Genomic DNA, 57,671 nt, shown 5'->3' on the forward strand with positions numbered 1-57,671 from the left:
TCGCGGGGCTTGGTCGCGGAAGGCTTCGGGGAGTGCGGCAGCGACCTCAGCAACCACAACGTCGGTCAACTCCCCGCGCAGCATGTCATGCTCAGGCGGCATGGTGAAGTCGGGCGGCAGGTGGTGGTCGTAGATCGCCATCCAAGCATTGCGATTGGCTCGGGCGAAGCCGAAGTAACCTTCCACCAACGCGCGGATGCGGTCTTCACCGCCATCATCCAAAGCCTTACGAATATAGTCGGTCCACAGCACGAACGTGCGAGTGTTGATCGCAATGAGCAGCCGGTCGTAGCTGCCGAATACGTTGTAAAGCGTGCCGATGGTGTAACCGATCCGTTTGGCGACCTCACGCGCGGAGAAGCGCGCAAAGCCGACCTCGGCCATATGCTTGTGGCCCTCGACGATGAGCATTTCTTCCAGCTCTTTGCGACTATGGTCTGATCGGCGTGCCATTGCAGTTTCATAGGGAAACCAGCGTAAATTGGATAGTGTTTAATATTTATATTGAACACCGTTAAATATCGGCATTGTCTATGAGAGCAGAAACAAAGAGCTGTCTGTTATCAGCGGCCTGCGACGTGTCTCGAGAATATAAATTCCGGCCATTTCCACCCGGTCACCGCGCAATCCCTCCTCGAATCGTCCGATCGACCGAGCAAGATCGTCTTCGTCCCGCCGGGGCAAACAGTTCAAGATGGGGGTAGATTCCTTGCCAAATGCGGCCTCTTTATGATCGATGTTTAATTATTTATTGAACACTGAATATTTTCTGGATAAAGCGGCTTATTCCCGCCGCAGCTGTCACGGCCACTGCCGGCCAACAGATCCCCGGCCGAAAGGACAGGTTCCATGGACTCCCTTTTCCCGCTTTCTTCGCTCCCCCCATCCAACGCCAACGCCGCTAATGCCGACTGGCCCGTGCGGGCGTGGGGATTGGCGCTGCTGGGAGCGCTCGCGGGGCTGGTGATCTACTTCCTCACCCTGGACCATGATACTCCCCCTGCATCGGAGCAAGCTGCACAGGTAAAGCTGGCGTTCGCCACTTTCGTGGGAATTGGCGCCATATTGTTTGGCTTCCTGGTCGAGCGTACGCGGCCAGCATGGACCCTGGGCTTTGTCACCCTTGCCGGTCTGGTGGTGGCCTTCGCCACCTACTGGAACGGACCGTTCAACGGGCATGGCTCGGCCGATATCTGGCAAACTGTCTGCGCCTTACTAAGCGTTGTGATCGCCGCGCCGCTTTTCCAGTCGTGGCGGGTCCGCCGGGACCAGGCCACTGGCCGCTTCGATATTCCCTATGCTCAGGCTTACCATTATGCTTGGACCAACGTAGTGCTGTGGTGTGCCGCCTGGGCCTTCGTATGTGTTACCTGGCTGATGGCGCTCCTGCTGGGCGAACTGTTCCGGCTTATCGGCATCGGCTTGCTGTACGAGCTGTTGCAGAAGCACTGGGTTATCTTGATGCTGATTGGCGGCGCCTTGGGCGCAGGTATCGGCCTGCTGCGCGACCGAGAACAGATTCTCGGCCTGCTGCAGCGGGTAGTCACCACGGTGTTGGCGGTACTCGCGCCGGTGCTGGCGCTGGGACTCATCGTTTTTCTCGCCGCCATTCCCCTCACCGGCCTTGCCCCCTTATGGGAGGCTACCAAGTCGACCACGCCGATCCTGCTGGGCTGCATCATCGGAGCCTTGTGCCTGACCAACGCCGTGATCGGCGAAACCGATGCACAGACGCCGCGTAGCGCCGTGCTGCGCTTCAGCGTCCCGGCACTGTGCCTTTCCGTGTTGCCGCTGGCGATGATCGCCGCGATTTCAACCGGCAGCCGCATCCATCAATACGGCCTCACGCCCGATCGGCTATGGGCGGTGATGTTCACAGGCATCGCCTGCGCTTATGGTCTGGCCAGCTTCGTTGCACTGATACGTGGCCGGCTGGCTCCTGCCGCCCATCTGCGCACGGCCAACCTGCGCCTTGCCATTGCCCTGTGTGCGCTGGTCTTCCTGCTTTCGACCCCGCTGGTCAGCTTCGGTGCACTGTCCACCCGCGATCAGGTCGCCCGCCTGCGCGATGGAACCACGCCCGCCGACAAGTTCGACTGGCGCGCGCTGCGCTTCGAATTTGGTTCTGCTGGAGTTGAAGCGACGCGTGAACTTACGCGGAACGGCGCTACGCCGGCGATCCGTGCTGCCGCAGCCGAGGCGATAAAGGCCAAGAGCCGCTGGGAGATTTCTCCCTTGGAATTTGAAAGCCCCCAGCCCGTCATCGACCAGAAACGCCTGACCATTCTACCGCGAAAGATTGCCCTACCCGAGGCGCTGCTCGCCAAGCTGCCCGACTACAACGCCTGCGGGCTCGACGCCCCCTGTGCGGTGCTGCACGAAGCTGGCAGCAATGAGGCCATCGTTCTGCACGGCGCACGCGTCAACATCTGGCGACAAGAAGGCAATGTCTGGTCGAATGTCGCCGGTGGTGACAGCTTCCCCGGAACCGAGCACCTGAATCAGATCGATGCCGGCATCGCGGCCGGCAGGGTTGAAATGCGTGACGTGACCCGCCGCCAGATGTTCGTGGACGGCAAGCCCGTTGGCCAACCGTTCGAATGATGCACACCCACTGAGATCCGCGCCTGAGACCGGCACCGACACTTTCGGCACTGAGCAGAACTTCGGCAAGCCAAATGATCCGCCGCCGCCGCATAGCATGGGCGCCATCCGGCCAGGCTGCGAAGGCATCGGCCGTGGATGCTAATGTGCCCCTGCCAGACTTGCATCAGCAGAGGCACATCCATCGCCGCTAGTGGCGCGTTCACAGCCGTTGCAGCGCATTCACGCGCTGGCGAAGCGGCGCTCGTTCCATTTCACGGCAAGGCCCTCGCTGGTCGTGCCTTCGGTTGTGTGGCGGGCGATCGTGCCCATGAAATGCCACTGGCCGCTCACCTGCTCCGGTGTCATGTCCAACGATACATAGCCGCGGCGACTGGTATCCGCGAAGGCCAGCCCCGGGTTCGCACCGCGTAGCGCCTTGGCCAGTTCGGCAGGCGGCAGCGCGGGCAGATAGGTTTCGTAGCCCGGCGAAGTGACTGAGTGCCCGGCATATTCGACGCCGGCCGCAGCCCCCTCGATCGACAGTTCGTTGCCCCAGGCGTTGTGGCTGTCGCCCGAGAGCACGACAAGGTTGCAGTCCGCCTCTCGCGCGGCGCGCAGCAGGCGTTCGCGCGCGGCGGGGTAGCCGTCCCACGAATCCATGTTGAACGGCAGTCCGGCTTTCGCGGCGGCGGCGATGGCCATAAGTGCCTGCCGGACCTTGGGATCGCCATCCGCCGGAACCAGATCACCCATCTGCACCGGGGCCTTGAGCGAGCCCATGACAACCTGCTGGGCAAGCACCTGCCAGCGCGTGCCCGACTTTGCGGATCTGGCCAGTGCGCCGTGGAGCCAGGCTTCCTGCTTGGCGCCCATCAGGGTGCGGTCGGAAGCCATCCACGGACCGTCGCGGAATTCGGCCAGGGCCTTGGCCACGTCGGCGTTCCCGGCCATCACCGATCCGAAGTCCAGCTGCTGGTTGCGCGCCGTAATGCGGGTTTCCGGGCGGAAGATCGTCGCCAGCGAACCGATCTGGAAGCTGTCGTAGACCGCATCGGACACCGGCATCCATTCCCGGTAGGCCTTTTCCGCAGCCGCCTTGCGGACAGACCACGCACCTTCCTTGTCGCTCTGGTGATTTTCAGCGCCGTCCTTCCAGGCGTCGTTGGCCAGTTCATGGTCGTCCCACTGCGCGATCATCGGAAAACGCTGGTGCAGGCGGCGCAGGTCCGGGTCGAGGCGGTAGCTGGCGAAGCGCAGGCGATAGTCGGCCAGCGTCACCGTCTCGTTGGCAGGTTCGATCATGCGGCCGGCCATCGGGTTCTCGGGGTAGTGGCCGTATTCGTACTCGTAGAAGTAGTCGCCGACATGGATCACGAGGTCGAGGTCGTCGCGCGCGGCGGCATGGGCGTAGGCGTTGAACCAGCCGAACGGCATGTTCGAGCAGGAGAACAGGCCGATACCAAACCGATCCACCTCACCCACCGGCAGGGTGCGGGTACGGCCGACGTCACTCATGCTGCCGTCGGGCGCGATGAAGCGGTAGTTGTACCATCTGCCGGCGGTGAGGCCCTTGACTACCAGCTTGGCGCAGTTGTCATGCGCCGGAGAGGCGACGACATCGCCGCCGCCCGCGATCTTGCGGAAGGTCTCGTCCTCGGAAAGCTCGCAGCGCAGCCGGGTATCGCCGCTGCCGACATAGCGAGTCCACAGCAGGACCGAATGGGCCGCCGGCTCGCCGCTGGCGACGCCGTGGGTAAAACCGCGCGCGGTGAGGATCTGAGCGACACCGGGGGTTGAAAGCGCGGCAAGGCCGAAGGCGCCCGCGCGAAGCAGCAGACGGCGATCAAGGTTGAGAGTCATGGTCTGTTTCCTGAAAGCTGCGATCAGTAACGGGCGGTGAATTCGATGCCGTACGTGCGCGGTTCGGCCGGGATAAAGGTGGGATAGCCGAACGAGCCGCCGGTATTGCCCGCATCGAGCAGGTAGTTCTTGTCCGTCAGGTTGCGGGCATAGCCGGCAATCTGGAAGCGGCCGTCCATCAGCGACACGCCGCCGCGCAGGTTGACCAGCGTGACCGGGCTCTGGCTGATCGCATCGCGGTTGGGGATCTCGAAGTAGATCTTGCTGCGGTAGGTCACGCTGGGCGTCAGGAACACGCTGGCATTTTCGTTGACCGGCACGTTCAGGTTGAATCCCGCCGACCACTGCCACTTGGGCTGAAGACGGAACTGGTTTCCGGCGTATGCGCCGTTGGAAGCCTTGTCGTCGATACCGCCGCCGATGTAGCCCACGTTGCCGAAGGCGCTCAGCCAATCGGTGAAGCGCGCCTCGAGTTCGGCCTCCACGCCGATGTTGGAAGCCGACCCTGCGCTTTCGGTGCGCGCGATGCCGCTGGCGTCAAGTACCGAAACCTGGAAGTTGCTGTATTTGTTGTAATAGACACCCAGCGAGCCGGAAAACATGCCCACCGCCCCCTTGATGCCGGCCTCATAGTTCCAGACTGTCTCGGACTTGATAAGGTCGAGGTCAGCGACCGGACCGGCAGCGGCGGAAAGCTGGACCACCGGCGAGCGACGCCCTTCGGAGATCGTCGCGTAGATGTTGAGGTTGGGCGACAGGCGATAAAGCGCGTTGAAGCGCGGCAGCACAGCCGCATAACTGCGCCGGGCGCGGAAAGTCTCGCCGCCCGTGTCGACCGCCGGCAGCAGCGGCTGTCCGTAGAGCGGGGCATTGGGCTGGTTGGCGGAGTAGCCCGAACGGCGCGTCTCGATCAGCACGCGCGCGCCGGCCGTCAGTTCCAGCGCGGGGGTGGGCGTCCAGGTGGCGTCGCCGAACATCGACCAGGTCTGGTTGCGGCCTTCGTTCTTGTACCAGCTCTGGTAAGGCACCGTGGTTGCCAGCCCGCCCGAGGCAAGGCCCGTCGCCAGCGAGGCGGGGACCGAGTTGTTCGGCGCCACGCAGCCCAGGCCCCGAATGATGTTGGCGCTGCACTGCAGATACGTGCCGACTTCGGAAGACAGCGGCACGTACTGCGAACTGTCCTCGATGATGTAGTTCCACCCGAACGAGGCGCGCCACTGGTCGTCGCTATAAGTGAAGCGGCTCTCGTGGCTGGCCTGCCAGCCCTTGGCGTGCTCGGCGAATTCGAGATACCAGGCGGCCGAGCCGTCGGCATCGAAGACTTCCAGCGCGTCGAAATTGCGGTAGCCGTTGACGGTGGTGAAGTTCCAGCCGTCCGCGAAGTCCCAGCTCATGGTCAGGTTCGCGTCGTAAACGTCGCGGTGCAGGCCCAGCTTGTCGGCGCCAAGCACTTCCTTCGAAAGCGGCGATCCACCCAGATATGCGGCGCCATAGAGGCCCTCTACCGACGTCGAGCCCAGGTTCTTCGACAGGAACGGCGTGCCCGAATTGCGCTGGCGGTCGTAAGTCAGCACGAGGTCGGCGGTGAAGTCGCTGGTCGGCGTGAAACGCAACGATCCGCGCAGGCCGAGCTGGTCCTGCGCGTAGAGGTCATCCTGACCGAGCGCGAGGTTCTCGATATAGCCGTCACGCTTCTTCCACTGGCCGGCGATACGCGCGGCGATCACGTCGCTGCCCATGTTCACGAAGCCTTCGACACGGGTCGCATCGAGGTTGCCATAAGCCCCGGTAAGCGAGGCAGACGTCCCCGCCTCGGGCTTGGCCGAGACGAAGCTGATCGCGCCGATTGTGGCGGCGGTCCCGAACAGGGTCGCCTGCGGGCCCTTCACCACTTCAACGCGGTCAAGATCGTAGAGGCCCTGATAGGCTCCGCGCGAACGCGAGATATCGACGCCATTGTAATAGAGTGAAACGCGCGGGCCCTGCTGTGCCGAACCGCTGTCGGAAGTAATGCCGCGGATCACGAAGCCGGGGTTGTTGGCGCTCTGGATCTGGACGTTGAGCCCGGGGACATAGTTCGACAGTTCGCCGATATCGGTCACGCCCAGTTCGCGCATTCGCTCACCGGTCTGGACCGAAAGGGTCATGGGCACGTCGAGGGCGCGCTGCTCGACCTTCTGGGTCGTCACGATGATCGAGTTCGCACCCTCATCGCCCGTGGCACCGTCTGCTTCGGCGGCGAAAACTGCGCCCGGCATCATCGCCAGTGCCGTTCCGGCAAGAAGAGTGGCGGCACAAGTCGCGAGTTTCATTGCGATTTCCCTGGGTTCGTTGGATTGGGAGGGGGCCTAGTCGCTGTCCATTACGGCGCAAAGGCGCTAGCGTCACTCTCCTGTGACAGTCGCGATATGTGTCCCATACGACACATGTTGCCCTTCAGGGTCGAGTACAGCCCCGGGGCTGCTCAAGGGCCTTTGTCGGCGAATTCGGCGGTTGCGATCTCGGTGATCTGAGGTCGGTTGCGTTCAGCGAACTTTTCTCGCATCGCGCCGCAGCTGCGGGCATGTCATCGCCATGGCAAGGCAAGGCGCGTTCATCATTTTGTCGGGTCTTTGCGGCACAGAGGCCTGCGACAAGTTTCGAAACGGAGATGCGCGTGCCGGCGGTTAACAGCTTCAAATCCATGCTGATCCTCGCCCTGCCAGCCCTGCTAGGCATTGCCGGGCTGGGCAAGGCCTGTGCCGCGATAGACGAGGCACCGTCGCCGCAAACTGCTCCCGGGGCCACGGCAGCGGCTGCGAAGCCGGGGGCATTGCCAACCGCCTCGCCTACTCCAGCCCTCCCGCCAGAGGCGCTCGACAAACTCTATCCCTTCTACATGCCGATGGGAGGCTTGCGGCAACCGGCGATAAAACTGACTGTCAAATGCGATGCCTCCCGTGCCGCCGGGCGGGAAGTATATGCAGGCCGCGACGGCGAATCGCTCTACGGCCGGGCCGAAGGCGGCTACGAATTCGTCTACGAAGCGTTCGATTCCGCCGGGCGGCCTTGCGTCTATCCCTTTGCGCCGTGGATGCCGCAGATCGTAGGTTCGCTGCAGGGCACACAGTATATCCTGCGCTCGTCGATACCGGGCCAGCGGGTAACGTTCCGCACCGGCAACGAGTGGGCCACCATCGACCTGCGGATGTTCGACATAGGCCAACAGCGCGTCCACTTCGAAATGCGGGACATCGAACTGGACTTTCCCGGCGCAGTCCAACCGATGGGTGCGGTCCATCTCGAGGCGGTCGGCACGGCCCGTCCCGGACTGCTGACGGCGGTGATCCGCCGCTCCAAGATCTATGGCGGCAAGAACGCGCTATTCGTGCCGGGCGGGCAGACCATGCTTTACATTGAGGACAGCGAACTGGCGGGCAATGTCGGCTCCAACGTCGATCAGGAGCATACCAGCTACATCAACGGCATCCTCGTTTCACATTTCCGCAACACCAGCTTCCATGGCCAGCTTGCCTGGCAGAACATCGCCAGCGGACACCAGATCAAGGACAAGGCGTACCTGCGCATCTACGAGAACGTGACCGTCTCGAACCGGCCGAACACCTCGACGCCTTCGGCAATGCCGCTGATCGACGCCTCTTCCTTCGGCTTCACCTGGTCGGACAACCTGCACCTCCAGCGCGTTGCCCCGGCACAGACTCCGCGCGACGCGCTGATCGACCTGCGCAGCGAAATTCTCTACGGCGCTCCGGAGAACTATCCGTGGAATGTCCTGGTTGACGGTAGCTGGCGGATGCCAGCATCGCCGCTGGCGATCCTCGACAAAGTCTACCTTTCGGTCTTCCTGAACACCACGATCGACAGTTTCCGCACCGAACCTTACGCCATCGCGCTCAGGCCGCAGGGCACGTCTATCGCGCCCGGCACCACCACGGTCGAGGGTAACGAGAACACTGCCCGCGCGCAGCAGCGCATGGTGTCGCTGGCTTTCAACACCACCGGACGGTTCAAACAGGTCTATTCGAACGAGGGCTGGACTTTCACCGATCCGGAACTGCCCGCCGGAGCCGAATGGGTGACCGACCGCGACGCCTTCATCCGCCATGCGCTGGGCTTGATCGGACGCTGAAGCGCGCGCCGGGGATAGCGTTACCCGCATCGTCGGCTATGCTGGCGGCGCCATAACACCCTATTGGGCCGAACCGTACTTATGAGTCTGCATATTCTTCTGGTCGAAGATGATCGCCAGCTTCAGCGGCAGCTCGCTGCGCAGCTTTCCCAGTTCGGGCACGAGGTTCAGACCGCCGACGACGGGCGTGAAGCCCTTGTGCTGCTTGGCCAACATGCCTTCGACATCCTGATCCTGGACTGGATGCTGCCCCACCTCGACGGCATCGCCCTGCTGCGTCAACTGCGCGATAACGGCATGAATGTGCCGGTGCTCATGCTCACCGCGCTGGGCCAGATTCCCGACAAGCTCGAAGGTTTCGAGGCTGGCGCCGACGACTACGTCGTCAAGCCCGTCGATGCCCTCGAACTGAATGCCCGGCTCCACGCCCTGCTGCGCGCCCGCCGCGTAACGGAGCAGCCTACCGACACGGTGAGCGCGGGCGACTTCCTTGTCAGCCCGTCGCGCGTGCTGGCCTGGCGCGGCGGCCAGGTGCTCAACCTGTCGCGTACCGAATTCAACCTGCTCCTCGAACTGGTGCGCGCGGACGGGGCGGTGGTCACACGGGCCATGCTGATAGAGCGCATCTGGGGCCATGATTTCGTGCCGACGACCAACATCATCGATTCCCACGTCAAGCATCTGCGCGCGAAGCTGATCCAGCACGGTCACGATCCGATCGGGACCGTGCGCGGGATCGGTTACCAACTGCGCGCATGAAAGGCACGCCCAGGTCGCTTCGCGGGCTGACCATAGCGTTCCTGTGCCTGTTCCTGACCGTCACGACGCTCGCCGGTCTGGGCACGTTCTTCGCGACGCTTTCGATGATCAACGTGCTGGTGGACAAGCGCATTGCGTTCGAAAGCGACGAGTTGGCCCCCGCCGGAACCGATATCCCGCGCAGTGAACTGGCCAGCCGTATCCTGCACCTTACCGGCCAGCGCGATACCGGAGACCTCGGACTGCTGCTGACCGATGCTCAAGGACGCACGATTGCCGGAAACACCCGTTTCTCCCGCGAACTACCACTGGGCTTCTCCTCGCTCAGCTGGCAGGATCGCATCGAGGGGCTCAGCTCCGGCCGCGTCTTCGTTCGCGACCTCCACGGCGGAATGCGCCTTGCCGTGTTCGCCGAGACCGAGCCGATCGACAACTATTTCTCCATCCGAAAACTCATTTACATCACGGGGTTCGGCGCGATTGTACTGGTCGTTCTGGTGGGCCTGCTAATGTTCCGCAGGCTCATCGGCCAGCGGATCGAGGCGATGCGCACAACGGTGGAATCGATCATCGACGGCGACCTTTCGCAGCGAGTACCCATCGTCGGCGACAGCGGCGAGTTCGATCAGCAGGCGGCCGCGTTCAACCGGATGCTCGACCGGATTGGTCAGCTTATGTCTGAAATTCGCAATGTTTCTAATAATATATCGCACGAACTTCGCACACCACTTGCAAGACTGCGTAATGAGTTGGCTTTGCTGGAACAGCGCAGTGACGCAGAGCCGGTGCGCGTCGAGCTCGCGCTCGCCACAGCGCAGGCCGACGACCTGCTGGGCATGTTCGGCGCCCTGCTGCGGATCGCCGAAATCGAGAGCGGTGCCCGCCGTGCCGGTTTCCGCCCGCTCGACGTCGACGTGCTGATCGCGGAAATCGCCGACATGGTGCGCCCCCTGGCCGAGGACGGTAACCAGCATCTGATTATCGGTCCGTGCGAAGCGGGCACGCTGGTCGGGGATCGACAGCTGCTGTCGCAGTTGGTGCATAACCTGCTCGAAAACGCGCTGAGGCATGGCCAAGAGGGGACCACCGTACAGATTTGCGCAATGCGGCGCGGTGACACTATTACCCTCGTGGTGACGGACGATGGCCCCGGAATTCCGGCTGAGCAACGTTCGCTGGTCCTGCGCAGGTTCGGAAGGATCGAGCGCAGGGGAAGTGGCTATGGCTTGGGGCTGCCTCTGGCCGACGCCATCGCCCGGCTGCACCGCGGAACCTTGACGCTGGGCGATGCCGGGCCTGAAGGCGGCCTAGAGGTCTCAGTCGTACTCCTCATTTGAGATAAAAAAACGGCGTGACGCTGGGGAGCGTCACGCCGATCAGTTTTGCGATCTTGCGGCGAGTTGAACTGCTCCCCCATCGAAAAGGAACATTTCTCCGCGTGGATCGCATTTCCAGAACCGTCGGCCCCATGAAGAAGGCCGATGGCGGGGGGAAAGCGATTAGAACTGGACGCTGGCGTCGATGCCGAAAGTGCGCGGCGCGTTGAAGTTGCCGTAATCGCCCAGGATATTGTTAACGCTGCCGGTCGATACGCTGGTGGTCGGCGCGCCGGGCAGGCTGTTCGACGGGTCGCGGCGGAAGACGTACTGCTCATTGAACAGGTTGCGACCCCACACTCCCAGCGTCAACTTGCGGTCGCCCACGCCGATGTCGGCCAGCGAGATGCGTCCATTGAAGATCAATGATGCATCGTTCTTGGTGGCGAACTGGTCGAAGGCCTGGGTGGCCTGCGAATAGTTGCCGTCGATGTGGAACTTCAGCGTGGTGTCGTTCTGTCCGATCGGCAGCGCATAGTCGATCGAGCCGCTGGCCGCGTTGCGCGGGGTGAACACGATGTAGAAGCGTTGATCAACGGTGGTCGAAGCACCGTTGGTTCCGGTGTAGGTGATCGGCACCAAGGGGATCTTGGTGTAGGTATAGGCATAAGATGCGTTGAGCGTCAGCCCTTCGACCGGGTTCACCGTCAGGTCGGCTTCGATGCCGCGGATCTTGGTGGTGCCGGGCGCGTTGATTGTGACCAGGTTGTTATAGTTGGAGCCGTTGAACGACTGGATCGAGCTGATGTCGACCTGGCTGTTCTTACGGTCCATGATGTAGCCGGCCAGGTTGAAACGGGCGCGGTGGTTCCAGAAATCGCTCTTGAGGCCGACTTCGTAAGACTTCACGTCCTCGGGGTTGAAGGCCTGGTAGTTGGCCGTACGCGAACTGGCACCGCCTGCGCGGTAGCCGGTGGCGTACTTGGCATAGACGTGCAGGTCGTCAGTGGCGTCATATGCCAGCGTGGCCATCGGATTGAAGCGGTTCCAGCTTTCGTCCAGCGGGGTATAGCCCGCCGCCGTCGCTGCTGCCGTGTTCACGTCGTAGTTCACGTTGCGCGAGAAGTGCAGCACGCCGCGCTTTTTGTCGTGAGTGTAGCGGCCGCCGACGGTCAGGTGAACCTTGTCGGTCGCGTTCCAGGTGGCCTGGCCATAGGCCGAGTAGCTTTTCGACCACACTTCCGAGGCACGATCGATCGAACGGCAGCCGACCTCGGAGCCGAACCCGCTTGAACCAGTGCAGGAGTTCAGGATCGTGTAAACGGCCTGACCGGCGCTGTTCAGATACACGCCGTTGGAGTTCGGCGTCGCCGCGTCGTCGCTGACATGCTCGTTGAAGTAGTAGAGGCCGGCGACGTAATCGACGCTGCCGACAGTGCCGACAGCCTGGAGTTCCTGGCTGAACTGGCGCTGGCGCAGGTCGGCAAGGCTATAGCGGCTGAAGGCGCAGGGTGCTGCGGCGGTGCAGGCGGCGGTCAGGTTGACCACCGGCACGCGGTGCGCGCCGCCGCTGTTGTCCCACTGCGTTGCATCAACACCGCGCCATGCGGTGATCGCGCGCAGCTCGATCTCAGGCGAGACGGTCCACTTCAGCGAGTTGGTGAAGCCGTGGGTCTTGTCGACGCTGGGCTGCTGCGGCACGCCGATGTCGGCCACCTTCATCCGCGTCTTGCCGTTGACGACGACGGCCGGCGTCAACGACTTCACGGTGCCCGTGAGGTTGGTGTACTGCGTGCCCGGCAGGGTGCAGGCAGCGCTGGCAGCCTGGGTTCCGGCGACGCAGCCATTGGGGTTGTAGTTCAGCAGCTGGCTGTAGAACGGCGTATTGGCATCACGTGCGACATCGTATGAGAAGTCGTCGGTGATGCTGCTGGTCGGCTGCCAGCGCACGGCCACGCGGCCACCCTTACGATGGTACTGGTTGAAGCCGGCCTGGCCAGCGAGCGGGTTCTTGGTAGTCGGGTCCTGGTGCTGCAGCACGCCGTCCAGCTTCACGCTGAAGCCGGCAAACTTAGGCAGGTCGAGGTGGATGTCACCGTTATAGGAACCGTAAGTACCGAAACCGCCGCCGGCGCGGCCGCCGAACTCGCCGGTCGGGGCCTTGCTGACGATGCTCAGTGCGCCGCCTTCGGTGTTGCGGCCGAACAGTGTGCCCTGCGGGCCCTTGAGGACTTCGACGCGCTCAACGTCGAACAGCGCGGCGTTGAGGCCGTGCTGGCGGCCAAGATACACGCCGTCGACATAGATGCCCACGCCCTGTTCGCGAGCGGGCTGGTTGGCGTCGAGCGGCACGATGCCGCGAATGCCGATGGTCAGCGCGCTCTGGCGGGCCTCGAAGGTAGCGATGCGCAGCGAGGGGATGGCGCCGTCGGCAAGGTCGTAGAGGCTCTGGACGTGACGGTCCTTGAGCGTCTCGGTACTCATGACCGCCATTGCGATCGGAGTTTCCTGAAGGTTCGTCTCACGCTTGGTCGCGGTGACGACAATATCGCCCAGCCCCAAATCCGCGGCATCTGCGGCAGTTGCCGGCGCCTCGGCGAACGCGCTCGTCGAGGCCATGCTCGCAAGCACCGACCCGGCGAGAAGCGCCGCGCGGACAGTTTTGTTTAACATGATGAAAACACACCCTTTTAGAAACATTTTTGCTCTGCAAGGGTGGCTAGTATGGCAACAACAAGACACTTAGATTTAGGTTTGAAGACACCGGCGTCACCCGGTCTTCATGTTCATCTCATTTTGGGTATAAATAACTGGATTACAGGCATTAATTTCCGCTTTTAGGAGGGAAAAATTTGTTTTTGGGATGAAAAAGCCCGGCGCCTTGCAAAGGCGCCAACCTTCGGCGTCAGGCGGTTCTCGCGGGCCTGCGAAACTCCTGTTCTATACGGTTGCCCGCCCGGCTCAGCCGACCAGCATCAACGCGGTCAGGAACAATATCAGTGCCACGAAGCTCATTCCGCACAACATGCCCAGCGGGCAGGCGTGGATGCTCGGGTCGTACCTCTCCATAAACCGACTCTCCGTCGACTTTTATTATCGAACTAAATTACGCCTCGCTGCGCCTTCCGGCAAGCCGCCCCACCGATATCTGCGCCCGGAATCAGGCCCCATCGCCGGATTTTGCAACCGGCGAAATGCGTAAGGCTTGAACAACGCACCTGCACAATGATCTTGACGCCATGGCCGCCTGCAGCGATCAGCCGCGCTGATGGTTGAAACTCCCCCCCAGCAAGACCGCGAAACCGAAACCTCCGACTCAGGGCGCCGTGCGCTCAGTGGCAGGACAAGGGCGATACTTATCGTCGTTGCGATTGTCGCGCTTGTCGCTGCCGGGCTATGGTACTGGCGCCACAAGACCTACGGCCAGTACTTCGAGGAAACCGACGACGCCCAGATCCGCGCCGATGCGGTGGCAATCGCGCCCAAGGTCAGCGGCTATGTCACCGAAGTGCTGGTGGACGACAACCAGGATGTCAAGCAGGGCGAGGCTCTGGCCCGGATCGATCCGGGTGACTACGATGCCAAGGTAGCACAGGCGCGCGCCCAGATCGCGCAGGCAGTCGCCGGAGCAGAGAATGCCCGCGCCGGAATCGCCGAACAGCAGGCCGCCATCGTACAGGCCCAGGCGCAGCTTGCCGCCGCGCGCACCAAGGCGGCGCATGATGCCGCCGAAGTGGCACGCTACGCCCCCCTCGCCGCCAGCGGCGCCGAAACCCGCCAGCAGCTCGACCAACTGCGCCTTGCCGCCGCGCAATCCGCACAGCAACTGCGGCAGCAGCAGGCCGCGCTCGAGATGCAGAAGCGTCATGTGATGGGTATAGAGGCACAGGTCCGCCAGGCCGAGGCGCAAGGGCAAGGCGCCCGCGCCCAGCTCGATGCCGCTGGTATCGACTTGTCCGCCACTCGCCTTACCGCGCCAGTCGCAGGGCGCATCGGCGACAAGACGGTTCGTATCGGCCAGTTCGTGCAAGCCGGCACCCGGCTGATGTCGGTCGTGCCGCTGAGCAAGCTTTACGTCGTCGCCAACTTCAAAGAAACCCAGCTTGCGCTGATGCGCCCCGGCCAGCCTGCCAAGATTTCCGTCGACGCGCTTTCGGGCGTCGAGGTCGATGGACGGGTCGCCAGCGTTTCTCCAGGCACCGGCGCGCAATTCTCGATCCTACCGCCGGAGAACGCGACGGGCAACTTCACAAAGATCGTCCAGCGCGTGCCCGTGCGCCTTGTCATCGAGGCCCCGGCATCGGCGCGGCAGGTGCTGGTGCCGGGTCTTTCGGTAAAAGTTACCGTCGACACCCGCAGTGCCAAAGACGAACTGCAACGCATCGAGGATGACCAGGAGCGGCTCGAAGCGAAGGCCCGCTGACCGTGGCAAGCGCCGCTCTCCCCGGTCATCCGCCGCGCCCCGAACGGGCCGATCTCAGCGCCTGGCTGGCGGTGGCGGCGGGTACGCTGGGCGCGCTTATGGCGACGCTCGACATCTCGATCGTCAACTCCGCTCTCCCCACCATCCAGGGTGAAATAGGCGCCACCGGCACCGAAGGCGCCTGGGTGGCGACCTCCTACCTCGTCGCCGAGATCATCATCATCCCGCTATCCGCCTGGCTGGAGCGCCTGCTGGGCCTGCGCACTTTCCTGCTGATCGCGGTCGCCCTGTTCACCGGCTTCTCGATCCTGTGCGGCTTCGCCAATTCGCTGATGATCATGATCATCGGCCGTGTCGGGCAAGGGATCACCGGCGGGGCAATGATCCCCACAGCGCAGACCATCATCGCCCAGCGCCTGCCGCGCAGCCAGCAATCCATCGGCACCGCCGCGTTCGGCGTCGTCGCCATCCTGGGCCCACTGATCGGCCCTCTCGTGGGTGGCTGGCTGGCCGAGAACCTGAGCTGGCACTACGCCTTTTTTCTCAACGTGCCGATCTCCGTCATTCTCATCACCCTCCTGGTCGTCGGCCTGCCGCATCAGCCCTCCAAGCTGCACCTGCTGCGCGAGGCGGACTGGGTGGGCATCGTCGGCCTTGCACTCGGCATGGGCGGGCTCACCGTGTTTTTGGAGGAAGGGTCGCGCGAGGAATGGTTCGCCTCCCCACTGATCCAGGCCATGGCGGCGACCAGCGCATTCGGCTTCCTGCTGCTCTTCTACGGCCAATTCACCGCGCGGCGCCCGGTCATCAAGCTCAGTCTTCTGCTCGACCGGCAATTCGGATCGGTGGCGCTGATGGGCATGGCACTGGGCGTAGTGCTTTACGGCACGTCCTATGCGATCCCGCAGTTCCTTGCTGCCATTGCCGATTACAATGCGCTGCAATCGGGCAAAGTCGTTCTGCTTTCAGGCATCCCCAGCATCCTCCTCATGCCGTTCGTGCCCTTGCTGCTCAAGCATGTCGATATCCGCATCGCGGTGGCCTTCGGCATGGGGATCATGGGATTGTCGGCCTGGATGGAATCAGGGCTGACCCTCAATTCAACCGGCGGCGATTTCACCGAATCCCAGCTCATGCGCGGTATCGGTCAGATCATGGGCATGCTGTTCCTGAGCCAGGCGGTGGTCCAGTCGGTCCCCCCGGAAGACGCAGGCGATGCCTCCGGCCTGTTCAACTCCATGCGTAATCTGGGCGGCAGCTTCGCGCTGGCGGGCATATCGATCCTCCAGCAGAACCGCGTCTGGCTGCATTCGCGTCGGATGGAAGAAACGCTCAACGCAAATTCGCCGGACGTGCAGGGTTACGTCACCGGCCTTGGGCAGGCAATCGGGAGCCCCGATGCGGGCATCCGCCTGCTCGGCCAGCAAATCCAGGGACAGGCGCTCGTCATGACCTACAACGACATCTTTTTCGTGATGAGCATGGTGACGATCTGCGTCATCCCGCTCGTGCTCTTCCTGCGGCCGCTGCCGCGAAATGCCTCGATGGCGGGGATGCACTGATGCGGCGTGCCTTTGTACTCCTGACCGCGACTTGCGTGGCCGCCTGCACCTCCGGTCCCGACTACGCTGGACCGCCCGGCGTCGCGAGCACGGCGGCGACACGCGGCACTTTCGTGCGCGCGGCTGACCCGTCGCTGGCAGCCGGTCCCGGCCTCGCACGGTGGTGGGAGACGCTAGGCGATGCCACTCTCACCCGCCTCGTCGACGAAACCCTCAGCGGCAGTCCCAACATCGAAGCAGCGCAGGCGCGCATCCGCGAAGCGCGCGCAAAGCTGGAACAGGGCCGCGCCAACCTGCTCCCCACTGCATCGGTGACGGGCATGTTCGTCCACGCACGCCTGCCCGGCACAGGCCTCGGCGCGCTTGCCGGCGAGGGATCGTCAGAGGGCGGGGAAGGAGACTCGTCTTCCGGTAGCTCCAACGCGCTCAATTTCTACAACGTGGGCGCCAGCGTATCCTGGGAGCCGGACCTGTTCGGCGGCAAGCGGCGCGGCGTGGAAGCGGCGCGCGATACGCTAGACCAGCGGTATGCCGACCTTGCAGACGCCCAGGTGTCGTTGAGCGCGCAGGTCGCGCAGTCCTACGTCAATTTGCGCGACGTAGAGGAACGCGCCCGCCTCAACGCCCGGTCGAGCGAACTGCAGCGCCGCGCGCTGGACCTCTCGCGCCAGCGCCTTGCGGCAGGCACAGCCTCGGAGCTGCAGGTGGAGCGGCTGCAGACAGAACTGGCCTCGACCGACGCGCAGAACGTCCCGCTCACTGCACAGATCGCGATCTACAAGGACGCGCTGGCGGTGCTGACCGGCCGCGCACCGGGAGAGCTGGACGCTATGCTCGAGACCAGCGCGCCGGTTCCCCTGCCCCCTGCCTCGGTTCCGATCGGCGATCCGGCCACGCTGATTGCGCATCGCCCCGACGTGCGCTCGGCGGAACGCGCTTTGGCGGCCAGCACGGCGAACATCGGTGTGAAGAAAGCGCAGGCCCTGCCCGGCATCAAGTTCTCCGGCATTCTCGGCCTTGGCGGCACCGAGCCGGGCGACGTGCTCGATCCGGGCAACCTTGCCGCGCTACTGATGCCGCAGCTCAGTTGGCCGATCCTCGATTTCGGCCGCAACCGCAGCACCGTGCGCGAGGCCGAGGCCCAGCGCGACGGGGCGCAGGCGCAGTACCGCCAATCGGTCCTCGCCGCGCTTCAGGATGCCGAGGACAGCCTTGCCCGCTTCGGCGCGACCCGCCGCCAACTGGCACAGCTGACCGGCGCGGAGCAGAGCGCGACTCGCGCCGCGGGTCTCAACCGGCAGCGCTTCGCGGCGGGCACCTCAAGCCTGATCGACCAGCTCGATATCGAACGCCAGCAGCTTTCCGCCGCGATTGCAGTGGCGCAGGCGCGGGCACAGCTGACGATCGACTACATCGCGGTGCAAAAAGCACTCGGCCTGGGCTGGAGCGACGAGCGGGGCCAGCAACCCGCCAGCTAAACCGGCAGCACCTAGGCTGCGAAGCGCTGGTCGAACTCCTGCCGCGCTTCCTCCACTTGGTCCAGATTGACCACGGTCCAGTTGTAGAGCGCCTTGAACGGCACCTGCAGCGAACGGCCGAGCGGGGAAATCTCGTACTCGACGGCGACTGGCGATGCCGGGATGACGCGCCGCGTGAGCAGGCCGTTGCGCTCCAGACGGCGCAGGCACTGCGTGAGCGCCTTCTGGGTGACGCCTTCCAGATGGCGCTTGATCGAGTTGAACCGCATCGGCCCCGGATCGAGGACCGCCAGCACCATCATCGACCACTTGTCGGCAAGCTGATCGAACAGCAGCCGGCTCGGGCAATCGACCACGAAACGTTGACATTCGGCCATGTGGTATCCTCCGGTATACCTGGGCGATCCAGGGTGCCTCATTGACGTCAAGTATCCAAGATATACCTAGTGCGCCTGCGCTTCAATGGAGACTATCCGCATGACCGCTTCTGCCACCGATATCCTGTTCCGTCCGTTTCGTATCGGCTCGCTCGAACTGCCCAACCGCATCGTCATGGCGCCGATGACCCGTTCAATCACGGACGAGGGCATCCCCGTAGCCGCCAATGCCGACTATTACCGGCGCCGCGCCGAAGGCGGCGTAGGTCTGATCCTCTCCGAAGGCACGGTGGTGGACCGCCCTGCCTCGCGCAACGACGCAGGTATTCCCTTCTTCCACGGCGATGCCGCGCTGGCAGGCTGGAAAGGCGTGATCGACGCCGTCCACGGTGCCGGTGGGCGTATGGGTCCGCAGCTTTGGCACACTGGCGCAGTCAAGAGCTTCCTGACCGAGTGGACTCCTGAAACGCCGGCGGAAAGTCCCTCTGGCTTGGATGCGCCCGGCGTCCCGCGCGGCGTGGCTATGGACGATGCGGCCATCGCCGACACCATTGCCGCCTTCGCGCGCGCTGCCGCCGATGCCAAGCGCCTGGGCTTCGACACCGTCGAACTTCACGGGGCGCACGGCTATCTCATCGACCAGTTCTTCTGGGCGGGCACCAACTTGCGCAGCGACCGCTATGGCGGCACCACCCTGCGCGAGCGTTCGCGCTTCGCGGCGGAGATCGTCGCGGCGGTCCGCGCGGCAGTGGGCCCCGACTTTCCGATCATCCTGCGGGTGAGCCAGTGGAAGCAGCAGGACTACGAGGCGCGCCTGGCCGAAACGCCCGAACTGATGGCTGACTGGCTGCAACCGCTGGTTGATGCCGGTGTGAACGTGCTGCACTGCTCGCAGCGCCGCTTCTGGGAGCCGGAATTCCCCGAGATTGATGGCGACAAGGGTCTGAACTTCGCCGGCTGGGCCAAGAAGTTGACGGGCGTGGCGACGATCAGCGTCGGATCGGTGGGCCTGTCGGGCGATTTCATGGCCGCGTTCGGCGGAGAAAGCTCCACCTCGACCGGTCTCGACGGCCTGATCGAACGTATGGAGCGCGACGAATTCGATCTCATCGCAGTTGGCCGCGCCCTCATCAGCGATCCGCAGTGGACCGCCAAGGTTCGTGCGGGCAATGGCGCCGACCTCAAGGGCTTCGACGCTTCGACTCTGGCCGAACTGGTCTGACAACGGACAAATGAAAAGGCCGGGGAGCGGTAATTTCGCTCCCCGGCCCAGTTTCCTCAGAAGTTCACCGTCAGTCCGGTGAAGAAAGTGCGCCCATAGACGTCATACGTCGACGGGTAGGTATTGGCCTGTTCCTGGTTGTCACCCAGGATCGGCGGCTTGCGGTTGAACATGTTGTTCATGCCGACGTTCCAGGTGAACCGCTTGGCGATGTCGAAGCTCGCGGTCAGGTCGAAGTAGTCGTAGGCCTTGATCTTCTCGACGGTGTAAACGGTCGAGGCATCGTCGTCCTTCACCGACGAGAGGTGCCGCCAGGCGAGCGAGAGCGTAGTGCCCTCGGTTGCCCAGGTCACGCGGCTGTTGAGGCGCCACTTGGCATAGACGTTGCCGCACAGCAGCCCGAAGCTGCCCGTGCAGTTGACCGAAAGGTCGGACAGCGCAGCGATCGGCTTGAAGGCCCAGCCCAGCAGGCGGGTGCCCGAAACGCGCAGGTTCAGCTTGCTCTCGTTGTGCGTGCCGAAGGCCAGCGGAACGGTGTACTGCGCATCGAAGTCGATGCCGTCGGTCTTCACGCCGCCGGAGTTGGTCAGATTGTCGATCGCACCGGTGATCGTGTAGCTGTTCGCATCACGCGGCAACAACGAGCAGTAGCTGGTGTCGTAGCCGCCGAAGCAGGCGTTGATGATGTTTGCGGTACCTGCTGCGGTGATGAAATTGTCGATCTTGATGTGGTAGTAATCGACCGTGAACGACAGGCCCGGAATCGCCCGCGGCTGCAGGATGGCACCGAACGTATAGGTGTTCGCAGTCTCTTCGCGCAGGTTGCGGTTGCCGCCGTTGTAGCTGTCGATCTGCGTGTCGCTGCCATTGTACGGTGTGCCGACATAGTTCGCCGGAACACCGGACGCGACGCAGGCTGCCACGAGGGTAGCGTTCTCGCCAGCGCCGGTCACGGCGCATGGGTCGGACGCGACTTCGAAGTTCTGGGCGCTGCCGCTGTAGAGGTCGTTGACGGTAGGCGCACGCACCGCACGCGAGAACTGCCCGCGCAGGCTGATGTCCTTGATGGGCGCCCAGACCAGACCAGCCGAGAAGGTGCCGACCGACTTTGCCGCCGTCGAGTAATACGAATACCGCGCCGCACCGTTGAAATCGAGCCGCTCGATGAAGGGGCGGTCGGCGATCAGCGGCACGTTGATCTCGGCGAACAGTTCCTTGACGTTGTAGCCGCCCGAGGTAGGCTCCGAAGCGTTGAAGCCGATCACGTCGCCCGATGCCAGGGCTGCGTCCGGGTTGAACGAGCCGTGCTCGCTGCGATATTCCGCGCCGATCGCGAGACCGGCATAACCGGCACCGAGGTCGAACAGGCTGTCGTTGGTGATCGCGGCGCTGACGACCTTCTCGGTGATCGTGGAGCGGTTCATCGTGTCGATAGAGATGAAGTCTGCCGCGGCCTGGCTGATGTTGCCCGCGCCGAAGATGTTCAGCGGGACGCAGCCGTTGCTGGTGTCCGAACAGACGAGGTTGCCGGAACTGTCGTAAGTCGTAAGCAGGGCCTGCTGCACAGCGCTGGCCGAAACATTGCCGTACTGGCGCTCGACGCGCTTGGTGCGCGAGAAGCTGCCGTAGATGTCGTAGCTCCAGTCACCGTCGATGGTCCCCCGCGCTCCCAGCACGGCGCGATAGGCCTTGCTGTCCACGTTGGAGATGCGCGCGCCCACTTCGCTCAGGCGGCGGTACACGGAAGCCGAGGTATATCCATCGCCATCGGTGTCGAAGCCGGAAAGCAGCGACTGGCTGCCGGCGCTGAGAAACGAGGAATCGGTGTCGAGCGAGAACGTCCCCGTCAGCGGGGTCGGCGCCAGCTGGTTGGCGACGCGGTTGTGGACGTACTGTCCCTCGGCATAGAGCGTCAGGTGATCGCTGACATCAAAATGCGCCTGGCCGGACAGCAACTCGCGCTTCTGCGGAACCTGAAGATAATTGTCCGGGGCGTAGTTGTAGGCGTCGGTGCTACCGTCGTAGACCGAATAGCTGCCGTCCTGCGCAAACTTGTAGCGGTTGCCCCCCACTGCGATCGCACCCTGCGGAATCGAACTGGAGCCGCCTGCGGAAAGGCCGCCCTCGCCGTCGTCGGTCTGGGCCACTGAGGTGTAGCTGCGCGCCGACTGCAGGATCGACTTGCGCTTCATGTAATCGCCGTAAAGCGTAATGTTGCCCCGGCCATCGGCGAAGTTCTTACCCACAAGCAGGCCGCCGGAGTACTGTGCGCCATCGCCGGAATCGGTGATGCGGTAGTTACCGTTGGCCTGGATGCCTTCGAAGTCCTGTTTGGTCACGAAGTTGATGACGCCGCTGACCGCATCCGAACCGTAGACGGCGGACTTGCCGCCGGTCACCACGTCGACGCGCTCGATCAGCGCGGTCGGGATCGTGTTGAGATCGACGATCTGGTTGGTGTCGTAGGAAACATAGCGGCGGCCGTTGACCAAGACCAGCGTGCGCGCGGAACCAAGACCGCGCAGATCGGCGGTAGCGACGCCGTCGCCCGGGTTGTTGGACGCGCCGGTCGAACCGGGAAGGATCTGCGGCAGGTCCTTCAGGATATTCTCGACGTTGACCTGGCCGGTGAGCTTCAGTTCTTTCTCGCTCAGCGCCATGATCGGGGCAGCCTGTTCGAGGTTGGCGTTCGTCAGGCGCGAGCCGGTGACGACGATGGCCTCGCCCTCAGCGGTATCGCCTTCCTGTGCCTGTGCGGCGCAGGGAAGGCCCATAAGAAGGGTGGACGCCAGCAGCAGGCGCTTCATCTCGGATGTCATTGATGCTCCTTTCGCGGATTCCGGCGGGACCGAAGTCCGCAACGCCGGAAGCAGGCGGCGGCGTTTGCCCCCGCAAGCATCGGACTGTCATCCTTTATTCAATAACCCGATGAATAACTAACACTATGCGTTGCATTTCAACAACAAATATTTCATTTTATGATAATTATGTGAAATATAAATGAAATATGTTTCTTTACAATTCAAATTGTCAATAGATAATATAATTCGATATTCGCTAACTATAAGTAAAATTATAGAAATAAATATTAATTTATACAATTACTAAAACACCCAAATACATGGCGTAAAACTATATTTTTCCTCTCACAATCGACTAGTAACATAAAAATAAAATGCAAATCTGCGGGCAAAGCAAGACGGCGATCAGAGAAATTCGGGCGCCTCAATGAGGCGCGGCCAGTCGATCCACAGACCAGCAGATCTGGCAAAAGCAGCCTGCAGTGCCGCTATGACCCCGCTGCAAAGTATGGCCATTTTCCGGTTCCTAATTCCCGCCAACAGGTTGTGCCACATCGCTGTCACGTGGAAGGTTTAATTATGGAACCGATACATTTGAGGGAAACAGTTCCATGAATGCCAGCGCTGCGGTCAGCAAATATGGACGCCCTAACCTGGAAGGCGGGCTGGGCCTTGCCGGCCAGTTGGGCTTTGGCGCAGCTATCCTCGCCGCCATCGCTTACGTCGCCTACAGCGTTTACGTGGACGCCAACGCAGCCGGCGTATCGGCGATGGCCTTCCTGCCCTTCGCCCTACTGTTCATCGCCCTGCTCATCGCGCTGGGCTTCGAATTCGTGAATGGCTTCCACGATACCGCGAATGCCGTGGCGACGGTGATCTACACCAACGCCATGCCCGCGAATGTCGCGGTAGTCTGGTCCGGCTTCTTCAACTTTGTGGGAGTACTGCTGTCCAGCGGCGCGGTTGCCTTTGGCATCGTTTCGCTGCTGCCGGTGGAACTGATCCTGCAGGTCGGCTCCAGCGCCGGCTTCGCAATGGTATTCGCCCTGCTGATCGCCGCGATCATGTGGAACCTCGCCACCTGGTGGCTGGGCATTCCCTCGTCCAGTTCACATACGCTGATCGGCTCGATCATCGGTGTCGGCGTCGCCAACGCCATGATGCACGGCAAGAGCGGCACTGCGGGAGTTGACTGGAGCAAGGCCAGCGAAATCGGCCAGGCCCTGCTTGTCTCCCCGCTGGTCGGCTTCGGCGTGGCAGCCCTGCTGTTCCTCGCCATGAAGGTACTGATCCGCAACAAGGATCTGTATCAGGAACCCAAGGACGGCGTGCCGCCGCCGTTATGGATCCGCGCCCTGCTGATCTTCACCTGCACCGGCGTCAGCTTCGCGCATGGATCGAACGACGGACAGAAGGGCATGGGTCTAATCATGCTCATCCTGATCGGCACCGTGCCAACCGCCTATGCGCTCAACCGTGCGGTTCCCGCCAGCTACACGCAGGAATTCCACGTCGGCGCCGACGCTGCCTATGCCGCCCTCGGCGGAACCCCTACCAGCAACCCCGCCTTGCAGCCTGCTGCGGCGCGCATCGCCGTGACCAGCTACATCGCCGACAAGACCCACCAGCCTTCCACCGCCCCGGCACTGGCAGCGCTGATCAAGGACATCGACCGCCAGGTCGACGAATACGGCTCGCTCGCCAAGGTCCCCGCCGCCGCAAGCGAGAACGTCCGCAACGACATGTACCTCGCCTCGGAAGGCATCAAGCGCCTCGCAAAGGACAAGGCCGCGAACCTCAACGAAGGCCAGGTCGAGGCGATCAACGGATTCAAAAAGTCGCTCGACGCCGGCACCCGCTTCATCCCGACCTGGGTTAAAGTCGCGGTCGCCTTCGCGCTCGGTCTTGGCACCATGGTGGGCTGGAAACGGATCGTCGTCACGGTGGGCGAAAAGATCGGCAAGTCGCACCTTACTTACGCGCAGGGCGCTTCGGCCGAACTGGTGGCCATGGGCACGATCTTCGCCGCCGACCACCTCGGCCTGCCGGTGTCGACCACCCACGTTCTGTCCTCGGGCGTGGCGGGTACGATGGCTGCCAACGGCTCGGGCCTGCAGATGAGTACGGTGCGCAACATGCTCATGGCCTGGGTGCTGACTCTGCCGGTGTCGATCCTGCTGGCCGGCGGGCTCTACGCCCTGTTCTCGATGCTCCTCTGACCGCTCGGGAGGAGAATACGAGCGAACGGCAGATCCCTTCGTCCTCGGAAAACGGTCACGGGACCGGTGCCATTTTCGGCGCCGGTCCCGGCCTCGTCTGGGGGCTGGACTTCGCACCGGACGGCGCGCACGACGTGGCATCTTGCGATGACGATCGGGACGGCAGGTTCCGCTGGCTGCACTTCAACCTCGCCGACCACGGCACGCGCGTCTGGATCGAGCAGGCAGCATCCCTGCCCTCCGGCGCGCGCGAACTCCTGCTCTCTCCAGACTCGCACCAGCGCGCGCTGGTAGATGGCGGCGCGGTGTGCTGCATCCTCCACGATTTCGAGCGTGACTTCGATGTGCGCGACACAGCCCGCATCGGCGCGCTGCGCGTGGCGATATTATCTGACCTGATCGTCACCGCACGGCGCCATCCGCTGGGATCCGCCGATATCGTCAGCCAGCGCATCCGCGACGGCGCGCGGGTCGATGGCCCCGCCAGCGCACTGGACGTGTTGATCGGCAGCCTGAGCCAGAACATCGACATCGTGATCCGCCGCCTCTCCGCCGACGTGCAGGAGGCCGAGGACGCCTTCCTCGACGGCCACCACCCGCCGACGAGCCGCAATCTCCTCGACATCCGCCGCCGCCTTGCCCAGATTCACCGGATGCTCGATGGCGCGCAGCGCGTCTTTCGCCGCCTGGAGCAGGACGATGACTTGCCCGAACCGCTGCAATCGACGGTGGAAAAGCTATCCCAGCGACTACAGGGCCTCGATGCGGACGCTCTCGGGGTGCAGGGACAACTGCGCCTGCTGCGCGATGAACTGGATTTGCAGTCCAACCAGCGGACCAACCAGAACCTTTACGTGCTATCGCTCATGACCGCGCTGATGCTGCCGGCTACGCTCGTGACAGGGCTATTCGGCATGAATACCGGAGGTCTGCCCTTCACAGGCCCCGGAGGGACGATTGCCGCCGGTGTCGTTGCAGCGGGCACCGCGCTTGCGACCTATCTCTTTCTAAGGAGCAAGGGCTTTTTTCCATAAGGAACGGGTTACGCGCCGGCAGAATCTCAATCTGACCAAAGCCCTTCCAGTTTGAGCCGCTCGTCCGCCCGACGATCGGAACGAGATCGGGTGCGCTTGGCCAAGTGCGCAGTACCCGACGCTGCGGCCGATGCCGCCGCATATCCGCTACACCCCAGCGAAAATCGCATTCTCAAAATTTAATTTGCTTGCGAATGATATGCAAGCGAACTTATTTGGATGCAATGGTCGGGACAGGCCGTGGGAGAGTCGAGGATGTACCAACGCAGTTGCCGATAACGCCCAACATGCGACTTATCACATAACCTGCTAATATTATTACATTATCGTTCAGACTGGGCGTCAGTCGACATCAGCAGAACCATTTCGACATCCCTTCCAAACAAGAAATTACAAGAGAGGGAGGGTTCGGATGACCAAAGGAAAGCATTCTACCTGGCAGCTTCTTGCCGGTATCAGTTCGCTAACATGTGTTCAACCGGTCGCCGCGCAGGCGCAGGACGCGCCTGACCCGGCAGGAGCCGGCCAGGCCACCGCGCCATCCGTGGACGAAGGCGCGATCGTAGTCACTGCGCGTAGACGTTCAGAGACACTGCTTTCGGTGCCCGTGGTTGTCACGGCGGTATCGGCTGAGGCGCTTGAATCGCGCGGCGTCGTCAATCTTGACGGCATAGCCCGGATCGTTCCCCAGTTGATGATCGGCCCGCAAGGCGGCGCTGTTCAGGGCGGCAATATCTCCATCCGCGGCATTGCGGGGCCTGATTCCAACCCCTTCGGCGATCAGGCAGTGTCCTTCACCATCGACGGTGTCCAGATTGCCAAGGCGACCATACGGCGCATGACCGATTTCGACGTCGAGCAGGTCGAAGTGCTGAAGGGGCCGCAGGCGCTCTTTTACGGCAAGAACAGCATGGCCGGCATCGTCGTCATCCGCACCAACGATCCGGGGGAACACTTCGAGGCTGGTGCCAAGCTGGGCTACGAATTCAACGCGAGGGAAATGCGCGCCGAAGCCTTCGTGTCGGCTCCGCTGACCGAAAGCCTCGGCTTCCGTCTTGCGGGACAGTATTCGACGATGGAAGGCTACCTGAAGGACCAGACGCCGCGCGATTCCATCTACTTCAACGGCACCCGCAACCCCGACACGCAGAATTATGGCGTGCGGGCGACGCTGAAGTTCGATCCGGGAACCAACTTCGACGCACGCTTCAAGTTCAACTACGGCAAAGCCAAGGGCAACGGTCCGGCGGCAGCGTCAGAGTTCATCAGTTGCCCGCTTGGCGCGCGCCAGTTCTCATTCCTGCCGGGCGGCGTGGGTGACAACAGCCAGTGCAAACCGGGCGACCGCAACGTCAACGCAGGCTATGGCCCGGTGCTGGGGACGATCCCGGCAACAATCGACCTGTTCCGCGACGATGGCCGTAACTTCACCGATCAGGACCAGATTCTGTCCAGCCTGGTGATGAACTTCCACCCTGTGGACACGATCACGGTCACTTCCTCGACCGGGCTATACAACATCAAGCTCGACCAGTGCCAGAACTACGAAGGCAGCTTCGCAGTGCTGCTGCCAAGCTGCAACGTGCTGCGCAACCGGGAGTTTTCGCAGGAGTTGAACTTCACCACCGAGTTCTCCGGCAGCCTGAACTTTACCGGCGGCCTCTACTTCAGCGACGTCAAATCCCGAACAGGGTCGATGACTTTCCTCTACGGCGGCCAGTTCGACCTGCTCGCGCCCGGTTTCGGAGGCCCGGATACGCCCGCGCTGGTGAACCACTACATGTTCTCGATGCGGGGTAACGCCTATTCCGCCTTCATCCAGGGCACCTGGAACATCACCCCTGAGATCGAACTGTCGGGCGGCGTGCGTTATTCCTACGAGAAGAAGCGCCTCACCGACGTGCGCGATGGCGGCGGCATCACCGAACCGGGCGGTCCCTATACCACCATCCTCGACGATTCGACGATCCTGACCACCACGCCGAACGCGGGCGGCGCCTCGCTGCTCAAGGACCACGACAATTGGGACGACTTTTCGCCCGAGGCCACGATCACCTATCGCCCTACCGGCGACCTGACGATGTTCGCCAGCTACAAGCACGGCTTCCTGTCGGGCAGCTTCAATTCCAGTTCGGTCAATCTCTTCGCGCCGAACATCGACCTCAGCTACAAACCGCAGGTGATCGAAGGTTTCGAGGGCGGAGTGAAGGCCAGGATCGGCGATCTGCTGCTCAACGCGGCGGCATATACCTACAACATCGACGATCTGCAGGTGGTCAACTTCACCAATGCCACGAGTTCGATCCGAAACGCCGCCAAGGCCAAGGTTCAGGGCGTAGAGGCGGACTTCACATGGCGCACGCCCCTCCACGGACTGACCATCAACGGCGCCGCCGCATACAACAAGGCGCGCTATAAGGACTTCCCCGGCGCACCGTGCTACAACGGACAGACCATCTCGCAAGGCTGCGTGGGTGGATCGCAGCAACTGGCGGGGGCGGTCGTGCCCCGCTCGCCCAAGTTGAACATCCAGGGCGGCCTTGCTTACGACACGCCGGTTTCCGATACGCTGAAACTGGGCGTCTCGGGCAACTTCACCCGCTCGTCCAGCTACCTTACCGATGCCTCGAATGCACCTAACAGCCGCCAGCCGTCCTATACGCTCTTCGATGCCTCCGCCCGGTTCGGCGCCGAGGACGATACCTGGACCGTCTCGCTGATCGGCCGGAACCTGACGAACAAGTTCATCTTCTTCGCCTCGCCCGATGTACCTTTCACCGGCAGCGGAACAGGCACCGACACCGGGGTGCTGGCCGATCGCTTCGCTACCGTATCGCGCGGGCGGGAGATCCTGATTCAGGTCGCCTACAAGTTCGGCGGATAATACAAGCCATGCGAAACGGGGCGCAGCCATCGAACCGTGCGCCCCGTTTAGTTGCCGAAAACACCGGAAAATCAGCAGGACAGTTCGCTATGGTACGTATTTCCTCATGACCGCGAGCACCGACACGCTTTTTCGCCCGTTCCATCAAGGCAGTCTTACGCTGGCTTCACGGATCGTCATGGCACCGATGACGCGCGCCTTCTCGCCCGGAGGTGTCCCCGGGACCGATGTCGCGCAATATTATGTCCGGCGCGCGGCAGCAGGGGTCGGCCTGATCCTGACCGAAGGCGTGTGGATCGACCACGCAGCTGCCAGCAACGACGCCAACGTGCCGCGCCTCTTCGGTGAGGATGCGCTGGAGGGCTGGTGCGGCGTCGTGAAGGCCGTCCACGCCGTGGGCGGACGGATCGCACCGCAATTGTGGCACGTCGGCATGACCCGCAAACCCGAACTGGAACATCTTTACGACAAGGTGGAGGAGGACCTTACCGTCAAGTTCAGCCCCTCGGGCGTGGTGACGCCAGGTGAGCGGATCGGCACCGGATCGACCGAAGAGGAAATCCTGGCAGTGATCGATGCCTATGCCCGGGCTGCCGAGGCCGCCCGCGCCATCGGCTTCGACGCCGTCGAAATCCACGGCGCGCACGGCTATGCGGTCGACCAGTTCTTCTGGGGCAAGACTAACCTGCGCGAAGACCGGTGGGGCGGCCCAGACCTTGCCGACCGAGCACGGTTCGGCGTCGAACTCGTCAAGGCCTGCCGAGAGCGGGTGGGACCGGACTTCCCGATCATTTTCCGCTTTTCGCAGTGGAAGTTGCAGGACTATTCAGCCCGGCTGGCCGAGACACCGGAGGAACTGGCTGAACTGCTCCACCCGCTCGCAGAGGCCGGAGTAGACATCTTCCACGCCTCGCAGCGACGCTTTCGCGAACCGGCCTTTTCAGGATCAGCCCTCAATCTGGCCGGTTGGGCGCGCAAACTGACCGGAAAGCCGGCGATCTCGGTCGGCTCGGTCGGGCTATCACGCGACCTGCTCGATACATTCGCTTCCAGTGAGCCGACCCTTGTGGAAGGGGTGAGCGAACTGCTGGAGCGCATGGAAGCGGACGAATTCGACCTGATCGCGGTCGGCCGCGCGCTGATCTCCGATCCCGAATGGGCGCTCAAAGTTCGCGATGCGCGGGCAGAGGCGATCACGCCCTATTCGCCCGAGGCCTTGCGCGAACTGGTCTGACAGGCCTTCTCTCGCGACGAGGATGCCTGGGGCCGCATCCTCAGCCGATGAAGACCAGCTTCTTGCCCTCGTGCCGCCCGGCAAAAATTTCGTCCAGCGATTCCGAAACTTTGCCGAAACCGCTGTCGATATCCTCGTCATGGTCGAGGCCCTTGGAGAGCATCACTTCAGTCAGGGCCTCGACAGCTTCGCTGAAAATTGCGCGGTGGTCGAAGATGACGAAGCCGGTCCAGGTCAGCGCGCGCATCAACACTTCGCGTTCGTTTCGAAGGCCCGAAGGCGCCGGGTTCCAACTGGGAGTGGCAGCGGTTCCGCATTGGATGATCCGCCCATAGCGCGCCATATGCCGGATCGCGGTGTCGAGTATCCAGCCGCCGGTATTGTCGAAATAAGTATCGAAGCCCGGGCCCCCTTCGCGCTCAAGGAACAGGCCCAGATCGTCTGCCTTGTAATTGGCACAGGCCGCATAGCCGAAGCGCGACAGGCACCGCTCGACTTTCTCCGCGCTTCCCGTCAAACCCACCGGCACCGCTCCGGCATGGGCGATCAACTGCCCCGCCACGGAGCCCACCGAACCCGCCGCAGTCGAGACCAGCACGCGTTGCCCCGCAGTGGGCTGCGCGATCGTTCGCAGCGCCAGCCACGCCGTCACTCCCGGCATCCCCAGCACTCCCGCATAAGCCGAAGCCGGAGCGCGGGGGGCACGGACATGGCTGAGAATGTCCTCAGGTGCAGGCACGCAATAGTCCTGCCAGCCGAAGATACCGAACACGAGATCACCGGGCGCAAAGTCCGGCGCGGCGCTTTCCACCACTACCCCCACGGCGAGGGCGCGCATAACCGTGCCCAGCGGCTGCACCGCCGCCCAGCCGCGCTGCACCGGATCGGCGGAGAGGTAGAGGTTGCGCACGAGAAACTTCCCCGGCGCGATGTCCGGGCGGCGCTGCTCGGTCAGCGCGAGGTCGCCCGGCAGCGGATGGCCGTTCGGACGCCGGGCAAGCAGCATCTGCCGGTTGATGCCGGGCTGCGTGAACGATGGAATGCCGGGAGCAGTCATGAAAGCCTTTCGATCGACGGTCAGCGCAAGGCTGCGAAACAGGTGCGAAGTTCGCCCACGAACAGTTCCGGCTGCTCGAAGGCCGCGAAGTGGCCGCCGCGTGGGGGCGTTCCCCAGTGCATGATCCTGGGAAACACCTGATCCGCCCACTTGCGCGGGATGGGGATGATTTCCTTAGGGAAATTGCTCACCCCCACGGGCAGATCAACGCGGAACGGGCGGAACGCCTTCATGCTCTCATAGTAGAGCCGTGCTGATGAGGCCGCGCAATTGGGCAGCCAGTAAAGCATGATGTCGTCGAGCAGTTCGTCGCGGGTTAGGATCGTTTCAGGATCGCCGCCGCAGTCGCTCCAACGCTGGAACTTCTCGTAGATCCATGCCGCCTGCCCTGCCGGCGAATCGGCCAGCGCATAACCCAGCGTCTGCGGCCGCGTCGACTGCTGGCGGGCATAGGCGGACTCGACCTCGGCATAGAGTTTAAGCAGACGCAGGGCCTCCACTTCATCTTCCGCCAAGGGTTCGTCCAGCGTTGCGGGCCGGGCTGCCACCATATTGAGGTGGATGCCTGCCAGCCCCTCAGGTGCCTGAACGCCCATCTGGATGGTCACGCTCGATCCCCAGTCTCCGCCTTGTGCGACGTAGCGGGCGTACCCGAGGCGACGCATCAACTCGCCCCAAGCCGCAGCGATCCGCTCAACGCCCCAGCCCGCCGCGCAAGGCCTTTGCGAAAAGCCAAATCCGGGGAGCGAGGGCACCACGACATGGAACGCATCGCGCGCCTCACCGCCATGACTTTCGGGGTCGGTTAGCGGGCCGATCACCTTGAGGAACTCCACTACCGACCCCGGCCAGCCATGGGTCAGGACGATCGGCAGGGCATTTTCATGGCGTGAGCGGACATGCAGGAAATGAATGTCCAGCCCGTCGATCTCGGTGCGGAACTGGCCCAGATCGTTGAGCCTGGCTTCGCAGCGCCGCCAGTCGTACCCATCGCGCCAATAAGCCAGCAGATCTGCAAGGCGGTCGCGCGGGACGCCCTGCTCCCAGCCTTCCACCGTTTCCGTTTCGGGCAGACGCGTGCGGGCGAGGCGCAGGGCCAGATCGTCGAGGTCGGATTGCGGAATCTCCAACCGCCAGGGCCTGATCGCACTTGCCAAAATCGCTCTCCGCAATGGTCCGCTAATAGCCGGTGCGGGTATCATCGCACTGCCTGACAAAACAAAGACATTGTTTATTTGTTCGTATGCGAACTATATGGACGCAGAAGCAAATGCAAGGGAGACGAACTGCCATGACCCTCAAGGTCGACGCCATCGCCAATCTGGACCTGCCGGGCGTCGTTCAGCCTCTCACCGCGCGTGATACCATTCTTTATGCGCTTGGCCTTGGTTTCGGCGAAGACCCGCTCAATGCGGATGAACTGCCCTTCGTCTACGAAAAGAACCTGAGGGCCATGCCGAGCATGGCGAACATCCTGTGCCACCCCGGTTTCTGGGCGCAGGACCCGCAATATGGCATCGACTGGGTCAAGGTGCTCCACGCCGAGCAGTATTTCGAAATTCACGCCACGATGCCCGCCAGCGGCGACATCCGCGGAGAAGTCAGCGTCAGCGGACTGGAGGACAAGGGGCCGGAAAAGGGCGCCCTGCTGCACCAGCGCAAGAAGCTCTATGACGATGCCAGCGGCGTCCACCTCGCCACGGTCCGCCAGACCTTGATCCTGCGCGGCAACGGCGGCCAGGGCGGTTTCGGCGAAACGGAAGCGCAGCCAGCCTCCCTGCCCGACCGCCAACCGGATCAGACGGTGGAAATCGCCATAAGGCCGGGCCTCGCCCTGCTCTACCGTTTGAGCGGCGACTGGAACCCCCTCCACGCCGATCCCGCCGTGGCCGCGAAGGCCGGGTTCGATCGTCCGATCCTGCATGGGCTGTGCACCAACGGCATCGCCGCCCGGGCAATCATCGCCGCGTTCTGCGGGTACGACCAGACGCGCCTGAAGGCCATGTTCGTGCGCTTCTCGCGCCCGGTTCTGCCCGGCGACACTCTGCGTTTCGAGTTCTTCGAAGACGGCGACCTGCTACGCTTTCGGGCCCGCGTTCCGGCACGGGACGTCACCGTTCTCGATCGGTGCCACGCCCGGATCGAGAAGGGCTGACCAAAACATGCCGCGCCTTCTCGTCCTCCACTATTCACTCACCGGGCAGGCCGCACGTGCCAGCGCGCTGATCTGCGCCGAGGCCGCTGCGCGGGGTTGGGAGGTTTCTTCCCGCCGCATCGTGTTCACGCCCGGCGAACGAACGCCCACCCGGCCCTTTAAAATCGCGGATGCCAAGTTCTGGACCCAGTCGGCCCAGCGCGGCACCACCTTCAAGGTGGGACTGGACGACCTGAGCCTGCCCGGGCAGCCCTTCGACGGGGCGGTAATCCTGTCGAACACCTGGGGCGATGCTCCTGCGGTCCCGATCCAGTCATTCCTGCGCTCACCGCCGGCCCCGGCCCTGCTTGCCGGAGTGCCTTGCGGCCTGTTCATCGTTTGTCGGCGGCTGTGGCGCAAGAACGCGATGGCCAGCCACGCACTGATCGAGGCTGCGGGCGGCCGGGTGGTGGAAACCGTGCCGCTTGTCCATCACGGTGGACAAGTCGGCAGTCTGGTGCAGACGGTGACGCACATGTTCCGATCCGGCGACGGATCGCGCGCCTCGCTGCTGGGCGTGCCGCTGCCGCCGTTCGGGCTGTCCGACGCCAGCCTTGCCGCGATACCCCCTGCGACTGCTACCATGCTGAAGGCCATGCATGACCGACACGCTTGAATTCCCCCGCGCCCATCTGGACCGCATCCTGGCTCTCGAAGGCGCGCACAACTTCCGTCATGTCGCCGGCTGGCGGACCGGCGACGGCCGTACCGTCGCACCCGGTCGCCTCTACCGCGCTTCGAGCCTGCACACCCTGACCGATGCCGACCACGATAAACTGGCCCCCCTCGGCATAGACCTCGTCGTCGACCTGCGCAGCCGCATGGAGCGCGATGCTTTCCCCAGCCGCTGGGCTACCCGGCCCGGAACCGTATGGACCGGCGCCGAAGGCAGCGCCAATGCCGACCTGACGCGGATGATGCGCCTCGACAATGTCGGGCTCAGCGATTTCCGTGCGGCGATGCGCAAGGTCTACGCCGATTTCACGCAGGACCTCGCCGAGGCGCTCACCAGCCTGTTCAGCGCCTTGCTGGCGCAGGGAAGCGAAGGGGCGGTGCTGATCCACTGCGCGGCGGGCAAGGACCGCACCGGCTTCGTCACCGCCATGCTGCTGCGCGCGCTGGGCGTGGTCGAGGATGACGTTAGCGCCGACTACCTTCTCACCAACGCCACTTACGCACGCGCCTTTGCCGCCTTTGCGGGGGACCACCGGCTGGCCGAACTGGAGGCAGGAATCCCCGGCGCTGCCCAGGTCATGCTGGGCGCCCACACCGAATACCTCGCCAGTGCAGACGCGGTTCTGCTGGAACGATGGGGTTCGTTCGAGCACTATCTCGCCGCCGCGTGCGGTCTGGACGATAGAGGTCGCGCGCGGCTGCAGGCATTATACTTGACCGGATCATGACCGCAGGCGCCCAGCCTACGGTTTGACGCAAGCGGCCACCGTCGCTACCGCCAGCCCCATGATCGCTCTGCTGTCCCCCGCCAAGACGCTCGACTTCGAGCGCCAGCTTCCACCCCTTGCCGTGTCGACACCGCATTTCGCAGAGGAAGCGCAGGGCCTTGCCCGATCGGCCGCGAACCTGACGCAGAAGCGATTGTCGGAGCTGATGCACATCTCGCCGCGTCTGGCCAAGCTCAATGCCGATCGCTTCCGTGACTTCGCCGAGTTGCCAGAACGGCAGGCACTGTTCGCCTTCGCCGGCGACGTCTACACCGGTTTCGAGGCATATTCGCTGGACGAAGCAGGCATCGCTTTTGCGCAGGACCATGTGCGGATGCTGTCGGGCCTCTACGGCCTGCTCAAGCCCCTTGATGCGATCCGCCCCTACCGCCTGGAAATGGGAACCCGCTGGGCACCGCGTCACAAGAGCCTGACCGACTGGTGGGGCGACCGTATCGCCGAGTTCCTGCGCGCCCAGCTGGCTGAGGAGGGCTCGAATGTCATACTCAACCTCGCCAGCCTGGAATATTTCGCAGCCGTGAAGGGCAAGCTGGACGGCGTGCGCGTGATCGAGGTCGAGTTCCGCGAGCCCGGCCCGAATGGCCCGCGTTTCATCAGCTTCAATGCCAAGCGCGCGCGGGGCATGATGGCCCGCTGGCTGTGTGAGCATCACGTTACCGACATAGACGCGATGCGCGGCTTCGACAGCGACGGATACCGCTTCGACGCGGAAGAAAGCGACACCGATCGCTGGCGGTTCACCCGGGCATGAGCGGCGCGGGCAAAACCTCCGCCGTCGTCATCGGCGCATCCGGCGGGATCGGCGGGGCATTCGAGGCAGCGCTGATCGAAGAAGGCACCTTCGGCGCGGTGCACGGTTTCGCCCGGTCACGCAGCGGGCCGCAGCATCTCGATCTGCTCGACGAGGGGAGCATCGCTGCCGCCGCCGCCCATGTCGCCAAGGGACCTCCGCCCGCTCTGGTGATCGTCGCCACCGGCCTGCTGCATACGGCAGATCACGGACCTGAAAAGGCGCTGGGCGATCTTGATCCGGCGTGGCTGGCACAAGTCTATGCTGTGAACGCAATCGGTCCCGCGCTGGTGGCGAAGCATTTTCTGCCGCTCCTGCCAAAAGTCGGGCGGCCTGTGTTTGCGGCGCTGTCGGCGCGGGTCGGATCTATCGCCGACAACCGCCTCGGCGGGTGGTACGGCTACCGCGCATCGAAGGCAGCGCTCAATATGCTGGTGCGCAGTCTCGCGATCGAGGAACGGCGCCGCAATGACCGCGCGGTCGTCGTGGCACTGCACCCCGGCACGGTTGACACCGCGCTGTCCCGGCCGTTCCAGGGCAATGTCCAGCCGGGTAAACTGTTCGATGCCGAACGGGCAGCCTTGCAATTGCTCGACGTGATCGAAGGTCTGAAACTGCCCGACAGCGGCAAGCTGTTCGATTTCGAGGGCAAGGAAATCCCCGCCTGAGCAGCGAGTCTGCCCCGGATCAGGCCGGCGTCACGTCATGGCCTCGACCGCAGGATAGATGCCGCGCTCGATCAGGGCCTGACGGGTGCCTGCGGGACGCCAGCCCAAGGCAGTGATGCTCTGCGCTGCATCATACGTGGCGCTGTGGGATCGGCATCGCCAGTCGTGGAGACTGGACAGATGTCTATTGGGATGGCGGATGGCGGTCTTGACCAGTCCGCGCGCGAAGTCCTCCAGCCAGTACCGCCAGATGGGGCGAGGCGCGGCGTGTACTTTGCCCCCCGAACGCGCCTGCATCGCCGCAACATAGTCCCTCGCCGAAAGAAGCGGAGCATCGGCGATCAGGAAACTGCGCGCCTCGACGGCGGGTACGTCAAGCGCGCGAACGAGCGCATCGGCGGCATCCTCGACAAGCACGAAGGGAAGGTTGTGCCTGCCATCCCCCCAGTAAGTCAGCCGGTTCCATGCCTTGAAGCGACCGACGCCGTAATGGATCGGCGAACTGCCCGCGCCGATCACGATCCCCAGGCGCAGGATCACCAGCGGCAGCCCCCGCTCCCGCGCCATCGTCAGCAGCATCTCTTCGCAGACCGCCTTCGACCGCGCGTAATGATTACGGCGATCTATGCGGGGGTCGAGCGCCGTCGAACCGTCGATGCGGTCCGCCGCATTGCCTGAAGCATAGGAATCGATCGATCCGACATAGATGAACCGGCGCACGCCGCGGCGCAGTGCAGCTTCCGCGACCTGGCGCGTCGGCTCTACATCGTTGTCGAGATACTCCTGCCAGTTACGGCCCTCACCCTTGGCGAGATGGTAGACCGCATCGACTCCGTCCAGCGCGGCATCCAGCGCGGCAGGATCGCGGTAGCTCCCCTTCACCAGTTCGACCAGGCCGGAGGTCAAAGCTGCCTGCGCAGCCTGCGGATCGCGGGTCAGCACGCGTGAGCGCCGCCCGCACTCCGCAAGCCGCGTGACAAGATGGCGACCGACGAAGCCAGTTCCACCGATCACAAGAACGCGCGGCGTCTCCTGTGCCCCGCCGCCTTCCTGAACGAGTGACAAGGGCATGACGACGGGCGCTCTCCTGAGTTGCGATTCCGCGTGAGGCAGATGCCAGCCAGCGGCACCGATCTGGCTAGAATAGTTATATGATCTGACTACGGAATTGGGAGAACTCAGGACCGGAAACACCGGGTTGTTTATGTTGCTGTAGCGTATCAGATGTGGCCCATGGCTCTTGCCGAATGCCAGATCAAGCTGCGGCATCGTTAAGGTTCGCCCTATCGAAGGATTCGGAATGTCGAAGTCCCTTTCCCAGAAAATTCTGAACCGCCTCGGCGACAGACCGGCAAAGCTGGCCTTCAATATTTCCAATACTTCGATGATCCGGCGGCGGCTCTGGCGGCGCTATAACGAAGCGCTGGAGACCTATCGCCCTTCGCTGCCGAAATTGGACGGGCTCGACCGGGAAATAGTGGAAGGGCTGGAGCGCGACGGGATATTCATCACCTCGCTGGAAGCACTAGGTCTCAAGGGCTCCACAGAAATGCTTCGCGCGGCGCAAAAGGTTGCGAGCAACTGCACCGAAAACGCCCGGCGGGATGCCAGTGCCGGGCGCGAGTTCACTTGTGCCCCGGCCTCCGCAACGGTCGAAAATCCGGAGATCTTCCATTGGGGCCTCGACGAACGGCTGCTGAATATCGCCGAAGCCTACATCGGCCTGCCTGCTGCCTATGACGGCATGGCGCTCGTCTACACGGTGGCGGACGGAACCGAGCTGGGCCCCCGCCAGTGGCACCGCGACCGCGAAGATCGCAAGATGATAAAGCTCGCGGTCTACTGCAGCGACGTGACCGACCGTGGCGGTCCGTTCGAACTGATCAGCCGCGTCGACGAATCGCAGGGTGTCGATGATCGCTACGCCTTTGAATTCGGCACTGCCGAAGTGCTGAAGAAGCGGCTCGGCGCCGACTATGCGCAGGGCATCGTCAGTTGCACAGGTCCGGTCGGAACCGTCGTGTTCGCCGACACGGCGCGCTTCTTTCACCGCGGTGCCCCCGCCTACGACAAGGACCGCGCCGCGCTGTTCTATGGTTATTTTGCCCACCGCACGCGCCACCCCTATTTCTGCGAGAGATCGGGATTGAAGCGGCGCGAGATCGCGGCGCTGGCGCGCGGCCTGTCGCCGCGCCAACGTGCCAGCGCGCTCTGGCAGGAGGCATTGCCGACCTGGCTGAAACTCATCCCTCCGGCTCCGATCTGAAACGCCCCGCCTTCCTCGTTGCGGGGGCGGCCATGCTTGCTTGAAAAACAGGATGAGTGCGCGATGTCGAGTATGCAATATGAGGCCGGCAGGCACGGTGTCCCAAAGGACGCCGCCGTTGGCGTTGTGGTGATCGGGCGCAACGAAGGCGAAAGGCTGCGCCCGTGCCTGCTATCGGCAAAGCGAGCTTGCGGGCGGGTCATCTACGTGGACTCCGGTTCGAAGGACGGCAGTGCCGCCCTGGGGCGCAGCTTGGGCATCGAGGTGATCGAACTCGATGCCTCCCTGCCGTTCACGGCCGCGCGCGGCCGCAATACCGGCTTTGCCCGGATGCGGACACTTTGGCCGGACACGCAGTTCGTCCAGTTCATCGACGGCGACTGCGAACTGAATTCCGGCTGGATCCAAGCGGGGCTGGCGGGGATCGCAAAAGATGCCCGTACCGCCGTGGTCTTTGGCCGCCGGCGCGAACGCTATCCCGACCGTACCGTCTTCAATCACGTTTGCGACATCGAGTGGGATGGTCTAGCCGGCCCCGTCGACAGCTGCGGCGGGGATGCGCTTGTCAGGGTCGATGCGATGCTGGAGGTGGACGGCTACGACGCAGGCCTTATCGCCGCAGAGGACGATGACCTGTGTCACCGGATGCGGCGTCGTGGCTGGAAGATTGTCCGCCTGCCCGACGAGATGACGCTTCACGACGTAGCGATGACCTCTTGGTGGCAATGGTGGCAGAGAAACCGGCGCAGCGGCTATGCCGGAGCGGAAGCCTGGCACCGCCGCGGAGCCGAAGATCCCAAGCTCATCAAGCACGTGGTGAGCAACCTGCTCTGGGCGCTTCCGCCGTTCTGGCTTTTCTGGCCTGCACTCTGGTGGCGTGTCTATCGCCGCTCTGGCGCGATCTACGCAACGCATATCGTGCTGGGCAAGGTGCCTCATTGCTTCGGGCAACTCGGCTTCTGGTGGGCCAGTCTGCGCGCGCACAAGATGCTGCTCATCGAGTATAAATAGCGCGTTCCCAAAGCGGCTTTAGCGCCTTTGGCTGAGGATCATCACCCTGAATACAGGGCCTGGTACTCTGCGCCCTAACGCCTCCCCTGCCCAATCCGCACCCTATCCTTCAGGCAATTGGCAGCCATTGCGCCGATGATCGCATCGCGCCGAAGCCGGTCCAGCCCAACACCTCGACCTCCTCTGCATAACCCAACTTACCCATCGCGGGCGAATTGCTCTTGCGGTCCCGAGAAGGCGCGGTACAACGATATAGTTCGCTAGATAACCAAAATGCGGGAGAGGCATGAGCGGTAGCGTAGACATCGAGCGGCATTTTTGTCGTCTGGAGACCGACGGCGTCGTCGCCGTCGTCACTTTGAACCGCCCGGAACGCCGCAACGCGCTCCATCCGGCCGCACACCACGAACTCGATACCGTGTTCGATACACTTGCCAACCGGGAGGGCCTGCGCTGCATCATCCTCACCGGAGAGGGTGACGCTTTCTGTTCCGGCTACGACTTGCGCGACAACCTTGAAACCGGGGTGATGGAGATCGCCGCCAGCGGCTTCGGCGGCCTGACCGGACGTACCGACTATCCGCTGCCGATCGTTGCGGCCGTCAACGGCGTCTGCATTGGCGGCGGCTTCGAAATGGCGCTTGCCTGCGACATCGTTATCGCCGCAGACACCGCCCGTTTCGCGCTGCCCGAGGCGAAAGTTGGCTGGTCACCGCTGGCGGGCGGGCTGCAACGGCTGCCGCGCATCGTCGGCGAGAAACAGGCGCTGGCGATGGTCCTGACCGGCCGCGCGGTTGATGCCGCCGAGGGATACCGTCTCGGCTTCGTAAGCGAGGTGACCCCGGCCGCATCGCTGATGGAAACCGCCCGCCGCTGGGCCGGCGAGATCGCCGTCTGCGCCCCGCTCGCCATCCGCTGCAACCGGGAAGTGCTACGCGCCAGCCTCGACATGCCGCTGGCCGATGCGCTCGACATCGCCAACTTCCCGATCGCGCTTACCGTGATGGAAAGCGAGGACGGCACCGAAGGCAAGCGCGCCTTCACGGAGAAACGCGCACCCGTCTGGAAAGGCCGTTGACCATGCCGCGCAACCTTCCTCCGCTGGTTTGGCCCAGTATCCTCGTCATCATCGCGATGGTGGGCTGCGGCATCAACATCGCGATAGGCGACGATATCGGCCACGGCGCTGGCATGGACGTCTGGTTGGCTGGCGCCGCCAATCCCTGGCAGCTGTTCATCAACCTCGACCTCATGACCGGCCTTTTACTGGCAGTGACATGGATAGGCTGGCGCGAGCGCCACAATGGCCTGGCCATGCAAGTGGCCTGGGTGCTGCTCACATTGTGGTGGGGCAACCTGATCGTCGCACTCTATGTACTCATCGCCCTGCAGGAGGCGCGCGGCGATGGCGCTCGCTTCCTGTCCGGGGTGGCGCAGGGCGCATGGGCAGACACGCTAGGCGGCACTTTGCGCATCATTTTCGGCCTGCTGGCGCTTGCCGCTGCGACAACAATGACGCTGGGCGTGTTGCGCGTTGCACCCGCCTTCCTGCCGGTGCTGGGCTACGTGTCCGGCCTCGGCTCCCTTGCCTTCTTCCTGGGCCTGCTGGCGCTGCGCCGCCCGGCCACCTTCCCCCAATCCCCCCAAGCGAGGACCCGACCATGAGCGAGAGCACCACGGACTGGAATTCCAACCTTCACGGCCATTTCGGCGAAGCGGTTCCGAACGATGAATTCTACCACGGCTGGGGCGCCGAGGGCGATTCCATGACCGAAACCTGGTACTGGGGTTTCAACATCCCCGAAAAGGCGATCAACTGCTTCGTTTACGTCTGGTGCCACCCCAATCTCGATGTCGTGACCGCCGGGCTGATCGTCTACCAGGGCATCAAGCGGCACCACCTTGCCGCCGAAGTGTTCGACATGCCCGCCTACCTGAAACTCGGGCCGGTAGTGGGCGACGGGCGGGTGATAACCGTACCCAACGGTCTTCGGGTAGAGGCGATCGAGCCGCTCGGCCACATCCGCATGACTTATGATGACGCAGTTCGAGATACCCGCTTCGATATCGCACTGAAGGCAGTTGGGCGCCCCGTCATGCGCGGCAACAACCAGCATTTCGAGCAGGTGATGCACGCCACCGGATCGCTGGTCCTGCGCGGCGAAGCGCACGAGGTCGACGGCTTCACCGTGCGCGACCGGAGCTGGGGCGAACTGCGCCCCGAACTGCATAACCCCGGCCCGCCCTACAACTGGGTGACCGGCAGCTTCGACAAGGGCCGCGTCGCCTTCAACATCGGCTCCCTGGACGATCCCGCCGGCAACCCCGAATGGCTGGGCAAGATCGACTTCAAACCCGACCAGATCTTCAAGGACGGCTGGGTCGCGCGCGGCGACGAACAGCGCCGCATCGTGCGCGCATCCAAGAAGTGCTGGCGCCACGCCGAAATGCTCATGCCGGAACGCTTCGAGATCGAATTCGAGGACGAGGACGGACGCGTGGAAACGATGACCGGAAAAGTGATCGCCTCCGTGCCCGGCTTCCACTGGCCGAACATCTGCACTCACCTCGCCCTTGTCGAGTGGCAGTGGAACGGGCTGACCGGCTACGGCGAAAGCCAGGACGTGCAGTGGAACGACTACGTCTACAAATGCGGGCAGATCGGCTGATGAGCGAAACCCTCACCCCTTACGACGAATTCCCGGTGCATCAGGCATCGCGGCCCTTCAGCTACATCCCCTCGACCGATTACAACTGGGACGATGGCTACTACTTCGGCGTGTTCAGCGCGGAGGAAGGCGTGCATCTGGCCACGGGCGCGCGGATCAACCCCAATAGCGACATGATCGGCGGCTATGCCCTGCTCAATGTGCGCGGCCACCAGACGACACTGCGCTTCAACCGCGCCTGGCGGCGCAACTTCAATGTCGAGGTCGGCCCGTGGAAAGTCGCCTTCGTCACCCCGCTGCGCACGATCCGCCTGACTTTGGGCGCCAACGACAGCGGCATGGAGTTCGACCTCACCTGGGAAGGCACTTCGCCCGCGTTTTTGGAGGAGCATCACGTCGCCACCAACCGGGGCCGGCGCACCACCGACCAGTCGCGCTATTCGCAGCCCGGCGTGGCGACCGGCTGGATCAGCCTCGGCGACCAACGCTGGGACGTGACGCCCGATAGCTGGCACGGCGCGCGCGACCATTCCTGGGGGCTCTACGCCGAGCGTCCGCCGCTCTCTCCGCTAGCCTCGCTGCTACCCCCGCGCGAGGTCGACAATGGACCCAAACGGGCTCTGCGGTTCTGGACCTGCTTCCACACCGGCGACTTCAGCGGCTTCTACCACCTGCACGAAACAGAAGACGGCGTTCAGACCAAGATGAACGACGTCTTCGGCACTCCCTTCGGCGGCCGCCTTTACCGGGGCTGGGAGGACGAAGTGGTGGAACTCGTGGCGGGCGAGCACCGGCTGGAACTGGACAAAAACCTCATGCTGGTGCGTGGCGAACTGGACCTGACCGATAACAAGGGCCGCATCTGGCACCAGATATTCGAGCCGGCCGCACCGCCGTGGATCGTCCAGACCATGGGCTACCACCCCGGAAGCTGGAAGGACGGCGGCACCTTCTTCACCTATCACGGCTCGGAAGAACTGGCGATCGAGTGGGATGCCTTCGACTTCTCGAATCAGCCCTCGCGCTATACGCCCTATGCGGTGACCGGGCAGGCGGCGGCCAGCACCTTCGGCGAAGGCGTTCAGCGCGAGGCCATGGTGCAGGGGCCGGAATACTTGTGCAAGGTGACCACGATCGCGCCAGACGGCACCCGGACCGTGGGCGCCGCGCAGGTGGAATTCTTCCTGAACGGCCACCACACGCGCTACAACCCGCGCGGGCAGGCCGGAGTATGAGCGCCTTTCCCTACGCACCGCACCTGACCGCAGCGGACGATGGCAACCATAGTCCCGGCGCTGAACCGCACTGGCAGGAAAGCTCGCTGGCCGCTTTCGTCGATCCCATGCGCGGCCTAGCGGGCTTTCACCGCATCGGTATCCACCCCAACCGCGCCAATGCCTCGATCTACAGCTGGACGATGGTGGACGGCGAAGTCGTGTCCTGCAGCAAGCGTACCGGACTGCCCTTGCCGGACGGCCCGGTAACGGGCACCCGGCTGGAGGGCGTCCACTACGAAACGCCAGACCCTTTGCGCTCCTGCCGCATCCGCGCGGATCAGGGCGGCGCCCAGACCGACGTGCTGTTCGAATCCTTCACCGGCCCGGTTGGCATGAACATGGACGGACAGGGCGCCTCGATCGGCAAGGGGCACTACGATTCCATCGGGCGCGTCACCGGCACCATCACCGCCGGCGGTAAGGACCACGCCTTCGACGGGGTGGGCTTCCTCGACCATAGCTGGGGCGCACGCGATGGCGGCTCGATTCTCGCGCACCGCTGGATCATGGCTGCGCTCGACGGCGACAACCACATCAACACCTTCCCCGCCTGGGGCGCAAAGGGGCGCTTCATGCTCGGCTACATGATGCTGGACGGCGAGTTTTCCTACGTCGCCGACATCAGCAGCGAGTTCGCGCTGGGCGACGATCACCTCGCCATCAAGGGCGTCACCGCCACGATCACCGACCACCTCGGCCGCCGCGTCACCCTGAGCGGGCGCAGCGCGGGCGGCTATGCCCTGCAACCTTACGGCGAAGGCTACTTCTGCACCCACACGCCGATGACCTGGGATGTGGGCGGGCGCACCTGGATCGGCATGGCGGAATTCGCGACCATGCGCTTCCCACCGCCGTGGTGGCGCGAAAATCTGGGCCTGTCGCGCGACGACGAGTGGCTGCAATGGTCGGGCGCGATGCCATGACCGAGACATTGCGACTCCCGGCCTTCGACGAGGCGACTTTGCGCGGCCACCTGCTGGGCGTGGCAGAGACGATCAGCGCCGCGCTCAACGCCGGAGCCTGCCCGCCGGGCAGCGACGGCGACAGGCGCCTGCGCGAATGCGCCACGGTAACTGCGCGGATTGCGCAGGCCCTCGGACCCCGCGCCCCGCGAGAGGATGTGAGCGCAGCGTGCGAACTTGCCGCACTGCGCGCCTCGGAAACGGCCTTCGCCGCCCAGCGTGAACGGCGCGCAGAGGTGGGCATCGCCCCGCCGACAGCCGGAGCGCGCCAACTCGACCCTGCGGCACTGGAAACCTACCTGCGCGCCCATCCGCTGGGCGGCCCTGACTTTGCGCTGGTGCACAGCCGCATCCTGTCGGGAGGGCGTTGCAAGCTCACCGCGCTGGTCGAACATGGCGGCGCCGGACCTCTCCCACCGGCAATGATCCTGCGCCAGGACTGGGACGGCGGCGCTACCGACACCACCGTCACCGATGAATTCGAACTTCTTGCCCTGCTCCACAGCGAAGGCCTGCTGGTGCCGCGCCCGTTCCTGCTGGAACCTGCCGAAAGCGCGGTTGGCCTGCCTTTCATGCTGATGGAGCGCATGGGCGGCACCCTCGACGCCGGCCTGTTCGAACCTCCCTCAGGTCCCGGTCTCGCCCGGCAACTCGCCCACCAGATCGGCCGCCTTCACGCGATCCCTCTCGAACGGCTGCACGCGCTGGGCCTGCGCCAAGAACCCGCCTGCGAGGATGACCTGCGCGCCGTTGTCGCCGCTTTCGCGCAGGGCCACCGCGAGATCGGCATCGCCAGCGCCATCGTCGACGCCGCGCTGGAATGGCTCGATGCGAACCTTGCACTATTCGGCCCGGATCGCTGCCTGATCCACAACGACCTTGGCTTCCACAACTGCCTCACCGAAGGCGACCGCCTTACCGCCGTCCTCGACTGGGAACTGGCGCAGATCGGCCACCCGGCCGCAGACCTTGGCTATGTGAAGCACTTCGTCGTTCGGATGATGCCCTGGGATCAGTTCCTCGCAGCCTACCGTGATGCCGGCGGTTGGTCAGGCAGCGCGGCCACTTTACGCTTCCACACGATCTGGAACGCTATACGCCTCTACGGCCTCATCATGCGCGCCCGGGCCGCAATTGCAGGCGGCCATGTACGCGATATCGAAATCAGTCACGCCTGCGCGGACAACCTCTTGTTGTTGCTGATCTTCCTCGGCGAGGAACTGGAGGCGGCGCAGGCTCCCACCTGACGCCGCCATCTTTCACGCTTCGCTCGGCACACCGAAATACTGCTGGTAGCGTGCGAAGCAGCGCCGCTCGGCTGCGATCTGGTCCGGCTCGCCAATGGTGTAACGGTGGGTCGGACGCGCCCTGCCCCGGCTTGCCGCAACATAGCTGTCCAGAGCGCTGCGCCCCGCCTCGCCCAGCGTGATTCCGAAGGCGCCGTAGATCGCCTCAATCGCCGCGACAGGGCCTCCTACCAGCGCCGCGTAATGTGCATGGCAAACCTGCGCCGCTGGAACGCTACCTTCCTCCAGCCACGCGATCGGCTGCGACAGCGCCGCAGCCGAAGTCTGCGGATCAGTGATGAAATCGAACAGCCCCGCCGGCGGCACGCTGTCGCTGCGCGACCAGATCAGCGTACCGATCATGTTCACCGCCGAAGACAGCGCGACAATGGGATCGCGGTGCGTCCACACCAATCGCACATCGGGGAAGGCCCGGACCACCTCGGGCAAATAGCCCATCGCATCGGGCGATTTGAGCACCCAGCGTCCACCCGGCGATTGCCATTGCAGCAGCTTGAGCACGCGGCGCAGATAGGCCAGCGAATGCTCCCGTGCCTTAGCTCCCAGCGAGGCATTGTAACTGGGCGTCAGCCCCAGAAGGTTAAGCCAGGCGGGCGTCTGGAAGCTCATGGATTCAGCCATGATCGTTTCCATCGGCTCATCTCCGCCGAAATCGTGGACGCTGTCGATCTGCGGCGTCACCGCGCGCCATAGCGCCATGCGATCGTCCGCGCGGGCGATGCGCGGGTCGATCCCGCCCTCGCCCAGCGCTTCGGCAACCGGAAAAAGCGCTTCATAAGTCTTGAGCGTGCGGTTCTCGGGGTCAAGCGCCAGTAGCTTCTGCAAGATCGAAGTACCCGTTCGGCCCTGTCCGATGATCCACAGCGGCGCGCGGATTTCCTCATCATCGATCTCGGGGCAGATGCGGTAGGCTTCCTCGACCCGCAGCCGTCCTTCCAGGAACGTCAGAAGGTCGGAGCGAGCCATGACCCGTCCCATGAAGTTCAGGCTGGCCTCGCCGTCGAGCGCCGAAACCAGCGCCTCGAACGGCGCGCGCCAATCATCCGCCCCGAAATCGTCCAGCCCCGTGCCGCGCCGCGCCGCCTCGATCAGCGAGCCGGGATCGAGCGGGATCACACCGCCAAGGTCAAGCCCCCCGCCCAGTGCATTGGCGGTCGCCACCCATTCCGGCCGTACCGGCGGTTGCCAGCCTGCGCGCCGATCGCGCGTCCTGTCCAATTCCATCGCCATCTCCCCCTCACTCCCCATGAAGTTTCAGCACGCCTCGATGGCGTTTATGCAAGGATTCCGCGCGCTCCTGCGCCGTCACCATCCGGGTATCTTCAGGCAGGTGGGCCATGACCTCGTCGAAACGAACCTTGCGGGTCTGCGGCACCGGCTGGCGCGCCGCGCGGTAGTTGCGGAACACGATAGAGCCCTGAAGCCGCCCGGCCGTGTCCAGCCAGTTGGCTACCCCCGGATCGCGGTGCGATACCACCACCCGCAGAGCCCCGTCGCCATCGCGCGCGACATGATCCATGCTGAGCGAAGTCTGCCGGGACATGTAATTGAGCGAGCGCGACCAGACATCGCCAAGCTGGTAGGACCAGTAGACCCCGTCCGGCACCTGATCGAGCGTCAGGATCAGCGCCTCGTCCTCGGTCAGATCGAAAATCGCCATGGCATAATTCGACGTCGGGCTACCCACCGTGCTGGTCACGGTGCCCGGCAGGAAGACGAGCGTGTTGAAGCCTTTGTCCTGCGCCTCCTTCCCGCCCACCACGGTGCGGCTTTCGCCCTCGGTTTTGGAACTGGCGTTGCCCAGATACCATTCGTAGAGATTGATCGCGAAATCGCGGATCAGATAGCGCAGGAACGCGGTCGCCGTCTCGATGCGCCGGGCCATCGTTTCTTCATCGAACTCGTCGGCATCGTAATGGTCGATGGGGAGCGGGCTGATCCGCTCGATGTTCAGGCTGGCGGGCTGCTGATTCCAGTCCCCCGTGGCGCGTCGGAACAGCAGGAAGTTGCGCTCGCTCGCCTTGTCGAGGCGCATCCAGTTGCCGGGTCGTTCCTCTCCGCCGATGGCGATCTCGAACGATCCGTCCGCGCCCAGCTCAAAGTCCGCAAAGTCGTAGTTGCCCACCACATCGGACTGCGGATGCCCTGAAAGATGCGCAATTACCTGTCCCAGGATCAGCACCGAATCGTTGAAGTTCCCGGTTAACCGGTATTCCTGCGAACCATCGAGAAATACCACGCCGTAATAGAAGTCCGGCCCATTCTGGCCGAGCGTGAAAACATCGGTCTGCCACACCGTGTTTACCAGCACCCGCGGATGCGCCATGCGCGGCGCAACGGCGAAGGTATAGGCCATCGCGGCCGCCTCCATCATCACATGATAGGCCCGCGCACGCGTCTGGGGAAAGCGGGCGAAGCGCTCGCTTCCCGTCATCCACGACAAGGCCTCGGATTGGGCTGCATGGAATTCGTCCCATGCCGCCGCCAGACGCGGATGCGCCTCACCATGCTGGCTCATTCGTCCTCTCCTCCTTGTCGTGCCCGGCAGCGTGTCGCCGTGTCGTTATCGTGTCATCGGATAGACTTCAGACGGTCTCACCCAGGATCATCTGCGCCATCACCGCGTCCATCTCGGCGTCGCCCAGCGCGCGGCCCGCACCGATCAGTTGCTCGGCATCGGCCCCTGCGACATAGCGCGGCTGCGGCGACGCATCGGTGAGCGCGGCAACGAGTTTGGCTGCGACCTCCTCCGGCGTCGAAGCCCCGCCAACATGGCTGGCATGGGCGGCGGCCTGGAAGCCGCGATGGAACGCTCCGTAAAGGCGGTCCTGCTCAGTATCGAGTTCGTCGATCATGCGAGCCACCTGCGCAAGCTGGGCATCGACCATCGGCGTCTTGATGCCGCCCGGTTCCACCAGCGAGACGCTGACGCCCTGCGGTGCGGCCTCACGCCGCATCACGTCGGCAATCCCCTCCAGCGCGAACTTCGAGGCGCTGTAGACGCCTACGAACGGCATCGCGACTTTGCCGGCCATCGAACTGACCATAGCCAAGCGCCCCTTGCTGGCGCGCAATTGCGGCATCACCGCTTGGTAAATCGCCAGCGCCGACAGGACATTGACGTCGAGGGTGCGGGCAGCCTGCGCGATATCGGCCGTCTCCAGCACGCCGATCGGAGCCAGCGCGGCACAGACCGCCACACCGTCGAGCGGACCTTCGCCGACCCCGGCGCGCAAGGTGTCCGCTACCTGTGCGGGATTGGAAAGATCGAGTTCGAACGCCGCGACATCGCTGTGCGCAGCGGCGACGGCAGCTGCCTCATTCGCGTTCAGGACCGAGACGGCAACGCTATGCCCCGCCTGCACCAAGGCAGAAACAAGTGCCGAACCGACGCCGCCCGCGCCGCCGATTACGCAATATCGCGCCATTCCATCCTCCATTTGGTTTGCTATCGAACCATTTATACGGGAGAGAGCGAGTGAGTAAAGCCCAGACGAGGAGTTCGAGAAGATGCAGCGCACGATTCTGATTACCGGCGCAGGCAGCGGAATGGGCCGCGAACTGGCGCGCCGCGCCCTTGCGCGCGGTGATCTGACCATTGCCGCACTTTACGATCGCCGCGAAGCAGAGGCGCTGGGGAACCACCCCAACTTGCGCATCGTCGACTGTGACGTGGCGTCGAGCGAGTCGGTTGAACTGGCATTTGCGCAGGTCGACAAGATGCTTGCGGGGAAGACCCTGAACCTCGTGATCCACTGCGCCGGGATTTCGCCGTCGGGCGCGGTTGAGGTGGAACCGATCGAAATGCTCGAACGAACGCTTAACGTGAATGCGGTGGGCACGGCGCGCGTCATCAAGGCAGCCTTGCCCCGGCTGCGCGGGCTCGACGGCAAGGGAGGAGGACGCATTCTGCTGTTTGCCTCGTTGTGGGGCAAAGTCGGCGGGCCACTTCTTTCGGCCTATTGCGCGTCCAAGCATGCGATCGAGGCAATCGTCGATTCCGCCCGGCGCGAAACAGAGGGTCAGGGCGTGGAATTCGTGCTGGTGGAGCCGGGCGTGGTGCGCACCAACATGGTCGCGCAGACGGTCAGCGGCTCGCGCTCTGGCTCGGACGCCTTGCCACCCGCGCATCAGGCGCTTTACGGGCCGATCTATGCCCGCTTCGCCCGGATGATCGCGCGCGAATCGACCGGCGGCGTGAGTGTCGAACAGGCCGCCGATGCGATCGAGCGCGCGGCTTTCGCGGCTTCGCCTGCCACTCGCTATTCGGTGGGCAAGGATGCCAAGGCGGTGAAGGCAATGGCCCGCCTGCTGCCCGACCGCGCGCTGGACTTCGTATTTCGCAAGATGTTGGCCCGCAGTTGAAAGCTGCGGGCCAATCGTCCGGTCAGTCCTCGATCTCGGCCAGCACGGTTCCCACTTCGTATGTCACGCCGATCTCGGCGATGATCTTGAGCTTGCCGCTGGCGGGAGCTTCCACCTCCTGCGTCGACTTGTCGCTTTCGAGGGAATAGAGGGGCTGGCCCTCCGCCACCACCGCGCCGTCCTCGACCAGCCATTCGGACAGCTGGCCCTCGTTCATGGTAAAGCCCATTTTCGGAAGCAGGACTTCGGTTGCCATTTCATGGTTCTCCTGAGGCGGGCGGCATCACGCCAGAATGGCGCGCGCGGCCTCGGCGATGGTTGCGGGATTGGGGACGAAGGCGGTTTCCAGCGGCTTGCTGAAAGGCACCGGGCAGAACGAGGCGCCGAGGCGTTTCACGGGGGCCTTGAGCTTGCCGAACAGTTCCTCGTTGACCACCGAGGCGATCTCCGCGCCGACGCCGTGTTCCTTGACCGCTTCGTGGACTACCATCAGGCGCCCGGTCTTGGCCACGCTGGCCAGCACCGCCTCGCGGTCCCACGGAGCGATGGTGCGCAGGTCGATCACCTCGACCGACTTGCCCTCGGCCTCCAGAGTAGCGGCGACGGCAAGGGCGTGGTGGACCATCAGCGCATAGGACACGATGGTGAGGTCAGTGCCTTCGCGGACGACCTTGGCCTTACCCAGCGGCACCTTCTCAAACGTGGTTTCGGTGGGGGTGAAATAGATAGGAATGTTTTCGACGAAGATCACCGGATCGTCGTCCTCGATCGCCGAGCGCATCAGCCCGTAGGCATCGCTGGGGTTCGAGGGGATGACCACTTTCATGCCCGCGGTATGTGCGAACCACGCCTCCAGGAAGTCACAGTGCTGACCGCCGGTGCCCAGGCCCGACCCGGTCGCGGTGCGTACTACCATCGGCACGTTGGTCTGCCCCCCCGACATGAAGCGCAGCTTCGCGGCATGGTTGACGAGCATGTCCATCGCCACGGTCGAGAAGTTCATCAGCATCAGTTCGGCGACCGGGCGATAGCCGCCGATGGCCGCGCCGATGGCCGCCCCAATGATCGCCTGCTCGGAGATCGGGGTCGACAGAACCCGCGTGTTGCCGAAGCGATCCGACAGGCCCTTGGTGACGCCGACGATGCCGCCGCCTTCGGGATCCGCGACCTCCTCGCCCAGCGCGAGGACGGTGGCGTCAGCCTCCATCGCATCGTGCAGAGCGCGGTTGATCGCCTGGATCATGTTCATTTTTTCAGTCGTTGCCATGATCTCTCTCCCGCTCAGGCCAGTTCGGCGGCGTAAACGTCGCGCTTCAGTTCGGTGACGTCGGGGTATTCGGCGGCGTAAGCGGCCTTTACAGCGGCATTAATGCGGGCGAGGATTTCGGCCTCCATCGCGCCCAGGGCGACCTCATCGGCAACGCTCTTGTCGAGCAGACGCTTTCGCAGTGCCGGCACCGGGTCTTTTGCGAGGTTTTCTGCGTATTCCTCCTTAGGAATATATTCGCCGGGATCGCCCAGAAGGTGGCCGTTGAAGCGGAATGTCATGGCTTCGATCAGGGTCGGGCCTTCACCGGCGCGGGCGCGGTCAATGGCCCACTTGGCGGCGCCGAACATCTCTTCGGGGTCGTTGCCGTTCACGGTCACACCCTCGATGCCATAACCCGCCGCGCGCTTTGAATAACGGTCGACGCGGGTCGACTTGGCCATGCTCGTATGCTCGGCGTAGAGGTTGTTCTGGCACAGGAATATCACCGGCAGGTCGAACACGCCCGCGAAGTTCAGGCTTTCGTGGAAGGCCCCGATGTTGCAGGCGCCGTCGCCGAAGCTGGCGATCGAAACCTGGCCCCGCCCGTTGAGCTTCGCCGCCCAGCCCAGCCCGGTGGCGATCGGCATGGAACTGCCGACGATGCCGGTCGTGACCATCGATCCGGTTTCCGGATGGGTCAGGTGCATCGTCCCGCCCTTGCCCTTGCACGATCCGGTGACGCGGCCCGCAAGTTCCGCCCACATCACGTCGAGCGGGAAGTTCTTGGCGACCATGTCGTGCGTGCCGCGATAGATCGTGCACAGATAGTCGTCGTCGGTCACGCTCTGCATCACCGAGGCCGGAATGATCTCCTGCCCGCGCGCGCTGTAGTACGGCGTCACCAGACGGCCGGACTTCATCTCGCGGATGATGCGCTCGTCGTTGAGCTTGATGGTGATCGCCCGGCGATAGATGTCGAGGAGCTGATCGCTGCTTGGCATTGGATAATTGGACATGGGCCCTCTCTCTCCTGAATGAATTTGGGGCCGATCAGGCCCGGAACAGGTCTCGTGCGATGATCTGGCGCATCACTTCGTTGGCCCCGCCCGCGATCCGCGAAATGCGGGCGTCCACGAAGGCCTGCGATATCGGATATTCGGTCATGTAGCCGTAGCCGCCGAAGAACTGGAGGCACTGGTCGACTACGCGCCCGTTCAGTTCGGTCGCCAGTAGCTTGATCTTGCTGGCGTCCACGGCGGAAAGTTTGCCCGCCATGAAGCGGCGTATGCCCCAGTCGACCATGATGCGGCCCTGGCTGACTTCGGCGCAAAGCTGCGCCAGCACGAACTGGGTGTTCTGCATGTCGCCCAGCATCTGGCCGAACAGCTTGCGCTCCTGCACATAGTCCGCCGTCCAGCGCAGCGCGGCTTCGCAGGCGGCGAGGCCCTTTACGCCGATTGACAGACGTTCCTGCGCCAGCTTGCCCATCAGCATGCCGAAGCCCTTGCCTTCCTCACCAAGACGGGAGGAAACGGGCGCGCGGGCATCGTTGAAGAACAGTTCCGCAGTGTCCTGTGCTTTGAGGCCGATCTTCTCCAGGCGCCGTCCACGTTCGAAGCCGGGCTGGTCGGCTTCGACCACGATCAGGCTCACCCCGCGCGCGCCGGCGGTAGGGTCAGTCTTGCAGGCCAGGACCACCAAATCGCACTGTGAGCCGTTGGAGATGTAGGTCTTCTGACCGTTGATGACGTACTCGTCACCCTGCAGCTCCGCACGGGTGCGAAGTTCCTTGGCGTCGCTGCCCGCGCCCGGCTCGGTCATGCCCAGCGCGCCGATCACCTCGCCCGTGACCATGCGCGGCAACCACTGCCGCTTGGTTTCCTCACTCCCCCAGGCGAGGATGTAGGGCGCGACCATCTCGGAATGGACCATAAAACCGGGGCCGGTGACATTGGCCCGCGTGATCTCCTCGATCATCACAACACTATAGAGAAAATCCGCGCCGATGCCGCCGTACTCCTCGGGAACGGAGGGGCACAGCATCCCGATCTCGCCCGCCTTCAGCCAGGCTTCGCGCGGGACGATGCCGTCCTTCTCCCACTGCGCATGGTGGGGCTGCAGTTCGGTCTCGACAAAGCGGCGCACCGAATCGCGATAGGCGTCGTGCTCCGGCTCGAAAATGTCACGCTCGACGAAGCTTCCGCTGTCATGCGCCGTCTGGACGGCCATCTGTTTCTCCGGTTATGATATCTGCCGGGAAATGATGTGACCCGAACGATATTGTTTGCATGCTAACTATTTTACCTGCGCGATCCGCGCAAGGCCTCTCTCACCCGGCCCAGGTTTCCGCTTCGCTTTCCAGTGCTACCGTTCCTGCAACGGTGCGCTCGAAGCAGCCGTAGCCCTCGATCTCACCGTTCAGCCGCAGCGAAACGGACTGTTCCATCAGCACCATGCTACCCCCTTCCGCGCCGCCGTAAACGCCGGGCAGGATATCGTTGGGCGAAGTGATCGAAAGGCAGGAATCGCTGCGAAGGCCGGTGCTGACGATATCGAGCACACCGCCCGCATATTCCAATCGCAGCGACACCGGTTCGTGGGAGCGGGCCGCATCCTCGCACCGTTCGCTGATGGCGAGAGTGGCGGGGAACATGCGGTCGCCTTCGTAGACTACCGCTTCCGAGAACACGACCTTGCCATCGGCGCGGGTCATCGCATCGAACAGCAGGAAGCTGATGCCGTTCGGGAAATAGCCCTGCATCCACTGGTGGTTGCGAAGGTCCAGCGTATCACGCGGGCCAAGGCTGTGATCGCGGTTGGCGATGGTATCGATGGCATGGCGTTCGCCCGCGATATTAAACCAGCCGGTTACGCGGCCCATCTGCTCGATATGTCCGGCAGGAAGGAAATCCTGGAGGCCGCCAACCTTGTGTAGGTCCCAGATATCGGCATCGGATTCGAACGTGAGTTCGTAGCGCATGGGCACGCGCGGCCCCTCGCCCACCAGCCCGGCGCGCATGGCCTCCGGCGACAGGCGGCGCACACCGCCTGAGAACGAATAGGTAAGCTTACGGCCCGGTTCGATAACGCGGATCGCATAGTGCGGACCGCCCGGCCCTTCCGGCGCGCTGCGGGTATCGCCGATCGCGCGGTGTCCGATCACGCTGCCGTCGGGCAGGCGCACGATCACGCTTTCACGGAACATCGACAGGTCATGCCGCCAGCGTCCGATGTGCAGCCAGAAGCCGATCCCGGCCTGAGGGTCATCGCCCGCCAGCAGGAAGTTCTCGCTCCAGTTCGGCGTTTCGGGGAACGCGCCCTGCCAGGGGTATTCCTGTACCGGTACGTCCATGCCTCAGATCCTTTCCCAGACTGCCGCTCAGTTTCCGGCGGCTTCGTGCATCTCCAGCGTGCGGCGCGCGGCCTTGAGGTGCGGGATGTCAAACATCTTCCCGTCGATCCCCACGGTGCCGCCCTGCCCGTCCTGCGCGAAGGCATCGACGAGGCGGCGGGCGAAAGCGACTTCCTCCTCGCTCGGCGAAAAGCTCTCGTTGATCCCGGCGACTTGCGCGGGGTGTATGGCAATCCGCCCGGCCCAGCCCTCGGCTCGCGCGGCACGGCACGAAGCCCGCAGGCCCGTGTCGTCGCGAAAGTCCACATAAAGCGTCTCGTAGGCCGGAACCCTTGAGGCATGTGCGGCCATCAGCGTCAGCGAGCGCACCATCTGATAGGTGAAGGCCCATTTGCCGTCAGGCCCCAGATTGGTGCTGGCCCCCATCGCAGCGGACAGATCCTCTGCGCCCCAGGTCAGGCCCGCCAGCCGCGACAGCCCGGCCGTGGCGAAGTCGCCCAGCCGAAACGGCGAGAGCGGGGTTTCCGTGGCGACGGGCAGAATGCGGGTGGAGCCGGGCGTGATGCCATACTCCGCCTCGCATTCGTCGAGCAGAGCGGAAAGCCGGGCGACACAGTCAGGCCCGTCGATCTTGGGCTGCATGATCCCCTCGGGCGCGCCTGCCATGACGGCGCGGAGGTCATCCTCGGTCATCCCGGTATCGAATGGATTGACCCGCACCCAAAGCTGAACACTGCGCCCCTCGCGGGGCCGCGCCTTCAGGAAATCCGTCACCATTCCGCGTGCCAGCACCTTGTTGGCAGGCGCCACCGCATCCTCAAGGTCGAGGATCACCGCATCGGCGCCGCAGCCATCGACCTTGCCCAGCTTCTTTTCGCTGTCACCGGGGATGAACAGGAACGAGCGCAACAGGCTCATACCGGCCTCTTCATCTGCAGGCCGCTACGCTTGCACGACGCGACCAGCGTGTCCGTCTGGTTGAAGGCCCGGTGCGCGAAGGTCACGATCCCGGCGTTGGGCCGGCTTTTCGATTCCCTGAGGTCCACCACTTCGGTCTCGACATGAAGCGTGTCGCCAATGAACACCGGCGCGGGAAAGCGCACCTCGTCCCAGCCCAGGTTGGCGATAGCCGTACCCAGCGTCGTATCGGCAATGGAGACGCCCACCATCAGCCCCAGCGTGAACGTCGAGTTCACGAGGATGCGGCCATAGTCGGTCGTCTTCATGTACTCGGCATCAAGGTGCAGCAGCGCCGGGTTGTGCGTGAGGGTGGAGAACAGCAGGTTGTCCGTCTCGGTCACGGTGCGGCGGATGTCGTGCTGGAAAACCTGCCCGATCTTCAGGTCGTCGAACCACAGCCCAGCCATCAGAGCAGCCCCAGGATCGAGATGGCGGCAACGCCCTGATAGGGCACCCCGCCAAGGTTGTGGGTCAAGCCCATGCTGGGGTTCGACAACTGCCGCGGCCCGGCGCGGCCCAGAAGCTGCGTGTAAACCTCGTAGGCCATGCGCAGGCCCGAGGCGCCGATCGGGTGGCCGAAGCATTTCAGGCCGCCGTCGATCTGGCACGGGATAGCCCCGTCGCGGTCGTACCGCCCGTCGAGTACGTCGCGCACCGCCTGCCCGTCGTCGGAGAGGCCCAGATCTTCCATCGTCACCAGCTCGGTGATCGAGAAGCAGTCATGCACCTCTGTCAGGCTGAGCTGGCTGCGCGGATCGGTGATCCCCGCTTCGGCATAGGCGCGCGCGGCAGCGTTGCGGGTGTTGGGCACGTAGGAGCCGTCCCAGTCGCTCATCTGCGTTTCGCGCCCCGAACTGGTGGTGATCTGCAGCGACTTGATAGAGACGATGTCCTTCTTGCCCAGCGCGCGCGCGATCTCCGGCGTGGTAACGATGGCGCAGGCTGCGCCGTCAGACACGCCCGAGCAGTCGAACAGGCCAAGCGGATCGGCGATCATCGGTGCGTTGAGGATCGTCTCCATGGAAACGGCCTTCTGGAAATGCGCCTTGGGGCTATGGACACCGTTCTGGTGGCTTTTCCAGCTGACGTGGGCGATCGCCCGCTTCAGGTCTTCCTTCGAAATCTGGTACTTGGTGCGATAGCCATCGGCGAGCGGGGCAAAACCCGCGGGCGCAGAGACCATCGGCATCCACAAGTCGTTGAACGTGCCCTTGAACGCAGGCGGCAGCCCGCCGTAGCCCGTATCCTTCAGCTTTTCCGCGCCGATGGCCAGTGCGATGTCCACCGCGCCCGAAGCGACCGCATACGTCGCGCCGCGCAGGGCTTCGGTGCCGGTCGCGCACATGTTCTCCATACGGCTGACCGGGATGTTTTCCAGGCGCAGCGCCATCGCCGCCGGGATCGAGCTGTTGCCAACGTTGATCGCATCGCCGTAGCAACCGAACCACGCCGCCTCGATCTGTTTACGCTCGATGCCCGCATCGGCCAGCGCTTCCTCGAAGGCTTCCGCCATGAGGTCGGGTGAGCCTTTGTCCCAGCGCTCCCCGAATTTCGAGCAGCCCGCGCCGATGATGGCGACCTTGTCCTTGATACCCGTTGCCATGCGATCAGTCCTTGTTCTCGTCCAGGCGGGGAGACGCTTTCCAGAAGTAGCGGTTGTAACCGCGCATCCGGTCCTGCTCCTTGATGCGGAAGACCATCTCCAGCGGCATGCCTAGTTCCAGCCCCTCCGGACCGGCATCGACCATTTCCATCTGCAACCGCGCACCGTTGTCGAACTGCACGAAGCCGCCCAGCAGCGGGGGCGAAGGGTAGTAGGAGAGCCAGTCGGAAGTCTGCGTCATCACCTTGGCAGGCGCATCGACCAGCGGCACGTCGCTGAACCCGCTCCCCGGCGCATGGCAATTCACGCAGTACTGAAGCTGCGGGAACTGGATCGTGCCGCAGGAACCGCATTCGCCCGCAGTGAACGTGTCGATCTGGCTGCCTGAGCGATACTGCTCGGTCAGCGCGGTCTTGGCGTTCTTTTCCGCGCGCATGCCCCATTCCAGCTCGATGCCCTGCTGGAAACTGAGCATGCGAAGGTACGCATCGGTGACGATTCCCCGCGCCAGCGAACCAGCAACGCCGCGCGCCGGACGCGCGGCGGCAATCGCATCGGTAACCTCGAAGACCAGCGCATCGACGCCCTGCCCGA

The 57,671-nt window shown here is 63.7% G+C and carries 47 protein-coding genes (2 of these 47 cut by a window edge); 26 read left to right on the forward strand and 21 right to left on the reverse strand.

Going from position 1 to position 57,671, the window contains the following annotated elements; genetic code table 11:
- Positions 1-453, reverse strand: partial view of a TetR/AcrR family transcriptional regulator gene (locus GVL61_RS08595; RefSeq protein WP_159978980.1) — the 5' portion only. 147 nt of this gene lie to the left of the window's left edge; only the first 453 of its 600 coding nucleotides appear in the window; the start codon lies at positions 451-453; the stop codon falls past the left edge of the window.
- 396 nt (positions 454-849) lie between these two features.
- Between GVL61_RS08595 and GVL61_RS08600 the strand changes: the two genes are divergently transcribed.
- On the forward strand, positions 850-2,604 hold the full coding sequence (locus tag GVL61_RS08600) for a DUF4153 domain-containing protein (RefSeq protein WP_159978982.1): 1,755 nt from the start codon (positions 850-852) through the stop codon (positions 2,602-2,604).
- Between the two features lie 222 nt (positions 2,605-2,826).
- Here GVL61_RS08600 and GVL61_RS08605 read toward each other — a convergent pair whose 3' ends face one another.
- Both GVL61_RS08605 and GVL61_RS08610 read right to left on the reverse strand, forming a co-directional pair.
- The gene (locus GVL61_RS08605) at positions 2,827-4,446 is read right to left on the reverse strand and encodes an alkaline phosphatase (RefSeq protein WP_159978984.1); all 1,620 of its coding nucleotides are present in this window, start codon (positions 4,444-4,446) and stop codon (positions 2,827-2,829) included.
- Between the two features lie 23 nt (positions 4,447-4,469).
- Positions 4,470-6,758, reverse strand: coding sequence for a TonB-dependent receptor (locus GVL61_RS08610; protein WP_159978986.1), 2,289 nt, complete (start codon positions 6,756-6,758; stop codon positions 4,470-4,472).
- 344 nt (positions 6,759-7,102) lie between these two features.
- On the opposite strand from GVL61_RS08610, the gene GVL61_RS08615 reads away from it, so the two are divergent.
- The 3 genes from GVL61_RS08615 (at position 7,103) to GVL61_RS08625 (ending at position 10,671) form a co-directional block, all read left to right on the forward strand.
- Positions 7,103-8,575, forward strand: a complete 1,473-nt coding sequence (locus GVL61_RS08615) for a hypothetical protein (RefSeq protein WP_159978988.1) — start codon at positions 7,103-7,105, stop codon at positions 8,573-8,575.
- 81 nt (positions 8,576-8,656) lie between these two features.
- Positions 8,657-9,334 (forward strand): response regulator transcription factor, encoded by a 678-nt coding sequence (locus tag GVL61_RS08620; RefSeq protein WP_200844686.1) that lies wholly within the window; start codon positions 8,657-8,659, stop codon positions 9,332-9,334.
- A complete protein-coding gene (locus GVL61_RS08625) occupies positions 9,331-10,671 on the forward strand; it encodes a HAMP domain-containing sensor histidine kinase (RefSeq protein WP_159978990.1) in 1,341 nt (446 codons plus the stop codon). The genes GVL61_RS08620 and GVL61_RS08625 overlap by 4 nt, the downstream gene beginning before the upstream one ends.
- 162 nt (positions 10,672-10,833) lie before the next feature.
- Here GVL61_RS08625 and GVL61_RS08630 read toward each other — a convergent pair whose 3' ends face one another.
- Positions 10,834-13,323: a TonB-dependent receptor gene (locus GVL61_RS08630; protein WP_159978992.1), complete on the reverse strand. Its 2,490-nt coding sequence runs from the start codon at positions 13,321-13,323 to the stop codon at positions 10,834-10,836.
- Between the two features lie 595 nt (positions 13,324-13,918).
- Here GVL61_RS08630 and GVL61_RS08635 point away from each other — a divergent pair.
- From GVL61_RS08635 to GVL61_RS08645, 3 genes are read left to right on the forward strand one after another with little or no spacing between them, the layout of a single operon-like run.
- Entirely contained in the window at positions 13,919-15,073 is a 1,155-nt protein-coding gene (locus GVL61_RS08635; protein WP_159978994.1) for an HlyD family secretion protein, read from the forward strand.
- A 2-nt stretch (positions 15,074-15,075) separates the two neighbouring features.
- Positions 15,076-16,635, forward strand: coding sequence for an MDR family MFS transporter (locus GVL61_RS08640; protein WP_159978996.1), 1,560 nt, complete (start codon positions 15,076-15,078; stop codon positions 16,633-16,635).
- Positions 16,635-18,113 carry an efflux transporter outer membrane subunit gene (locus tag GVL61_RS08645; RefSeq protein WP_159978998.1) on the forward strand — a complete coding sequence of 493 codons (1,479 nt, stop codon included), beginning with the start codon at positions 16,635-16,637 and terminating at the stop codon, positions 18,111-18,113. Before GVL61_RS08640 ends, GVL61_RS08645 begins: the two co-directional genes overlap by 1 nt.
- Positions 18,114-18,124: 11 nt before the next feature.
- Here the strand turns inward: GVL61_RS08645 and GVL61_RS08650 are convergent, their stop codons facing one another.
- Positions 18,125-18,490, reverse strand: a complete 366-nt coding sequence (locus GVL61_RS08650) for a helix-turn-helix domain-containing protein (RefSeq protein ID WP_159979000.1) — start codon at positions 18,488-18,490, stop codon at positions 18,125-18,127.
- A gap of 100 nt (positions 18,491-18,590) precedes the next feature.
- On the opposite strand from GVL61_RS08650, the gene GVL61_RS08655 reads away from it, so the two are divergent.
- Entirely contained in the window at positions 18,591-19,712 is a 1,122-nt protein-coding gene (locus GVL61_RS08655) for an NADH:flavin oxidoreductase (RefSeq protein WP_159979002.1), read from the forward strand.
- Positions 19,713-19,768: 56 nt separating this feature from the next.
- Here GVL61_RS08655 and GVL61_RS08660 read toward each other — a convergent pair whose 3' ends face one another.
- Complete coding sequence (locus GVL61_RS08660; protein ID WP_159979004.1) at positions 19,769-22,531, reverse strand: TonB-dependent receptor; 2,763 nt, start codon at positions 22,529-22,531, stop codon at positions 19,769-19,771.
- A 593-nt stretch (positions 22,532-23,124) separates the two neighbouring features.
- On the opposite strand from GVL61_RS08660, the gene GVL61_RS08665 reads away from it, so the two are divergent.
- The 4 genes from GVL61_RS08665 to GVL61_RS08680 all read left to right on the forward strand — a co-directional run bounded on the left by GVL61_RS08665 (position 23,125) and on the right by GVL61_RS08680 (position 29,884).
- Positions 23,125-24,732 carry an inorganic phosphate transporter gene (locus GVL61_RS08665; RefSeq protein ID WP_159979006.1) on the forward strand — a complete coding sequence of 536 codons (1,608 nt, stop codon included), beginning with the start codon at positions 23,125-23,127 and terminating at the stop codon, positions 24,730-24,732.
- Between the two features lie 134 nt (positions 24,733-24,866).
- On the forward strand, positions 24,867-25,766 hold the full coding sequence (locus tag GVL61_RS08670) for a CorA family divalent cation transporter (protein WP_235037587.1): 900 nt from the start codon (positions 24,867-24,869) through the stop codon (positions 25,764-25,766).
- Positions 25,767-26,178: 412 nt separating this feature from the next.
- Entirely contained in the window at positions 26,179-28,650 is a 2,472-nt protein-coding gene (locus GVL61_RS08675; RefSeq protein WP_159979008.1) for a TonB-dependent receptor, read from the forward strand.
- A 106-nt stretch (positions 28,651-28,756) separates the two neighbouring features.
- The gene (locus tag GVL61_RS08680) at positions 28,757-29,884 is read left to right on the forward strand and encodes an NADH:flavin oxidoreductase (RefSeq protein WP_159979010.1); all 1,128 of its coding nucleotides are present in this window, start codon (positions 28,757-28,759) and stop codon (positions 29,882-29,884) included.
- A 40-nt stretch (positions 29,885-29,924) separates the two neighbouring features.
- On the opposite strand, the gene GVL61_RS08685 is transcribed toward GVL61_RS08680, so the two are convergent.
- Both GVL61_RS08685 and GVL61_RS08690 read right to left on the reverse strand, forming a co-directional pair.
- Positions 29,925-30,941, reverse strand: coding sequence for an NADP-dependent oxidoreductase (locus GVL61_RS08685; protein ID WP_159979012.1), 1,017 nt, complete (start codon positions 30,939-30,941; stop codon positions 29,925-29,927).
- 20 nt (positions 30,942-30,961) lie between these two features.
- Positions 30,962-32,098, reverse strand: a complete 1,137-nt coding sequence (locus GVL61_RS08690; RefSeq protein WP_159979014.1) for an epoxide hydrolase family protein — start codon at positions 32,096-32,098, stop codon at positions 30,962-30,964.
- 134 nt (positions 32,099-32,232) lie between these two features.
- On the opposite strand from GVL61_RS08690, the gene GVL61_RS08695 reads away from it, so the two are divergent.
- The 5 genes from GVL61_RS08695 to GVL61_RS08715 are packed head-to-tail and all read left to right on the forward strand — an operon-like array spanning position 32,233 to position 36,056.
- Positions 32,233-33,096, forward strand: a complete 864-nt coding sequence (locus tag GVL61_RS08695; RefSeq protein ID WP_159979016.1) for a MaoC/PaaZ C-terminal domain-containing protein — start codon at positions 32,233-32,235, stop codon at positions 33,094-33,096.
- 7 nt (positions 33,097-33,103) lie between these two features.
- Positions 33,104-33,751, forward strand: a complete 648-nt coding sequence (locus tag GVL61_RS08700) for a hypothetical protein (RefSeq protein WP_159979018.1) — start codon at positions 33,104-33,106, stop codon at positions 33,749-33,751.
- Positions 33,735-34,538, forward strand: a complete 804-nt coding sequence (locus GVL61_RS08705; protein ID WP_159979020.1) for a tyrosine-protein phosphatase — start codon at positions 33,735-33,737, stop codon at positions 34,536-34,538. The genes GVL61_RS08700 and GVL61_RS08705 overlap by 17 nt, the downstream gene beginning before the upstream one ends.
- 58 nt (positions 34,539-34,596) lie before the next feature.
- The gene (gene yaaA, locus GVL61_RS08710) at positions 34,597-35,349 is read left to right on the forward strand and encodes a peroxide stress protein YaaA (protein WP_159979022.1); all 753 of its coding nucleotides are present in this window, start codon (positions 34,597-34,599) and stop codon (positions 35,347-35,349) included.
- Complete coding sequence (locus tag GVL61_RS08715) at positions 35,346-36,056, forward strand: SDR family NAD(P)-dependent oxidoreductase (protein ID WP_159979024.1); 711 nt, start codon at positions 35,346-35,348, stop codon at positions 36,054-36,056. Before yaaA ends, GVL61_RS08715 begins: the two co-directional genes overlap by 4 nt.
- A 30-nt stretch (positions 36,057-36,086) precedes the next feature.
- Here GVL61_RS08715 and GVL61_RS08720 read toward each other — a convergent pair whose 3' ends face one another.
- On the reverse strand, positions 36,087-37,127 hold the full coding sequence (locus GVL61_RS08720) for an NAD(P)-dependent oxidoreductase (protein WP_159979026.1): 1,041 nt from the start codon (positions 37,125-37,127) through the stop codon (positions 36,087-36,089).
- A gap of 229 nt (positions 37,128-37,356) precedes the next feature.
- Here GVL61_RS08720 and GVL61_RS08725 point away from each other — a divergent pair, with 229 nt between their 5' ends.
- The 8 genes from GVL61_RS08725 (at position 37,357) to GVL61_RS08760 (ending at position 45,488) form a co-directional block, all read left to right on the forward strand.
- A complete protein-coding gene (locus tag GVL61_RS08725) occupies positions 37,357-38,322 on the forward strand; it encodes a hypothetical protein (protein WP_235037588.1) in 966 nt (321 codons plus the stop codon).
- Between the two features lie 63 nt (positions 38,323-38,385).
- The gene (locus tag GVL61_RS08730; RefSeq protein WP_200844684.1) at positions 38,386-39,333 is read left to right on the forward strand and encodes a glycosyltransferase family 2 protein; all 948 of its coding nucleotides are present in this window, start codon (positions 38,386-38,388) and stop codon (positions 39,331-39,333) included.
- 286 nt (positions 39,334-39,619) lie between these two features.
- Positions 39,620-40,411, forward strand: coding sequence for an enoyl-CoA hydratase-related protein (locus GVL61_RS08735; protein ID WP_159979028.1), 792 nt, complete (start codon positions 39,620-39,622; stop codon positions 40,409-40,411).
- 2 nt (positions 40,412-40,413) lie between these two features.
- Positions 40,414-40,998 carry a hypothetical protein gene (locus GVL61_RS08740; RefSeq protein WP_159979030.1) on the forward strand — a complete coding sequence of 195 codons (585 nt, stop codon included), beginning with the start codon at positions 40,414-40,416 and terminating at the stop codon, positions 40,996-40,998.
- The gene (locus tag GVL61_RS08745) at positions 40,995-42,002 is read left to right on the forward strand and encodes a hypothetical protein (RefSeq protein WP_159979032.1); all 1,008 of its coding nucleotides are present in this window, start codon (positions 40,995-40,997) and stop codon (positions 42,000-42,002) included. The genes GVL61_RS08740 and GVL61_RS08745 overlap by 4 nt, the downstream gene beginning before the upstream one ends.
- Positions 42,002-43,237: a hypothetical protein gene (locus GVL61_RS08750; RefSeq protein WP_159979034.1), complete on the forward strand. Its 1,236-nt coding sequence runs from the start codon at positions 42,002-42,004 to the stop codon at positions 43,235-43,237. The genes GVL61_RS08745 and GVL61_RS08750 overlap by 1 nt, the downstream gene beginning before the upstream one ends.
- Positions 43,234-44,202, forward strand: coding sequence for a hypothetical protein (locus GVL61_RS08755; protein ID WP_159979036.1), 969 nt, complete (start codon positions 43,234-43,236; stop codon positions 44,200-44,202). The genes GVL61_RS08750 and GVL61_RS08755 overlap by 4 nt, the downstream gene beginning before the upstream one ends.
- The gene (locus GVL61_RS08760; protein ID WP_159979038.1) at positions 44,199-45,488 is read left to right on the forward strand and encodes a phosphotransferase family protein; all 1,290 of its coding nucleotides are present in this window, start codon (positions 44,199-44,201) and stop codon (positions 45,486-45,488) included. Before GVL61_RS08755 ends, GVL61_RS08760 begins: the two co-directional genes overlap by 4 nt.
- Positions 45,489-45,500: 12 nt before the next feature.
- On the opposite strand, the gene GVL61_RS08765 is transcribed toward GVL61_RS08760, so the two are convergent.
- The 3 genes from GVL61_RS08765 to GVL61_RS08775 form a co-directional block, all read right to left on the reverse strand.
- A complete protein-coding gene (locus GVL61_RS08765) occupies positions 45,501-46,772 on the reverse strand; it encodes a sulfotransferase (protein ID WP_159979040.1) in 1,272 nt (423 codons plus the stop codon).
- A 13-nt stretch (positions 46,773-46,785) separates the two neighbouring features.
- Entirely contained in the window at positions 46,786-48,066 is a 1,281-nt protein-coding gene (locus GVL61_RS08770; protein ID WP_159979042.1) for a DUF1214 domain-containing protein, read from the reverse strand.
- A gap of 67 nt (positions 48,067-48,133) precedes the next feature.
- Complete coding sequence (locus GVL61_RS08775) at positions 48,134-48,976, reverse strand: SDR family NAD(P)-dependent oxidoreductase (protein ID WP_159979044.1); 843 nt, start codon at positions 48,974-48,976, stop codon at positions 48,134-48,136.
- A gap of 82 nt (positions 48,977-49,058) precedes the next feature.
- Between GVL61_RS08775 and GVL61_RS08780 the strand changes: the two genes are divergently transcribed.
- Positions 49,059-49,913, forward strand: a complete 855-nt coding sequence (locus GVL61_RS08780) for an SDR family NAD(P)-dependent oxidoreductase (RefSeq protein WP_159979046.1) — start codon at positions 49,059-49,061, stop codon at positions 49,911-49,913.
- 22 nt (positions 49,914-49,935) lie between these two features.
- Here GVL61_RS08780 and GVL61_RS08785 read toward each other — a convergent pair whose 3' ends face one another.
- The 9 genes from GVL61_RS08785 to GVL61_RS08825 form a co-directional block, all read right to left on the reverse strand.
- Positions 49,936-50,169: a biotin/lipoyl-containing protein gene (locus tag GVL61_RS08785; protein WP_159979048.1), complete on the reverse strand. Its 234-nt coding sequence runs from the start codon at positions 50,167-50,169 to the stop codon at positions 49,936-49,938.
- Between the two features lie 27 nt (positions 50,170-50,196).
- Complete coding sequence (locus GVL61_RS08790; RefSeq protein WP_200844683.1) at positions 50,197-51,180, reverse strand: alpha-ketoacid dehydrogenase subunit beta; 984 nt, start codon at positions 51,178-51,180, stop codon at positions 50,197-50,199.
- Positions 51,181-51,194: 14 nt separating this feature from the next.
- Entirely contained in the window at positions 51,195-52,178 is a 984-nt protein-coding gene (locus GVL61_RS08795) for a thiamine pyrophosphate-dependent dehydrogenase E1 component subunit alpha (RefSeq protein WP_159979050.1), read from the reverse strand.
- A gap of 34 nt (positions 52,179-52,212) precedes the next feature.
- A complete protein-coding gene (locus tag GVL61_RS08800; RefSeq protein ID WP_159979052.1) occupies positions 52,213-53,391 on the reverse strand; it encodes an acyl-CoA dehydrogenase family protein in 1,179 nt (392 codons plus the stop codon).
- Between the two features lie 100 nt (positions 53,392-53,491).
- A complete protein-coding gene (locus GVL61_RS08805; protein WP_159979054.1) occupies positions 53,492-54,514 on the reverse strand; it encodes a hypothetical protein in 1,023 nt (340 codons plus the stop codon).
- A gap of 27 nt (positions 54,515-54,541) precedes the next feature.
- Complete coding sequence (locus GVL61_RS08810; protein WP_159979056.1) at positions 54,542-55,432, reverse strand: CoA ester lyase; 891 nt, start codon at positions 55,430-55,432, stop codon at positions 54,542-54,544.
- Complete coding sequence (locus tag GVL61_RS08815) at positions 55,429-55,881, reverse strand: MaoC family dehydratase (protein ID WP_159979058.1); 453 nt, start codon at positions 55,879-55,881, stop codon at positions 55,429-55,431. Before GVL61_RS08815 ends, GVL61_RS08810 begins: the two co-directional genes overlap by 4 nt.
- A complete protein-coding gene (locus GVL61_RS08820) occupies positions 55,881-57,077 on the reverse strand; it encodes an acetyl-CoA acetyltransferase (RefSeq protein ID WP_159979060.1) in 1,197 nt (398 codons plus the stop codon). The genes GVL61_RS08815 and GVL61_RS08820 overlap by 1 nt, the downstream gene beginning before the upstream one ends.
- 4 nt (positions 57,078-57,081) lie before the next feature.
- Positions 57,082-57,671: the end of a hydroxymethylglutaryl-CoA synthase family protein gene (locus GVL61_RS08825; RefSeq protein WP_159979062.1), read on the reverse strand. 859 nt of this gene lie beyond the right edge of the window; 590 of the gene's 1,449 nt are visible here — the last part of the coding sequence; its start codon lies off the right edge, out of view — the gene reads right to left on this strand; its stop codon occupies positions 57,082-57,084.

Source organism: Novosphingobium sp. 18050, from assembly GCF_902706195.1.
Lineage (GTDB): Bacteria > Pseudomonadota > Alphaproteobacteria > Sphingomonadales > Sphingomonadaceae > Novosphingobium.

What these genes read in the sequence shown, in the direction of transcription:
- GVL61_RS08600 (WP_159978982.1), top strand. Translation starts at nt 850, where the DNA reads ATGGACTCCCTTTTCCCGCTTTCTTCGCTCCCCCCATCCAACGCCAAC.
- GVL61_RS08605 (WP_159978984.1), bottom strand. Translation starts at nt 4,446, where the DNA reads ATGACTCTCAACCTTGATCGCCGTCTGCTGCTTCGCGCGGGCGCCTTC.
- GVL61_RS08610 (WP_159978986.1), bottom strand. Translation starts at nt 6,758, where the DNA reads ATGAAACTCGCGACTTGTGCCGCCACTCTTCTTGCCGGAACGGCACTG.
- GVL61_RS08620 (WP_200844686.1), top strand. Translation starts at nt 8,657, where the DNA reads ATGAGTCTGCATATTCTTCTGGTCGAAGATGATCGCCAGCTTCAGCGG.
- GVL61_RS08625 (WP_159978990.1), top strand. Translation starts at nt 9,331, where the DNA reads ATGAAAGGCACGCCCAGGTCGCTTCGCGGGCTGACCATAGCGTTCCTG.
- GVL61_RS08630 (WP_159978992.1), bottom strand. Translation starts at nt 13,323, where the DNA reads ATGTTAAACAAAACTGTCCGCGCGGCGCTTCTCGCCGGGTCGGTGCTT.
- GVL61_RS08635 (WP_159978994.1), top strand. Translation starts at nt 13,919, where the DNA reads ATGGTTGAAACTCCCCCCCAGCAAGACCGCGAAACCGAAACCTCCGAC.
- GVL61_RS08645 (WP_159978998.1), top strand. Translation starts at nt 16,635, where the DNA reads ATGCGGCGTGCCTTTGTACTCCTGACCGCGACTTGCGTGGCCGCCTGC.
- GVL61_RS08650 (WP_159979000.1), bottom strand. Translation starts at nt 18,490, where the DNA reads ATGGCCGAATGTCAACGTTTCGTGGTCGATTGCCCGAGCCGGCTGCTG.
- GVL61_RS08655 (WP_159979002.1), top strand. Translation starts at nt 18,591, where the DNA reads ATGACCGCTTCTGCCACCGATATCCTGTTCCGTCCGTTTCGTATCGGC.
- GVL61_RS08660 (WP_159979004.1), bottom strand. Translation starts at nt 22,531, where the DNA reads ATGACATCCGAGATGAAGCGCCTGCTGCTGGCGTCCACCCTTCTTATG.
- GVL61_RS08665 (WP_159979006.1), top strand. Translation starts at nt 23,125, where the DNA reads ATGAATGCCAGCGCTGCGGTCAGCAAATATGGACGCCCTAACCTGGAA.
- GVL61_RS08675 (WP_159979008.1), top strand. Translation starts at nt 26,179, where the DNA reads ATGACCAAAGGAAAGCATTCTACCTGGCAGCTTCTTGCCGGTATCAGT.
- GVL61_RS08680 (WP_159979010.1), top strand. Translation starts at nt 28,757, where the DNA reads ATGACCGCGAGCACCGACACGCTTTTTCGCCCGTTCCATCAAGGCAGT.
- GVL61_RS08685 (WP_159979012.1), bottom strand. Translation starts at nt 30,941, where the DNA reads ATGACTGCTCCCGGCATTCCATCGTTCACGCAGCCCGGCATCAACCGG.
- GVL61_RS08695 (WP_159979016.1), top strand. Translation starts at nt 32,233, where the DNA reads ATGACCCTCAAGGTCGACGCCATCGCCAATCTGGACCTGCCGGGCGTC.
- GVL61_RS08700 (WP_159979018.1), top strand. Translation starts at nt 33,104, where the DNA reads ATGCCGCGCCTTCTCGTCCTCCACTATTCACTCACCGGGCAGGCCGCA.
- GVL61_RS08705 (WP_159979020.1), top strand. Translation starts at nt 33,735, where the DNA reads ATGACCGACACGCTTGAATTCCCCCGCGCCCATCTGGACCGCATCCTG.
- yaaA (WP_159979022.1), top strand. Translation starts at nt 34,597, where the DNA reads ATGATCGCTCTGCTGTCCCCCGCCAAGACGCTCGACTTCGAGCGCCAG.
- GVL61_RS08715 (WP_159979024.1), top strand. Translation starts at nt 35,346, where the DNA reads ATGAGCGGCGCGGGCAAAACCTCCGCCGTCGTCATCGGCGCATCCGGC.
- GVL61_RS08720 (WP_159979026.1), bottom strand. Translation starts at nt 37,127, where the DNA reads ATGCCCTTGTCACTCGTTCAGGAAGGCGGCGGGGCACAGGAGACGCCG.
- GVL61_RS08725 (WP_235037588.1), top strand. Translation starts at nt 37,357, where the DNA reads ATGTCGAAGTCCCTTTCCCAGAAAATTCTGAACCGCCTCGGCGACAGA.
- GVL61_RS08730 (WP_200844684.1), top strand. Translation starts at nt 38,386, where the DNA reads ATGTCGAGTATGCAATATGAGGCCGGCAGGCACGGTGTCCCAAAGGAC.
- GVL61_RS08735 (WP_159979028.1), top strand. Translation starts at nt 39,620, where the DNA reads ATGAGCGGTAGCGTAGACATCGAGCGGCATTTTTGTCGTCTGGAGACC.
- GVL61_RS08740 (WP_159979030.1), top strand. Translation starts at nt 40,414, where the DNA reads ATGCCGCGCAACCTTCCTCCGCTGGTTTGGCCCAGTATCCTCGTCATC.
- GVL61_RS08745 (WP_159979032.1), top strand. Translation starts at nt 40,995, where the DNA reads ATGAGCGAGAGCACCACGGACTGGAATTCCAACCTTCACGGCCATTTC.
- GVL61_RS08750 (WP_159979034.1), top strand. Translation starts at nt 42,002, where the DNA reads ATGAGCGAAACCCTCACCCCTTACGACGAATTCCCGGTGCATCAGGCA.
- GVL61_RS08755 (WP_159979036.1), top strand. Translation starts at nt 43,234, where the DNA reads ATGAGCGCCTTTCCCTACGCACCGCACCTGACCGCAGCGGACGATGGC.
- GVL61_RS08760 (WP_159979038.1), top strand. Translation starts at nt 44,199, where the DNA reads ATGACCGAGACATTGCGACTCCCGGCCTTCGACGAGGCGACTTTGCGC.
- GVL61_RS08765 (WP_159979040.1), bottom strand. Translation starts at nt 46,772, where the DNA reads ATGGAATTGGACAGGACGCGCGATCGGCGCGCAGGCTGGCAACCGCCG.
- GVL61_RS08770 (WP_159979042.1), bottom strand. Translation starts at nt 48,066, where the DNA reads ATGAGCCAGCATGGTGAGGCGCATCCGCGTCTGGCGGCGGCATGGGAC.
- GVL61_RS08775 (WP_159979044.1), bottom strand. Translation starts at nt 48,976, where the DNA reads ATGGCGCGATATTGCGTAATCGGCGGCGCGGGCGGCGTCGGTTCGGCA.
- GVL61_RS08780 (WP_159979046.1), top strand. Translation starts at nt 49,059, where the DNA reads ATGCAGCGCACGATTCTGATTACCGGCGCAGGCAGCGGAATGGGCCGC.
- GVL61_RS08785 (WP_159979048.1), bottom strand. Translation starts at nt 50,169, where the DNA reads ATGGCAACCGAAGTCCTGCTTCCGAAAATGGGCTTTACCATGAACGAG.
- GVL61_RS08790 (WP_200844683.1), bottom strand. Translation starts at nt 51,180, where the DNA reads ATGGCAACGACTGAAAAAATGAACATGATCCAGGCGATCAACCGCGCT.
- GVL61_RS08795 (WP_159979050.1), bottom strand. Translation starts at nt 52,178, where the DNA reads ATGTCCAATTATCCAATGCCAAGCAGCGATCAGCTCCTCGACATCTAT.
- GVL61_RS08800 (WP_159979052.1), bottom strand. Translation starts at nt 53,391, where the DNA reads ATGGCCGTCCAGACGGCGCATGACAGCGGAAGCTTCGTCGAGCGTGAC.
- GVL61_RS08805 (WP_159979054.1), bottom strand. Translation starts at nt 54,514, where the DNA reads ATGGACGTACCGGTACAGGAATACCCCTGGCAGGGCGCGTTCCCCGAA.
- GVL61_RS08810 (WP_159979056.1), bottom strand. Translation starts at nt 55,432, where the DNA reads ATGAGCCTGTTGCGCTCGTTCCTGTTCATCCCCGGTGACAGCGAAAAG.
- GVL61_RS08815 (WP_159979058.1), bottom strand. Translation starts at nt 55,881, where the DNA reads ATGGCTGGGCTGTGGTTCGACGACCTGAAGATCGGGCAGGTTTTCCAG.
- GVL61_RS08820 (WP_159979060.1), bottom strand. Translation starts at nt 57,077, where the DNA reads ATGGCAACGGGTATCAAGGACAAGGTCGCCATCATCGGCGCGGGCTGC.